The 57,671-nt window shown below is 30.1% G+C and carries 55 protein-coding genes (2 of these 55 running past the window's edge); 34 read left to right on the plus strand and 21 right to left on the minus strand.

The window, feature by feature from the left end; translation table 11 throughout:
- From ACSIGC_RS15310 to mtaB, 5 genes are all read right to left on the minus strand, one after another.
- On the minus strand, positions 1 to 179 hold the 5' portion of the coding sequence (locus ACSIGC_RS15310) for a hypothetical protein (RefSeq protein ID WP_442265650.1). It extends 64 nt beyond the left edge of the window; the window shows 179 of its 243 coding nt (coding positions 1–179); its start codon is at positions 177 to 179; the stop codon falls past the left edge of the window.
- A gap of 492 nt (positions 180 to 671) precedes the next feature.
- Entirely contained in the window at positions 672 to 1,619 is a 948-nt protein-coding gene (locus ACSIGC_RS15315; protein ID WP_442265651.1) for a lytic transglycosylase domain-containing protein, read from the minus strand.
- A gap of 31 nt (positions 1,620 to 1,650) precedes the next feature.
- Positions 1,651 to 2,310, minus strand: a complete 660-nt coding sequence (locus ACSIGC_RS15320; protein WP_442265652.1) for an alpha/beta hydrolase — start codon at positions 2,308 to 2,310, stop codon at positions 1,651 to 1,653.
- Between the two features lie 8 nt (positions 2,311 to 2,318).
- Positions 2,319 to 3,068 (minus strand): DUF6438 domain-containing protein, encoded by a 750-nt coding sequence (locus tag ACSIGC_RS15325; protein ID WP_442265653.1) that lies wholly within the window; start codon positions 3,066 to 3,068, stop codon positions 2,319 to 2,321.
- Positions 3,069 to 3,109: 41 nt separating this feature from the next.
- Positions 3,110 to 4,444: a tRNA (N(6)-L-threonylcarbamoyladenosine(37)-C(2))-methylthiotransferase MtaB gene (gene mtaB / locus ACSIGC_RS15330; RefSeq protein WP_442265654.1), complete on the minus strand. Its 1,335-nt coding sequence runs from the start codon at positions 4,442 to 4,444 to the stop codon at positions 3,110 to 3,112.
- 40 nt (positions 4,445 to 4,484) lie between these two features.
- Between mtaB and ACSIGC_RS15335 the strand changes: the two genes are divergently transcribed.
- The 6 genes from ACSIGC_RS15335 (at position 4,485) to ACSIGC_RS15360 (ending at position 10,923) form a co-directional block, all read left to right on the plus strand.
- Positions 4,485 to 4,712, plus strand: a complete 228-nt coding sequence (locus ACSIGC_RS15335) for a GNAT family N-acetyltransferase (protein WP_442265655.1) — start codon at positions 4,485 to 4,487, stop codon at positions 4,710 to 4,712.
- A gap of 41 nt (positions 4,713 to 4,753) precedes the next feature.
- Positions 4,754 to 4,984, plus strand: a complete 231-nt coding sequence (locus tag ACSIGC_RS15340; protein ID WP_442267771.1) for a GNAT family N-acetyltransferase — start codon at positions 4,754 to 4,756, stop codon at positions 4,982 to 4,984.
- Entirely contained in the window at positions 4,981 to 5,298 is a 318-nt protein-coding gene (locus ACSIGC_RS15345; protein ID WP_442265656.1) for an antibiotic biosynthesis monooxygenase family protein, read from the plus strand. The genes ACSIGC_RS15340 and ACSIGC_RS15345 overlap by 4 nt, the downstream gene beginning before the upstream one ends.
- Entirely contained in the window at positions 5,282 to 6,895 is a 1,614-nt protein-coding gene (locus ACSIGC_RS15350; RefSeq protein ID WP_442265657.1) for an ABC transporter substrate-binding protein, read from the plus strand. The genes ACSIGC_RS15345 and ACSIGC_RS15350 overlap by 17 nt, the downstream gene beginning before the upstream one ends.
- Positions 6,896 to 7,049: 154 nt before the next feature.
- Positions 7,050 to 10,298 (plus strand): M36 family metallopeptidase, encoded by a 3,249-nt coding sequence (locus ACSIGC_RS15355; RefSeq protein ID WP_442265658.1) that lies wholly within the window; start codon positions 7,050 to 7,052, stop codon positions 10,296 to 10,298.
- Between the two features lie 253 nt (positions 10,299 to 10,551).
- A complete protein-coding gene (locus tag ACSIGC_RS15360) occupies positions 10,552 to 10,923 on the plus strand; it encodes a hypothetical protein (RefSeq protein WP_442265659.1) in 372 nt (123 codons plus the stop codon).
- A gap of 88 nt (positions 10,924 to 11,011) precedes the next feature.
- Here ACSIGC_RS15360 and ACSIGC_RS15365 read toward each other — a convergent pair whose 3' ends face one another.
- From ACSIGC_RS15365 to ACSIGC_RS15400, 8 genes are all read right to left on the minus strand, one after another.
- Positions 11,012 to 12,151 (minus strand): geranylgeranyl reductase family protein, encoded by a 1,140-nt coding sequence (locus ACSIGC_RS15365; protein WP_442265660.1) that lies wholly within the window; start codon positions 12,149 to 12,151, stop codon positions 11,012 to 11,014.
- A 35-nt stretch (positions 12,152 to 12,186) separates the two neighbouring features.
- Complete coding sequence (locus tag ACSIGC_RS15370) at positions 12,187 to 13,209, minus strand: endonuclease/exonuclease/phosphatase family protein (RefSeq protein ID WP_442265661.1); 1,023 nt, start codon at positions 13,207 to 13,209, stop codon at positions 12,187 to 12,189.
- Positions 13,210 to 13,215: 6 nt separating this feature from the next.
- Positions 13,216 to 14,076 (minus strand): rhomboid family intramembrane serine protease, encoded by an 861-nt coding sequence (locus ACSIGC_RS15375; protein WP_442265662.1) that lies wholly within the window; start codon positions 14,074 to 14,076, stop codon positions 13,216 to 13,218.
- Complete coding sequence (locus ACSIGC_RS15380; protein ID WP_442265663.1) at positions 14,076 to 14,801, minus strand: rhomboid family intramembrane serine protease; 726 nt, start codon at positions 14,799 to 14,801, stop codon at positions 14,076 to 14,078. The genes ACSIGC_RS15375 and ACSIGC_RS15380 overlap by 1 nt, the downstream gene beginning before the upstream one ends.
- A 2-nt stretch (positions 14,802 to 14,803) precedes the next feature.
- Positions 14,804 to 16,669 carry a DNA mismatch repair endonuclease MutL gene (gene mutL / locus ACSIGC_RS15385; RefSeq protein ID WP_442265664.1) on the minus strand — a complete coding sequence of 622 codons (1,866 nt, stop codon included), beginning with the start codon at positions 16,667 to 16,669 and terminating at the stop codon, positions 14,804 to 14,806.
- 3 nt (positions 16,670 to 16,672) lie between these two features.
- Positions 16,673 to 16,963: a riboflavin synthase subunit beta gene (locus ACSIGC_RS15390; protein WP_442265665.1), complete on the minus strand. Its 291-nt coding sequence runs from the start codon at positions 16,961 to 16,963 to the stop codon at positions 16,673 to 16,675.
- 165 nt (positions 16,964 to 17,128) lie between these two features.
- A complete protein-coding gene (gene ribH, locus ACSIGC_RS15395; RefSeq protein WP_442265666.1) occupies positions 17,129 to 17,635 on the minus strand; it encodes a 6,7-dimethyl-8-ribityllumazine synthase in 507 nt (168 codons plus the stop codon).
- 5 nt (positions 17,636 to 17,640) lie between these two features.
- The gene (locus ACSIGC_RS15400; protein WP_442265667.1) at positions 17,641 to 18,429 is read right to left on the minus strand and encodes a tetratricopeptide repeat protein; all 789 of its coding nucleotides are present in this window, start codon (positions 18,427 to 18,429) and stop codon (positions 17,641 to 17,643) included.
- A gap of 101 nt (positions 18,430 to 18,530) precedes the next feature.
- Between ACSIGC_RS15400 and recF the strand changes: the two genes are divergently transcribed.
- The gene (gene recF, locus ACSIGC_RS15405; RefSeq protein WP_442265668.1) at positions 18,531 to 19,610 is read left to right on the plus strand and encodes a DNA replication/repair protein RecF; all 1,080 of its coding nucleotides are present in this window, start codon (positions 18,531 to 18,533) and stop codon (positions 19,608 to 19,610) included.
- Between the two features lie 2 nt (positions 19,611 to 19,612).
- On the plus strand, positions 19,613 to 19,909 hold the full coding sequence (locus ACSIGC_RS15410; protein ID WP_442265669.1) for a DUF721 domain-containing protein: 297 nt from the start codon (positions 19,613 to 19,615) through the stop codon (positions 19,907 to 19,909).
- Between the two features lie 71 nt (positions 19,910 to 19,980).
- Here the strand turns inward: ACSIGC_RS15410 and ACSIGC_RS15415 are convergent, their stop codons facing one another.
- Both ACSIGC_RS15415 and ACSIGC_RS15420 read right to left on the minus strand, forming a co-directional pair.
- Positions 19,981 to 20,400, minus strand: a complete 420-nt coding sequence (locus ACSIGC_RS15415) for a nucleoside-diphosphate kinase (protein WP_095073662.1) — start codon at positions 20,398 to 20,400, stop codon at positions 19,981 to 19,983.
- 60 nt (positions 20,401 to 20,460) lie between these two features.
- A complete protein-coding gene (locus ACSIGC_RS15420) occupies positions 20,461 to 21,465 on the minus strand; it encodes an alkaline phosphatase D family protein (protein ID WP_442265670.1) in 1,005 nt (334 codons plus the stop codon).
- A gap of 83 nt (positions 21,466 to 21,548) precedes the next feature.
- Between ACSIGC_RS15420 and ACSIGC_RS15425 the strand changes: the two genes are divergently transcribed.
- The 5 genes from ACSIGC_RS15425 (at position 21,549) to ACSIGC_RS15445 (ending at position 25,580) form a co-directional block, all read left to right on the plus strand.
- Positions 21,549 to 22,574: a DHH family phosphoesterase gene (locus ACSIGC_RS15425; RefSeq protein ID WP_442265671.1), complete on the plus strand. Its 1,026-nt coding sequence runs from the start codon at positions 21,549 to 21,551 to the stop codon at positions 22,572 to 22,574.
- Positions 22,549 to 23,112: a gliding motility-associated peptidyl-prolyl isomerase GldI gene (gldI, locus tag ACSIGC_RS15430; protein WP_442265672.1), complete on the plus strand. Its 564-nt coding sequence runs from the start codon at positions 22,549 to 22,551 to the stop codon at positions 23,110 to 23,112. The genes ACSIGC_RS15425 and gldI overlap by 26 nt, the downstream gene beginning before the upstream one ends.
- The gene (locus ACSIGC_RS15435) at positions 23,099 to 23,887 is read left to right on the plus strand and encodes an FKBP-type peptidyl-prolyl cis-trans isomerase (protein ID WP_442265673.1); all 789 of its coding nucleotides are present in this window, start codon (positions 23,099 to 23,101) and stop codon (positions 23,885 to 23,887) included. The genes gldI and ACSIGC_RS15435 overlap by 14 nt, the downstream gene beginning before the upstream one ends.
- A gap of 63 nt (positions 23,888 to 23,950) precedes the next feature.
- A complete protein-coding gene (locus ACSIGC_RS15440) occupies positions 23,951 to 25,006 on the plus strand; it encodes a peptidylprolyl isomerase (RefSeq protein WP_442265674.1) in 1,056 nt (351 codons plus the stop codon).
- A complete protein-coding gene (locus ACSIGC_RS15445) occupies positions 24,996 to 25,580 on the plus strand; it encodes a phosphatase PAP2 family protein (RefSeq protein WP_442265675.1) in 585 nt (194 codons plus the stop codon). Before ACSIGC_RS15440 ends, ACSIGC_RS15445 begins: the two co-directional genes overlap by 11 nt.
- A 23-nt stretch (positions 25,581 to 25,603) precedes the next feature.
- Here ACSIGC_RS15445 and ACSIGC_RS15450 read toward each other — a convergent pair whose 3' ends face one another.
- Positions 25,604 to 27,244 carry an ArnT family glycosyltransferase gene (locus ACSIGC_RS15450; protein WP_442265676.1) on the minus strand — a complete coding sequence of 547 codons (1,641 nt, stop codon included), beginning with the start codon at positions 27,242 to 27,244 and terminating at the stop codon, positions 25,604 to 25,606.
- 135 nt (positions 27,245 to 27,379) lie between these two features.
- Here ACSIGC_RS15450 and ACSIGC_RS15455 point away from each other — a divergent pair, with 135 nt between their 5' ends.
- The 4 genes from ACSIGC_RS15455 (at position 27,380) to ACSIGC_RS15470 (ending at position 30,911) form a co-directional block, all read left to right on the plus strand.
- The gene (locus ACSIGC_RS15455; RefSeq protein WP_442265677.1) at positions 27,380 to 28,429 is read left to right on the plus strand and encodes a DUF6588 family protein; all 1,050 of its coding nucleotides are present in this window, start codon (positions 27,380 to 27,382) and stop codon (positions 28,427 to 28,429) included.
- Positions 28,430 to 28,531: 102 nt separating this feature from the next.
- Positions 28,532 to 29,290: a hypothetical protein gene (locus tag ACSIGC_RS15460; protein WP_442265678.1), complete on the plus strand. Its 759-nt coding sequence runs from the start codon at positions 28,532 to 28,534 to the stop codon at positions 29,288 to 29,290.
- A gap of 127 nt (positions 29,291 to 29,417) precedes the next feature.
- Positions 29,418 to 30,344: a malate dehydrogenase gene (mdh, locus tag ACSIGC_RS15465; protein WP_095073642.1), complete on the plus strand. Its 927-nt coding sequence runs from the start codon at positions 29,418 to 29,420 to the stop codon at positions 30,342 to 30,344.
- 81 nt (positions 30,345 to 30,425) lie between these two features.
- Positions 30,426 to 30,911 (plus strand): GNAT family N-acetyltransferase, encoded by a 486-nt coding sequence (locus tag ACSIGC_RS15470; protein WP_442265679.1) that lies wholly within the window; start codon positions 30,426 to 30,428, stop codon positions 30,909 to 30,911.
- A gap of 130 nt (positions 30,912 to 31,041) precedes the next feature.
- On the opposite strand, the gene ACSIGC_RS15475 is transcribed toward ACSIGC_RS15470, so the two are convergent.
- From ACSIGC_RS15475 to ACSIGC_RS15485, 3 genes are read right to left on the minus strand one after another with little or no spacing between them, the layout of a single operon-like run.
- Positions 31,042 to 31,794 carry a glycosyltransferase family 2 protein gene (locus tag ACSIGC_RS15475; protein ID WP_442267772.1) on the minus strand — a complete coding sequence of 251 codons (753 nt, stop codon included), beginning with the start codon at positions 31,792 to 31,794 and terminating at the stop codon, positions 31,042 to 31,044.
- Positions 31,778 to 32,875, minus strand: a complete 1,098-nt coding sequence (locus ACSIGC_RS15480) for a glycosyltransferase (protein WP_442265680.1) — start codon at positions 32,873 to 32,875, stop codon at positions 31,778 to 31,780. The genes ACSIGC_RS15475 and ACSIGC_RS15480 overlap by 17 nt, the downstream gene beginning before the upstream one ends.
- Before the next feature lie 3 nt (positions 32,876 to 32,878).
- Entirely contained in the window at positions 32,879 to 33,601 is a 723-nt protein-coding gene (locus ACSIGC_RS15485; protein ID WP_442265681.1) for a cell division ATP-binding protein FtsE, read from the minus strand.
- Between the two features lie 134 nt (positions 33,602 to 33,735).
- Between ACSIGC_RS15485 and ACSIGC_RS15490 the strand changes: the two genes are divergently transcribed.
- The 14 genes from ACSIGC_RS15490 (at position 33,736) to ACSIGC_RS15555 (ending at position 49,818) form a co-directional block, all read left to right on the plus strand.
- Positions 33,736 to 36,741, plus strand: coding sequence for a tetratricopeptide repeat protein (locus ACSIGC_RS15490; protein ID WP_442265682.1), 3,006 nt, complete (start codon positions 33,736 to 33,738; stop codon positions 36,739 to 36,741).
- Positions 36,742 to 36,754: 13 nt separating this feature from the next.
- Positions 36,755 to 38,533 (plus strand): hypothetical protein, encoded by a 1,779-nt coding sequence (locus ACSIGC_RS15495; protein ID WP_442265683.1) that lies wholly within the window; start codon positions 36,755 to 36,757, stop codon positions 38,531 to 38,533.
- An 87-nt stretch (positions 38,534 to 38,620) separates the two neighbouring features.
- Entirely contained in the window at positions 38,621 to 39,763 is a 1,143-nt protein-coding gene (locus tag ACSIGC_RS15500) for a hypothetical protein (protein WP_442265684.1), read from the plus strand.
- A 103-nt stretch (positions 39,764 to 39,866) separates the two neighbouring features.
- Positions 39,867 to 41,378: an alanine/glycine:cation symporter family protein gene (locus ACSIGC_RS15505; RefSeq protein ID WP_442265685.1), complete on the plus strand. Its 1,512-nt coding sequence runs from the start codon at positions 39,867 to 39,869 to the stop codon at positions 41,376 to 41,378.
- A gap of 85 nt (positions 41,379 to 41,463) precedes the next feature.
- Positions 41,464 to 42,912 (plus strand): M20/M25/M40 family metallo-hydrolase, encoded by a 1,449-nt coding sequence (locus ACSIGC_RS15510; RefSeq protein ID WP_442265686.1) that lies wholly within the window; start codon positions 41,464 to 41,466, stop codon positions 42,910 to 42,912.
- A gap of 34 nt (positions 42,913 to 42,946) precedes the next feature.
- Positions 42,947 to 43,279: a DoxX family protein gene (locus tag ACSIGC_RS15515; RefSeq protein ID WP_442265687.1), complete on the plus strand. Its 333-nt coding sequence runs from the start codon at positions 42,947 to 42,949 to the stop codon at positions 43,277 to 43,279.
- A 5-nt stretch (positions 43,280 to 43,284) separates the two neighbouring features.
- Entirely contained in the window at positions 43,285 to 44,898 is a 1,614-nt protein-coding gene (locus ACSIGC_RS15520) for an amidohydrolase (RefSeq protein WP_442265688.1), read from the plus strand.
- A gap of 189 nt (positions 44,899 to 45,087) precedes the next feature.
- On the plus strand, positions 45,088 to 45,567 hold the full coding sequence (locus ACSIGC_RS15525; protein ID WP_442265689.1) for a hypothetical protein: 480 nt from the start codon (positions 45,088 to 45,090) through the stop codon (positions 45,565 to 45,567).
- Positions 45,568 to 45,810: 243 nt separating this feature from the next.
- Entirely contained in the window at positions 45,811 to 46,350 is a 540-nt protein-coding gene (locus tag ACSIGC_RS15530) for a sigma-70 family RNA polymerase sigma factor (protein WP_442265690.1), read from the plus strand.
- On the plus strand, positions 46,350 to 46,934 hold the full coding sequence (locus tag ACSIGC_RS15535) for a Crp/Fnr family transcriptional regulator (RefSeq protein WP_442265691.1): 585 nt from the start codon (positions 46,350 to 46,352) through the stop codon (positions 46,932 to 46,934). The genes ACSIGC_RS15530 and ACSIGC_RS15535 overlap by 1 nt, the downstream gene beginning before the upstream one ends.
- A gap of 70 nt (positions 46,935 to 47,004) precedes the next feature.
- On the plus strand, positions 47,005 to 47,679 hold the full coding sequence (locus ACSIGC_RS15540) for a type 1 glutamine amidotransferase domain-containing protein (protein WP_442265692.1): 675 nt from the start codon (positions 47,005 to 47,007) through the stop codon (positions 47,677 to 47,679).
- Between the two features lie 427 nt (positions 47,680 to 48,106).
- A complete protein-coding gene (locus ACSIGC_RS15545; protein WP_442265693.1) occupies positions 48,107 to 48,700 on the plus strand; it encodes a Crp/Fnr family transcriptional regulator in 594 nt (197 codons plus the stop codon).
- A 92-nt stretch (positions 48,701 to 48,792) separates the two neighbouring features.
- On the plus strand, positions 48,793 to 49,374 hold the full coding sequence (locus ACSIGC_RS15550) for a YceI family protein (protein WP_442265694.1): 582 nt from the start codon (positions 48,793 to 48,795) through the stop codon (positions 49,372 to 49,374).
- 51 nt (positions 49,375 to 49,425) lie between these two features.
- Positions 49,426 to 49,818: a DUF1801 domain-containing protein gene (locus ACSIGC_RS15555; RefSeq protein ID WP_442265695.1), complete on the plus strand. Its 393-nt coding sequence runs from the start codon at positions 49,426 to 49,428 to the stop codon at positions 49,816 to 49,818.
- Position 49,819: 1 nt separating this feature from the next.
- On the opposite strand, the gene ACSIGC_RS15560 is transcribed toward ACSIGC_RS15555, so the two are convergent.
- Positions 49,820 to 51,769, minus strand: coding sequence for a YgiQ family radical SAM protein (locus ACSIGC_RS15560; protein WP_442265696.1), 1,950 nt, complete (start codon positions 51,767 to 51,769; stop codon positions 49,820 to 49,822).
- A gap of 72 nt (positions 51,770 to 51,841) precedes the next feature.
- Here ACSIGC_RS15560 and ACSIGC_RS15565 point away from each other — a divergent pair, with 72 nt between their 5' ends.
- On the plus strand, positions 51,842 to 52,708 hold the full coding sequence (locus tag ACSIGC_RS15565) for a DUF3667 domain-containing protein (protein WP_442265697.1): 867 nt from the start codon (positions 51,842 to 51,844) through the stop codon (positions 52,706 to 52,708).
- A gap of 2 nt (positions 52,709 to 52,710) precedes the next feature.
- On the opposite strand, the gene ACSIGC_RS15570 is transcribed toward ACSIGC_RS15565, so the two are convergent.
- On the minus strand, positions 52,711 to 53,433 hold the full coding sequence (locus ACSIGC_RS15570) for a DJ-1/PfpI family protein (RefSeq protein WP_442265698.1): 723 nt from the start codon (positions 53,431 to 53,433) through the stop codon (positions 52,711 to 52,713).
- Positions 53,434 to 53,587: 154 nt separating this feature from the next.
- Between ACSIGC_RS15570 and ACSIGC_RS15575 the strand changes: the two genes are divergently transcribed.
- Complete coding sequence (locus ACSIGC_RS15575; RefSeq protein WP_442265699.1) at positions 53,588 to 56,107, plus strand: zinc-dependent metalloprotease; 2,520 nt, start codon at positions 53,588 to 53,590, stop codon at positions 56,105 to 56,107.
- 76 nt (positions 56,108 to 56,183) lie between these two features.
- Positions 56,184 to 57,671: the 5' portion of a CocE/NonD family hydrolase gene (locus tag ACSIGC_RS15580; protein WP_442265700.1), read on the plus strand. Its footprint extends 444 nt past the window's final position; 1,488 of the gene's 1,932 nt are visible here — the first part of the coding sequence; its start codon is at positions 56,184 to 56,186; its stop codon lies off the right edge, out of view.

Genomic DNA, 57,671 nt, shown 5'->3' on the forward strand with positions numbered 1-57,671 from the left:
GTTGAAGAAGTAGGGAAAGAACAAGCTCTTCCAACAGTTCCTCCACATGAGTTATTACCAGGTTCAAGTGTGTATCTAGAGCTAGGAGCACAAGGTTGTCTTAATCCAAAACCTCCATTGATATTTTGTTGTTCTTTTTTGTTTAATGATTTACCTAAGTTTAAGATTGATTTTTTCATAATATTTGAATTTTTAAAATTTATTTTCCTTGAGCATTTATAGACATTCAAGGTTTATGTCTGTTATCGCGAAAATTTCTTTAATGATCTTAAATTGGTTATGAGATAATAGCAGTTTAATAATGTAATTTCAAAAAGAAATAAATTATTTTAATTTAAAACTATTTTTCTCTTATCAAATTTATGAAGCGTTCGTTGGAAAAAATAAGGATTAGCTTGTTTGACAAATTATATATGTGTACTTTTTATAAAAAGTCGGATTGTTTTTGTACTGTTTTTTTATTAAACAGCTTCTTTTTCTTTTTGGTTTAAAGTAATGAATTTACTGTTCTTACTAGTTTTATTTAAGAAAAAAATAAACAGGAAAGTAAAAAACACATACCTTTTAAAAGCTGAATTAAATCTAAGCTCTTATTGCATGTGTTTTTTTATAAAATGTAGTGTTATAATGTAGAGGATTTGTAAAATCCGAAAGATTATTTTTGAGAAAATCTAATGAATTGGAATTTTTATCGTGTATTCCTTTTTGCTGTTGTTGTTTAATTTGGTTTCTCTTAACCAAGGATTTACTAATTTTAACTCTTTATAAGTAATATTATATTGTTTTGCGAAATCAGCTAAATCAGGAATAGGATAATCCACTAAAATTTCTTTTACTTTAGGGAAAGTGTATAAATCTTCTTGATCAAACACAAAGCCATATTTTTTTGGATTCGACATGATTTCTTTTAAAGCAAGAATTCTAAAAACATATCTTCCGGTTTCAGGATTTAATAAAAGGTCATAATAATTAGTTACTTTTTGTTCTTTTAAACGTTTAGAAATTCTACCGCCTCCAGCGTTATAAGCAGCAGCAGCTAAAGTCCAACTTCCAAATTTATTTTTAGCTTTCTTTAAATATTCAGCAGCAACTTTTGTAGATAGTTCTAGGTTATAACGCTCGTCTACATTACTATTTACTTCAAGACCATATTCTTTTCCTGTTCTAGGCATAAAGTGCCAATAACCAGCAGCTCCTTTATACGAAGGAACTTGAATTAAAGCACTTTCAGCAACACATAAATATTTAAAATCGTCAGGTAAACCATGTTTTTTTAGTAATGGTTCAAGCAGCGGGAAAAATTTGTTAGCTCTTTTCATTAGTAAAAGACCATTAGATTGCCAATATGTATTTACTAATAATTCACGATCTAAACGTTCTTGTACATCAAGTTGATTTAAAGGAACAGATTCACCTGCAAACTCCATTTGTTGAGGTAATTTTACAGCCTTTACTTCGTATAGATGACTAACATTTTTTTCTGTTTTAATAATGGCTGTGTCTTTTAAAGATGTAATTTGTTTGTTATTATTTGTTTTTACATTGTTTAAATTCAATAATAAAAAAACAATACTTAAAAAAGAAAGGACGTAAAAGATGCGTAATAATTTTACCTGCATAAATATGTTTGTATTTTTATTAGAAAGGGATTTAACACTTGCATTTTTCAGCTAAAATTTTTGAAATAGTTTTAGCTTTATTTAAAATCATAATGTGAGTGCCATTATCCACTTCTATAGCGTTTTTAATATGTTTGATAGGAAATACTTCATCTTTATTTCCGTGTATATGAATTATATTGTCTAATTCATAATCCTGTTTCCAATTCAAGACATTATGTATTGCCCATTGCAAATAATCAGCATTACGGATTGATAAATACATTTTATATAATTCAGCTCTTTTCTTTAAATAATCTCCAAAGAAAAGGTGTTCATATTCTTCTATGTTTTCAACTATTTTAGTTGGAAACAATTTGTAAGCCTTAGTTTTTTGAGCAAGCTTTAATCTATTTGGAAGTTCTTTATTACTCTTCATACTAGAGATAATAACTACCTTTTTACAGTTTATTTGTTTGCTCATTTCTTGTACCATAACTCCACCAAAAGAAACACCAACTAAAATAGGATTGTCATGCTGAATTGATTCGCACATTCGTTTGGCATAACTTTCTATAGTTTCTTCAACTGATAAGGGCAAAATCCATTCCAAAAAATGGGTTTCAAAATTTTCTTTTGGTAAATCTAAGTACTCAAATATTTTCGTGTTTGCTGCTAAACCTGGTACGAAATACAAATGAGTTTTTTCCATATAATTTTTTATTCAAAGAATTTCTTTTCAAGTAAAATTCCTTCAATATATTCATGTAAATCCATTAATTCTTCAGGAACGTCATCATTCCATAATCGAATTTTTACTTGTTTACCCTGATGTACTATGTAAGTAGAAGGTAAATCCATTATTTTAGGATTGTCATAAACAGCATTAAAGGATGAAAATTTCTTTTTGTTTAATTTATTATTTATTGTTTCTAATTCTTTGTCTGAAAGTTTAAATTCCTTTTCACCTTCTTGTAAAACATATTGTTTTCCGTTATATAAAACAACACCTTGTTTGTTTATTATAATATCGTAACTCGGGCAATCTCCAAAACAACCAGTTTTACGCATGCTTAATAAAGTGTTTTCTTCTTTCTTTATAAGGTCTTCAACAACATTTTTAGCATTTACTTTTACAGACCTAAATTCACTTGAAGACCCCAGCGCTTTAAGCCAAAAATCATATTTATCATTTGGAATTTCTACAACTGCAATTTTAGAAGCTCCATTATCGAAAACCATTTTTTTCCATTGTACTCCACTATTCTTTAAGAACTCTTTAGTTTTATCTTCACGAGTAGGATCATTTAAAACTAAAACTAATTGTCTTTTATAAAGATCAATATTAGTTGTTTCTTCAGTATTTGTAGGTGTTTCTTTTTCTGAGTTTGCCTCTGTTTTATTAGAATCTCCTTTGGGAGCACCACAGCTTAAAGCAAGTAAAAAAATAGATAGGAAAAAAATTTTCATAATGTTATCGAGGTGTTTTTTTGATTTTATGAGCAAACAATTTAATGAATAACTTTCGTATCAACAAAATCGAAACGTACTAATCCGTCTTCATCAATTTTAATTAATTTTACATTGTGAATAGTATTTACTAATTCAGGATTCCAAGGAGTTTTTACTTTTACATAATTTTCTGTGAAACCATGAATATACCCTTCTTTATTTTCACCTTCGAACAAAACAGATAAGGTATTTCCTATTTGACTTTCGTAAAAAGCTCTACGTTTTTTAACTGAAAGTCCACGTAACATTTTACTACGCTTTGCTCTAACGTTTTTAGGGACAATACCATCCATTTCTGCAGCTTCTGTATTTGCTCTTTCAGAATAAGTGAAAACATGCAAATAAGAAATATCTAACTCAGATAAATAATTATATGTCTCTAAGAAAAGCTCATCAGTTTCTCCAGGAAAACCAACAATAACATCAACACCTACACATGCATGTGGCATTACTTCACGTATTTTAGTAACACGATTAGTGTATACTTTGCGTAAGTAACGACGTTTCATTTTCTTAAGTAATTCGTCACTACCAGATTGTAATGGAATATGAAAGTGAGGAACAAAAGTATCTGATTTAGAAACAAATTCTATTGTTTCATCTTTCAGTAGGTTAGGTTCAATAGATGAAATGCGTAATCTATGAATTCCTTCAACTTTATCTAATGCCTGAACCAATTCTAAAAATGTATGTTCGTGTTTTTTATTTCCGAATTCTCCTTTACCGTAGTCACCAATATTAACTCCTGTAAGTACAATTTCTTTAATACCTCTTTCAGAAATTTCTTTAGCATTTTTTAAAACGTTTTCTAAGGTATCACTTCTAGAAATTCCTCTAGCCAATGGAATTGTACAATATGTACATTTATAATCACATCCATCTTGTACTTTTAAGAAAGCACGAGTTCTATCTCCAATCGAATAAGATCCAACATAAAAATCAGCGTCTTCTATTTCACACGAATGAACTTCGCCGACATCATTTTTTGTTAAATCATTAATGTAACTAGTTACATTAAATTTTTCGGTTGCACCCAAAACTAAGTCAACACCATCTACTGCTGCTAATTCTTCTGGTTTTAACTGGGCATAACAACCTACAGCAATTAAAAAAGCTTCGTCATTTTGTTTAAGTGCAGACTTAACAATTGTTTTAAAACGCTTGTCAGCATTATCTGTTACAGAGCAAGTGTTAATTACGTATATATCAGCTTTTTCTTCAAATTCAACACGTTCAAAACCTTCATTAACAAAGTTTCTAGCGATAGTAGAAGTTTCAGAGAAATTTAGTTTACATCCTAATGTGTAAAAAGCTACTTTTTTTTCCGCATTCATTCTTGTACATTTAACCGACTGCAAAAGTACAATATTGAAAATGATTTTTGAAACTGAAAGACTAGAAGTTAGATATCTAAAATTAGAAGATATAGAAGGATATTATAAATTACAAAGTGATCCTTTAGTTTTAAAATACGCTACAGGAGAAGTTGATACTTATGAAGGTGTTCAGCAGAATTTAAAAGAAGTAATAGCTAAATATACATTGCCGAATAATGATTTCTGGATTTATGCAATTGAAGATAAAAAAAAAAGAATTTTTTAGGAACACTAGCGCTAGTAAAAGATGAACAAAATGAAGATGAAATAGGATATCGATTTATTAGAGAGTATTGGGGGAATGGATATGGATATGAAATTTGTGAAGGATTAATAGCGTATGCTAAGCAAATAAAAATGACAAAGCTGATTGGTAATGTTATAAATGAAAACATAGCCTCAGCAAAAAATTTAGAAAAATTAAATTTTAAACCAGTGCATCAGTTTGTAAGCAAAGACATTGGCTTACCTGAAACTAAATACGAATTAAAATTATGATAGCGAAAATTTTTACAGCACCATATTACGCAGTAATATTTACAACAATATTAACAGATGATATAGAAGGATATCATGAAATGGCAGAAAAGATGGATGATTTAGCTAAAGAACAAGAAGGATATTTAGGAATAGAATCTGCCCGAAGTGAAATTGGTATTACAGTATCATATTGGAAAAGTTTAGAAGCGATATCTAAATGGAAAAATAATGTAGAACATACATATGCAAGGGAAAAGGGACGACAAAAATGGTATCAACAATACCAATTACGAATATGTAAAGTAGAAAGAGAATATGGTTTTGAGAAATAGTTTTATACTATTATTATGTGTGCTTTTAGGATCTTGTAAGAAAGAATCATCTAAATTTAAAGATGATCAAGTATTTCGTTATAACGAACATTCTAATATTTCTTCTTTAGATCCAGCTTTTGCTAAAGATCAACCCAATATATGGGGGGTTCATCAGTTATTTAATGGTTTAGTTCAATTAAATGATGGTTTAAAGGTGAAACCAGATATAGCTAAGAGTTGGACTATAACTGAAGATGGATTAACATATACTTTTGTATTACGAGACGATGTTTTTTTTCATGAAAATGAACTTTTCGGTGAGTTTAAAACAAGAAAAGTAGTAGCAAATGATTTCGAATATTCATTTCGTAGATTATTAGATGAAAAAGTAGCTTCACCAGGTAGATGGGTTTTACAACATGTAAATCATTTCAAAGCAATAAATGATTCTATATTTAAAATAGAATTAAAACAACCTTTTCCACCTTTTTTAGGTTTACTAAGTATGAAGTATTGCTCGGTAATTCCTAAAGAAGCTATAGATTTTTATAAAAATGATTTTCGATCTAATCCAGTAGGAACAGGGCCTTTTCAATTTAAATTATGGGTAGAAAATACCAAGCTAGTTTTAAGAAAAAACAAAAAATATTTTGAAAAAGATAAAGAAGGAAACTCTTTGCCGTATTTGGAAGCTGTAGCTGTTACTTTTTTGCCTGATAAACAAAGTGAGTTTTTACAGTTTATTCAAGGAAATATTGACTTTATGAAAAGTTTAGACGCTTCTTATAAAGATGAGATTTTAGCTACTGATGGAACTTTAAAAGAAAAATATAAGTCTAAAGTAAATATGCAAAAAGGAGCATATTTAAATACAGAGTACTTAGGAGTTTATATGGATGTAGCTGATGAGTATCCCACAAAATCAAGGCTAATTAGAAAAGCTATTAATTACGGTTTTGATAGAGAAAAAATGATGAAATTCTTGCGAAATAATATAGGGGAACCTGCAATACATGGTTTTATTCCTAAGGGATTACCGTCGTTTTCAGAAATGAAAGGTTATACATATCAACCAGAAAAAGCTATAGAACTTATAAATGAGTTTAAAAAATCAACAAGACAAAAAGAAATTGTTATAACAATTACAACAAACAGCAATTATTTAGATTTATGTGAATTCATTCAAAGAGAATTACAAAATATAGGTTTAGATGTTAAAGTAGAAGTAATTTTACCGTCTACTTTACGACAAGGAAAAGCCAATGGTAAACTTCCTATATTCAGAGCAAGTTGGATAGCAGATTATCCTGATGCAGAAAATTATTTGTCTTTATTTTACAGTAAGAATTTCACTCCTAACGGGCCAAATTATACACATTTTAAAAATAAAACTTTTGATTTTTTATATCGATTAGCAATAAAAGAAACCAATAACAGTAAACGTTATAATCTATATAAACAAATGGATAGTATAATTATTAATGAGGCTCCAGTTGTACCATTATATTACGATGAAGTAATTCGTTTTTCTCAGAAAAATGTAAGAGGCTTAGGTATCAATCCTATAGATTTGTTGACTTTAAAAAAGGTTAAAAAAAACAGTTTAATTAAATAAAATATTGTTTTTTAACTTAAGTAGTGTTTTGTTTTTAATAAATTATGTTAAAATAAAACAATTTTTGCCTTTTTGTTGATTTTAAAAATAAATTATTTACAAAGAATTGATTTTGATAACTTTAGAACAGTTAACCTTTCAAAATCAAAACAAAATGAAAAAAATCTACATTGTTGTAGTGCTATTTCTAGCACTACAGGTTAGTTATTCACAAAACTCAACCAAAGATTTAAATGTTATAGACAAACATTTTAAATTACTTCAAAAAAAGAGTGAAGATACTCCAGCAGATTTTAAGGAGTGGAAAGTAACAAGTACTGCATCATCACTTAAAAAAGGACTTGTACATTACTATGTTACTCAGTATTATAAAGGGATTCCAATAGTAAATGCAACATCTAACTTATCTGTATTTAATAATAAGATTAATTTTGAGAAAAATCAGTTCATTACTAATTTAGAAGCTAAAATTCCACAACAAAGAGGAGGGGTAATTACTGAAGAAGCTGCAATAAATACAGTAATTCGTTCTCATAACTTAAAACCAGCATTGCGTTTAGTAAAAGCGTTAAAGCGTTCTTCTGAGGGTGATAATTTTAGTGTATATTCTAATACAGGTAATACTCAAGATAATGAACCTATAACAGTAAAGAAGGTGTATATTTCTCATGAAGGGAAATTATATTTATGTTGGAATGTAACTCTGTATGAAGAAGGAGGGCAAAACTGGTGGAATAGTTTTGTAGATGTTTCCTCAAATACTATAGTGACAGAAGATAACTGGGTGATTTCCTGTGATTTTGGAGATGCAGATCATACACATGTTTTAAAACGTAAAGAACATAAAAATGAAGAAAATCATGTAATGACTCCTTATGCTAATACTTCTATGATGTTTGCTCCAGATTCTTATAATGTGTACGCAATGCCTTTAATGAACCCAGATGATGGAGGTAGGAGTATTGTCACAAATCCAGCAAATTCAACAGCTTCTCCTTATGGATGGCATGACACTAATGGATTAAATGGAGCAGAGTATACAATTACAAGAGGAAATAATGTATGGGCTCAAGAAGATGCTAATGGAAATAATGGCACAGGAGCTTCTCCAAGTGGAGGATCAACTTTAGATTTTGATTTTCCAGTAAACTTAAATCAAGCACCAAGTACTTATAGAGATGCTTCTACAACAAATTTATTTTATTGGAATAACATTATGCATGATGTATGGTATCAGTATGGTTTTGATGAAGCTAGTGGAAATTTTCAAGAAAATAATTATGGAAAAGGAGGTGCAGGAAGTGATTCGGTAAACGCAGATTCTCAAGATGGAAGTGGTACAAATAATGCCAATTTTGGAACTCCACCAGATGGAAGTAATCCAAGAATGCAAATGTTTCTATGGAATAGAACTACACCAGGTAGAGATGGATCTTTTGATAATTTAATTATCGCGCACGAATACGGACACGGGATTTCTACAAGATTAGTTGGAGGAAGAAACTCTAACGTTCTTGGTGGTTCAGAGCAAATGGGTGAAGGTTGGTCTGATTGGTTTGGGTTAATGTTAACAATGAAAGCAGGCGATAAAGGAACAGATAAAAGAGGTGTTGGAACTTATGTATTGGGTCAGGATTTAGATGGAGTAGGAATTAGGCCTACAGTATATTCTACAGATAGATCGTTAAATGATACTGACTACGCTGATATTGGAGGATTGGCAAGACCACATGGAGTAGGCTATGCCTTTGCAACTATTTTATGGGATATGACATGGTTATTAATAGATCAAGAAGGTTTTGATCCTGATTTTTACAATGGTACAGGAGGTAATAATATTGCTATGGCTTTAGTAATTGAAGGATTAAAAAATACAGCTGCAAATCCTGGTTTTGTTTCTGGACGTGATGGAATTTTACAGGCTGATCAAGATTTATATGGAGGCCAGTATAAGTGTTTAATTTGGAAAGCTTTTGCAGAAAGAGGTGTAGGAGAAGGAGCTGACGAAAATAATAATGGAGGATCTAATGGTCAAACAGATCAGACAGTTTCGTTTACAAATCCTTGTGATGGTGGTGGGCCAGACCCAACACCAACAGATTGTACTTCAACAGTAAACACTTTTCCTTATAGCGAAAGTTTTGAAGCAAATGATGGTTGGACCCAAATTACTAATGATGATGGGAATTGGGTAAGAGATGCGTCTGGAACTCCATCTTCTGGAACAGGACCAAGTTCTGGAGCTGACGGCAATTTTTATATGTTTTTAGAAGCTTCAACTAATGGAAGTACAGGACAAATTGGGAATAATGCTACAGCAATATTATTGAGCCCGTGTTATGATTTATCTGCACTTAGCAATGCTACCTTCTCATTTAGTAATCATATGTATGGTACAAGTGTTGGTTCTTTAAAATTAGAAGCTTCAACTGACGGAGCAACATGGACGAGTATTTGGAATCAATCTGGAAACCAAGGAAATCAATGGAATGCAGTTAATGTTGATTTAGCAGCTTATTTAGGGGAAACGGCAGTGCGATTACGTTTTGTAGGAACAACAGGTTCAAGTTGGTCTAGTGATATTGCAATTGATGCAATTTCGTTATCAACTGGAGGAACAGATCCTGATCCAGATCCAGGATGTGCTACGTTGAATTTTAATGATTTTACTATAACTCCTTTCTCAAATCAAGATGCGTCAGGTAATTTCTCTATCGGATCTAGTGGTGCATCGTTAACATTAACAAATAATACATGGAAATATATTCCATTAAATTATACTGTAACTCCAAATACAGTTATAGAATTCGAATTTAGTAGTACATCTCAAGGGGAAATTCATGGAGTTGGTTTTGAGGATGATAACACGTTAACTTCCTCACGTTACTTTAAGGTACATGGAACTCAAAATTATGGAATCACTAATTTTGATAATTACACTAGTGGAACAACTACTTATGTGATTCCTGTTGGAGATTCTTACACAGGAACAATGGATCGTTTAGTATTTATTAATGATAATGATGGTGGTTCAGGAAATAATTCAACATTTACTAATGTTAGGATTTACGAAGGAACTTGTAGTAGTTCATCTGCTGTTGTGATAAACGATTTTGGAACTAGAGTAGATGTTTTAGGTGATGAAGATGAAGGAGGGTTAACTTCGTTAACAATTGCTCCTAATCCGGTTCAAAAAGGATATTTATTAAATTTAATAGGTGGATCAGATAAAGAACTGTCGGACACAATATATACTATTATAAATATGTTAGGACAAGTAATTGAAAAGGCTCCTTTAGGTAAGAGAAGAACAATTAATATCGATCGATTTGAATCAGGAGTGTATATATTAAAGTTAGAAAATGAATATATGAAAGAAACTAAACGATTTATAATCAGGTAATTTTAAGAAAATCTATTTTTTAAAACCTCTTGAGAAATCAAGAGGTTTTTTTATGTGCTTCAGTTAAGAATAAAAATCAAACGGTAAAGTTTAAATAATCTGCTTTTAAGGTATTTGTTTGTTTTTGAGTTGGTTATGTGTGTAAGTTAGAAGTGACTAATCAATGTACAGCGGCCACTGTTTTAAGAAAAGTGATGGCGTCACCTGAAAAGCCAATCAGTAAATAGAGTAGGGAATCAAAAAAAACAAAATTATGGGATTTTACGGTAAAGAACCAGTTACTCCAAGTGAGTGCAAAGTAGTGTATGTATGGACTGGGTTAAGAACTCCAGGTTTTTTCAGTGTTTATGTTCAAGGAGAAGCACAAAATTATTCATATGGATTTGATTTAGTTAGGGATCCGCATTTCGTTGGAGGTTTAAAAATTGATGCAATGGGTTGGACAGGTCCTTTAGGAGAAGGAACTACTCCGTACAAAGTTCATGGAACTTTTCAAGGTGCTTTTCAAGAAGAAATTATTATTTCAGGATCTAATGGGGATTTCCCTGTGAAGGTAGAAGAAGTTCCTCATGATCAAGTTGAAGATTATATAAAATCTAAAGCTTTAGAAGCAGCAAACTACTAAAATATTTGAGTTTTAATAATTTGCTGTTAATAGATTATTACTGTTCTTAGAAAAAAACCACTTGGTTTAAACCAAGTGGTAATGTTTTTTAAAAAACAAGTTCTTTTACTTTTTTAGTAATTGCTTGTTTAATATCGGTCGGATAAGAACGATCGCCATGAAAAATATCAGCCATAGCATCACTAAATCTTTGTCCGTATTTTTTCAATAACACGTTACGAATAGTTTTTTGCTCATAAAACCATTTTGCTAACCATAATCCTGTTTGAATTTCAGGTATCAATCTTTCGTTTAATTTTTCAAGATATAATTCACTAGCTTTTTCAACATTCGAATTACTTTCACTAATAGCATTAGCAACTAAAACTCCACTGTAAATTGCATTAGAAATTCCTTCTGCAGTAATTGGATCGGCAAAACCAGCTGCATCACCAATTAAAAATACACTGTTTTTTACAAAGCCATCTGTTCTCGGAGCAATAGGAATTTGAAAACCATGCTGAGATTCACTCAGTATATTTGTAATTCCCAACGTTTCTAAATATTCTTGATAATATTTTTTTAGGTTGATTCTAGCCTTTTTAGTAGAAGCTACACCAATTGATAAGTGATTTTTCTTAGGAAAGCTCCAAGCATAACCGTAAGGAATAGCGTCAATATCAAAACGTACACTATCTTTTAATCGGTTAAAATCTTCTTCAGAAACTTCTACTTCATATTCTAAGGCAGGAATTAATTTACGAGTTTCTTCATTCCACCCAGCCATTTTTGCTGTCGGACTTAAAGCTCCATCTGCAGCAATAATAAATTGAGCAGAAATTTGTTGCTTATCAGTGGTAACTATTGTTTTTTCTTCTTGAAAATCTAATCCAATTAGTTTGTTGTCTTCAAGTAAAGTAACTCCTAATTTTTTAGCTTCTTCAACAATTAAATTGTCGAAAGAATCACGCATTATCATAGTGATCGTAGGATCTTTACGTACAGTTTGAAAATGAAGTTTTTTACCTAATAAAATATCCACTGTATTAAATTCTCTTTCAACTACGCTAGAAATATCAAAAGGTAAATCCTTTCTACCTCTATACACAAAACCACCGCCACAAGTTTTATAACGCGGTAATTTTTCCTTTTCTATAATTACTGTTGAAATTCCTTTTTTAGCTAAATGAAAAGCAGTTGAAGCTCCCGAAGGACCACTTCCTATTACTGCAACTTCAAAATGTTTCATAAAGAGTAAATAGTTTAGTAGACTGCTAATATAAACTATTCAAAATTTATTCGAGACATGATTGGGAAATGATCTGAATATTTTGGTGTGTAAGTTTTAAAATTATTGATGTTTGTAGATTCATCAGTTAAAATGAAATCAATACGCATAGGAAAAAAATAATTAAACGATTTTCCAAAACCATTTCCAGCTATTTCAAAAGCATCTTTTTTTCCTTTACATAATTGTCTGTAAACCCAAGAAAATGCAGTGTTGTTAAAATCACCACAGATTACCTTTTTACGATTCCATTGTTTTTCGTGAGCAAGAAAAACTTCAACTTGTGAAGCTTGTTTTATGAAACCATTTTTTAAACGTCCAATCAGTTTTTCAGAGCTAGACTCACCAAAATTTTCTTTTTTAGGGTTTAAACGTAAAGATTGTAGATGCAAGTTATAAACTCTAATAGTGTCTTTGTTTTTTAAAATATCAATGTAAATCGCATTATTAGCACTATTTTTAAAATCTAGAGAGCCTTTATTAACAATTTTATATTTGGAGAAAATAGCTAGTCCAAAATTGTTTTTTTTCGACTTTGGAACGTAATATGAATATGGAAATTTTAAATTTCTTTTTTTAGAATGATGATATTCTTGAATGGCTAAAATATCTGGATCTTTTTCTTTAATGAACTCAGTGATTTTTTCGCTGATTCCTTCTTCTTTTATCCAGTTATAAAGATTAAACATTCTCACATTGTAACTCATCACTTTAACATCTGTATTTCTTGCTGTATTTTTTGAAGAAAATTTAATGAAAGGAGGAAGGAATAACCATCCAAGTAATAATATTAATCCAGATAAAATAAAATGTTTCCTTAATTTAAAAATCCAATACATGCAAAATATAGCATTAGCTATAATTAAAAAAGGAACAGCTAAACTTGCCACAGAAAAAACAGGAACTGTTTTAGGTGACACGAAGGCTAAAAAGTAAGATAAAAGTAATGCTGTAGCAACGATAGAATTTATGAAGTACAGTAATTTATCTAAAAACGAATATTTCTTTTTCTTTGGCAACGTATTTTATTTTTTTCCTTGTTCAAATAAAAAATCTTTTTCTTCTTGAGTTAGGGAATCATAGCCAGAGTCTCCAATTTTTTCCAAGATAGTATCGATTTTCTTCTGATTGTTAGATTTTGTTCGATATGGACCTCTAGGATTTAAATTATCTGATTTATGTACTGTTTTAAGCTTGGTTTTTTTCTTTTTAGAAGTTCGCTTAAATGAAGTAAAAATATCGAGTTCTTTATTGCCTGCGTATTTCACATAAAGAAAACCAAATAAAGCACCACCTAAATGAGAAAAGTGACCGCCACCATTTCCACCAGATAAACTAATTAAATCCATAAGAATGAAAAATAATGCCAAATGCCAAACTTTTACATAGACATTAATCAAAGGAATTCGTAATTCGTAATTAGGTATATGAGTTGCTGTACCAATAATAATTGCTGAAACCCCAGCTGAAGCACCAACTATTATATGTTTTGTATTTTGAAAAATAGGAAAAGAGTTCATGGCAAAAATAAATAGCATTCCGCCAAAAACAGTTCCTAATAGATAAAAGCTTAATATTTGCTTTTCACTAAAATATTCTAAAAATAATCTTCCAAAAATATATAACCAGATACAATTAAATAATATGTGTAAAAAACCACCATGTAAAAAACCATAAGTGACTAACGACCAAGGTTTGGTTATGAATTTATCGAGGTCCGAAGGTAAGGCAAACCAATCGCTTAAAAAGTTAATTCTATGTCCGTATAATCCTGAAAAGGAAATTGATAATAACCCTAAGATAAAAACAGCAATGTTTATATAGATTAGCTTCTCTAACATTCCGGCATTAAGGAATCGCTGTTTTAAATTGTTAATAGTTTCCATTAGTAATGTCTAAATTGATTTTTTTTCCAATACCAAGCAATAATAAATCCAATAATAGCACCACCAACATGAGCAAAGTGAGCAACATTTCCAATTGAGTATTTAGTTAGTCCAAAAAATAAATCACTAATTATTATTAAAGGCACAAAATACTTTGCAGCTACAGGCACAGGGAAAAATATCATAGCAAGTTTTGCATTAGGAAAAGCCAAAGCAAATGCTACTAACACTCCATAAACAGCTCCAGAAGCACCAACAGCAGGTGTATGATAAAGTGAATAAAATTCAGACATTTGTTTGCTGCCTAATGTGATAATCTCATTGTTATATCTACCAGATGTTAATATTTCTTGGATGTCGTTACTGGATAATCCTAAGTTTAAAAGCTGTTGAAAAATACCATTAAATTGGTAGTAATTCACTAAAGTATAAATTAAACCAGCACCTATACCAGCTGAAAAATAAAAGAACAGGAACTTGTTTTTTCCCCACATTTGTTCTAAAGGAGTTCCAAAAGCCCACAAACCATACATGTTAAATAAAATATGAGCTACACTTCCATGCATGAACATGTGTGTTGCATATTGCCAAAAACCAAAATGATCATTTTGAGGAAAATGTAAGGCAAGAATATTTGTTAAATCTAAATTCAGCAGTTGAGGTGCAAAAAATAGAATAGCATTTATTATAATTAGGTGTTTAATAGCAGGTGTTAATTGTTGCATAACTAATTACTAAAAATATTATCAATTTCTTGTAAAGTTAAGGTTTTAAATGTTGGTTTCCCAAGGGGAGAAACACTAGGTTCTTTACAAGAAAATAAATTATTTACTAAAGTTTCTTGTTCTTTTACAGATAAAATAGTTCCCGTTTTTATAGCTAAAGATTTAGCAAATGATTTAGCCATAACATCATAATGGCTAAAGCTAGCATCTGGAACTTCTAATTTTAAATCATCTAAAAGTTGCTCTAAAATTAAACTAATTTGACTTTCAGATATAGATGTTGGAATTCCACCAATAACCACACTTTCTTTTGTGAATTCATTAAACACAAATCCAGCACTTTCTAAATCAGATTTTATGCTAAAAATCATTTCAATGTCTGACGAAGAAAATGAAATGTTTATTGGAAATAATAGTTGTTGACTATTAGCATCTTTAATGGTAATATTCGTTAAAAACTCTTCATATAAAACGCGTTGATGAGCTAAGGATTGGTGAATTAAAACAACTCCAGATTTAATAGTGCTTAAAATATATTTCTTTTGAATTTGAAATGTTTTACCTGTTTCTGTTTCTTTTTCACTTTCAAAAAGTTTCTCTTGTTGAGTACTTTCATATGTGTTTACATATAAAGATTCCCAACTTCCTGCGTCTTTTTTGTAGTCAGTTTTAAAAGATGGTGTTTTTTGAACAGGAGACGATGATGGTATCGATTCTCTTTTTTGAGTTACTGGTGAAGGAGAACTAATTTGTTCGTTTTTAAAAGGGTTAAAATCAGGATCAACAATTATTTTAGGTGTTGAAACAGCTGGTTTGTCTTTAAACGTATACGGCGTGTCTAAAGTTGCATCTCTATTAAAGTCTAAAACAGGAGCAACGCTGTATTGTCCTAAACTATGTTTAACTGTTGCTCTTAAAATGGCATACAAAGCTTTTTCATTGTCAAATTTCACCTCAGTTTTAGTTGGGTGAATGTTAATATCTATAGTGTTAGGTGGAACATCAAAATATATGAAATAAGTTGGATGATAGCCATTTTCCAATAAACCGTCAAAAGCGCTATTTACAGCATGGTTTAAATACGAACTTTTTATAAAACGATCGTTAACAAAAAAGAATTGTTCACCTCTTTTTTTCTTTGCGTATGAAGGTTTTGCAACAAAACCTCTTATTTTCATAATGTCTGTTTGTTCATCTAAAGGAACTAATTTTTCATTCATTTTGTTACCAAAAATAGCAACAATACGTTTTCTTAGATTACTTTCTTTAAGATGGTAAACTTCATTTCCATTATGGTGTAATTGGAAAGCAATGTCAGGATGCGCCATTGCAACACGTTGAAATTCATCAATAATATGTCGAGTTTCAACGGTGTCTGATTTTAAAAAGTTTCTTCGTGCAGGAATATTATAAAACAAGTTTTTAACGGCTAAACTTGTTCCTTTGGCTGTAGAAACTACGTCTTGAGATATTACAGAGCTTCCTTCAATTTTAATGGCAGTTCCAACTTCTTCGTTATGTTGTCTTGTTTTTAATTCAACATGAGCAATCGCTGCTATAGAAGCTAAAGCCTCTCCTCTAAAACCTTTGGTGTTTAGATTAAATAAATCTTTTGCATCTTTAATTTTAGAAGTAGCATGTCTCTCAAAACATAAACGAGCATCTGTGGTGCTCATTCCTTTTCCGTTATCGATTACTTGAACTAAAGTTTTACCAGCATCTTTTAAAAGTAAGGTGATGCTAGTTGCACCAGCATCAATTGCATTTTCTAGTAATTCTTTTACAACTGAGGCTGGACGCTGAACAACTTCACCAGCTGCAATCTGATTAGCAACATGATCGGGAAGTAACTGAATAATATCTGACATTAATTATTTGCTAAAAAATATAGATAGATCAAAATCTATCACGTATAAAAATATAAAAGTTAAGATAGAGGCAATAATAATGATAGTTTTGTTTATTCCTCCGTTTTCTGAAGTTTTAAATTCGTTAATAGCTGCCGTAAATTTCTCTTTTAAGTTTTTCTTTTTTCCAACAGTGGTTCTGTATTCATCAAACTTGTGTTTGAATTCATAAGGATTTCCATCTCCCTTATAATAACGAGGTTTGTACTCAAAAACATTATGAGTCTTTCCTTTAAATTTACTCCATCCTAACATAATAATTGATTTTAAAATTTAAGGTATCAATTCAAAAACCACACCAAAAAACATATCAATTCAAAATTACGAATAAAAGATAAGCTATCAAATCGTATACTTATGAAATTAAAATAGCCAAGTGTGTAACTTGGCTATTTTAACATATTTTTTTAAAAGTTTCTTTTAAAAACCGACAGTCTTCTTTTTTATACCGATGTTCTTTAATGCAGCCATTTTTACTGCAGCTACAGCACATTCAATACCTTTGTTTCCTAGTTTTCCACCAGAACGATCAATAGATTGTTGTCTCGTGTTGTCTGTTAATACACAAAATATTACAGGTACGTCATAAGCTGTGTTAAGATCAACAATACCTTGAGTAACACCTTCGCAAACAAAGTCGAAATGTTTGGTTTCTCCCTGAATCACATTTCCAATAGCAATAATGGCGTCAAGTTTTTCAGTTTCGATCATCTTCTTACAGCCATAAACTAGCTCAAAACTACCAGGGACATCCCAAGAAACAATATTTTTTTCTTCTGCTCCACAATCGATTAAAGTATCGATAGCTCCTTTATGTAAATTCTTTGTAATTTCAGGATTCCATTCTGAAACAACAATCCCAAATCGAAAATCTTTCGCATTTGGGATTGTATTTTTATCGTAATATGATAAGTTTGTTGTTGCCATTTATGTTATTTAGCGTATTTGGCACTGTTTAAGTACTTATCAATATCTCTACCTATTTGAGTAGTAGCGTATTTTTCTTTGATTGTAGTAAAATACCCTAAAGCTTGCTCGTGCTTTCCTAATTTCATGGCAGTTTGCCCTGCTTTAAATAAGAACATAGGAGTAGTAAATTCGTTACTTTTCTTATTTGCAGCTTTTTCATAATATTCTAAAGCTTCATCAGCCTGATCAATGTCAGCAAAAGCATCGCCAATAGCACCTAAAGCAGTTGGTCCTAATAATTCATCATCTGAATTAAATTCACTTAAGTAAGATATTGCATTTTTATAATCTTTTTGCCTTAAGTATGTAATTCCTGCATAATAATTCGCTAAGTTTCCAGCTTTAGTTCCACCAAAAGATTTAGCAATATCAATGAATCCGTATTTTCCATCAGCACCTCCTTTTAAACCTAAGTTATATAAACTATCAGCTTTTGCTCCAGCAGCTTTTTCTGCTTGGTCAAAGAAAGATCTTGGGTAAGCTAATTCATTAGATGCATTTACTTCGTTTGGTTCAGAAATAAATTTATTGAAAGCTAAATACACTAAGATTAATGCAGCAATACCTACTAAACCAATAAATAATGGCTTGCTGTTTTTTTCAATCCATTGTTCAGATTTATTGGCAACTTCATCAAGTCCTTCAAAGGTTTTTGCTACATCACTTTGTGATTCATCAAATGTGTCTTCAATAACTTCTTCTACAACCTTTTCTTTCTTAGGTTTATATCCTCGCTTTTTATATGTTGCCATAACTTTTATAAAATTAGTGGCGCAAAAATAGTTTTTTTAATTGAATTTTAAAAGACGATTTTTCGTTATTTTGCATTTCCTGTCTGAAAACGAATAGTGTAGTGTATTTACAGAAATTATCTTTAGTGAATTTTAAAAATATTGAAGCCCAAACATTTAATTTCGAAAAGAAGATTAATTGTTTTGTGGGGAACAATGGTGTGGGAAAGACTAATGTTCTCGATGCAATCTATTATTTATCTTTTGCTAAAAGCTATTTTAATCCAGTTGCTGGTCAGAATATTCGACATAATGAAGATTTTTTTATGGTTGAAGGCGATTATTTGGTGAAAGAACGTTCTGAAAAAATTATTTGTTCTTTAAAAAGAGGTCAGAAAAAAGTATTGAAGCGAAATGGTAAAGTTTATGATCGCTTCTCAGATCATATAGGTCAATTTCCTTTAGTTATTATTTCACCTGCTGATAGAGATTTAATTATAGAGGGAAGTGAAACTCGTCGAAAATTTATTGATGGTGTTATTTCTCAACAAGATAAAAAGTATTTGTCTTCATTAATAGCATACAATAAAGTATTAAATCAAAGAAATGCATTGTTAAAATTCTTTGCAGCTAATCGAACTTTTGATGCATTGAATTTAAAAGTGTATAATGAACAATTAATTCAATATGGAGAAGAAATTCATAAGAAAAGAAAAGAGTTTTTAGAGAAATTTACTCCAATTTTTAACGAGAAATATCAAGTGATATCTAACGATAATGAACAGGTGAATTTATCTTACAAGAGTCAGTTGAATACAATATCTTTTAACGATTTATTGGATTTACAATTAGAGAAAGATAAAATTTTGCAGTATACTTCTGCAGGGGTTCATAAAGATGATTTAACTTTTGAAATCGGTTCGTATCCGATCAAGAAGTTTGGTTCTCAAGGCCAACAAAAATCATATTTAATCGCTTTAAAATTAGCTCAGTTTGAGTTTATTAAAAAGCAATCTGAATTAATACCAATATTGTTATTAGATGATATTTTTGATAAACTTGATGAAAATAGAGTTGCACAAATAGTTAATTTAGTAAATAATGATGAATTCGGTCAAATTTTTATAACAGACACGCATTTTGAAAGAACTGAAAATGTAATCAAACAAAGTAATAAACCGTATCAGATTTTTAATCTTTAGTTATGGCAAAAAGACAAAATAATAGTATTTCGATAAAAGATTTAATGGGAGCCTTTATTAAAGAGAATAAGTTAGAAAAAGGTTTTCAAAAAATAAAAATAGAAGAAGCTTGGGAAAAGCTAATGGGCCCAGGTGTACAATCTTATACTAGTGAAGTTAAACTTCAAAATGGCATTTTAATCGTCAGATTAAATTCTTCTGTGTTACGAGAAGAATTGAGTTACGGTAAAGAGAAAATTATCAATATGCTTAACCATGAAATGGGTGAGGATGTAATTAGAAAATTAATGTTAGTTTAAAAGATTAACTAAAAGTATAAAAAAACTCGCTATGAAAAATAGCGAGTTTTTTGTTTAATATTTTTATGTTCTTAGAACATCTCTCTACCAGCAAAGTGGAAATTGCTTTCGATTTCAGCATTCTCATCAGAATCAGAACCGTGAACAGCGTTTTCTCCAATAGAGGTAGCATAAAGTTTTCTGATTGTTCCTTCAGCAGCTTCAGCAGGGTTAGTAGCACCAATTAAAGTTCTAAAATCCTCAACTGCATTATCTTTTTCTAAAACAGCAGCAATGATAGGACCACGAGTCATAAATTCAACTAATTCTCCGAAAAAAGGACGCTCATTGTGTACTGCATAAAAAGTTTCAGCATCACGCTTAGTCATTTGCGTTTTCTTTAAAGCTACAATTCTAAATCCAGCAGCATTAATTTTTTCTAATATAGCTCCAGTATGTCCGTTTTCAACAGCATCTGGTTTAATCATTGTAAAAGTTCTATTTGTTGCCATTTTATTTTTTTGTCTATTTTAATTTCGCGCAAAAATACGCTTTTTAATGTTACTAGCAAGTTAAGGATAAATTTGTGAGAATTCTTGTAAAATGGCATTTCCATCGCTACGCATTTGAAAACTCACTTTTTTCTTTTTGAAATCAAATTTTAAAACCCCAAAACTTTCTCTAAAGATTACGTTTCCAATACGATTGCTATTTAATTCATTTTTAAATCCTTTATAAGCATGAGTTAATCCGCTGGAAGTAAATTCGATTAAAGGATAAGGTAAGTTTTTAATACTAATTTTAGAGAATTCAGAAATGTGTCTGTCTCCAGATAATAATATTGTGTTTTTAGCTTTTGAAGTTTTAATTAATTCAAATAAGCGTTTTCTTTCATGAGGAAAATTTTCCCATTTTTCAAATCGATGTTCACTAGAAATTACTTGAATACTACTCATGATAATATTGAAATCAGCTTTTGAATTATTTAATTCATTAGTTAACCAATTCCATTGTTTTTTACCAAGAATAGTTCCTTCATTGAATTTACTAGAAATATATTTTTTTTGACTGCTATTCTTATCTTTTGTTAAAGAACTTCTGTGATAACGTGTATCTAAAATGATAATTTTTACAGATCCTTTTTTAGTTTTAAATATTTCAGAATGATAAACACCTTCACGTTTTCTTCTCGAGTCTAATTTACTCACTTGTAAAAAATCTAAAAACAATTGTTGGCTTTCTTTTTTCATTTCATATTCAGTTCCAGCATCATTTTTTCCGTAGTCATGATCGTCCCAAGTACCTAAAATCTTAACTTTTTCTGTTAATTCTTTGTATCCTTTTTGATTCCATTGTGCTTTATAAAAAGCTTTCATTTCTTGGATGTTATCTGTATCCGCATAAATGTTATCTCCTCCCCATATCCAAACATTTGGGTTTAGAGATACTATATCGTCCCAAAATAAGTTCTCTATTGAAGGTTTGTTGCAAGAGCCGAAAGCAATGGTGAAATCATTTTGACTATAAATGGATGAATTAAAACAAATGCTAAGAAGTAGTAGAAATATTTTTTTCATGATTATTTTTAAATGATGAACAAATAAACAAATAAGATTTTATTAAATTTTTAAAAGAATATTAAATTGTATATTCGCTGTCTATGATTCTAAAGAATTTTAAAGAGCTTTCTAAGTACCTTGAAACGTCTAGACGTATTGTAATAATAGGACATAAAAATCCTGATGGAGATGCTGTTGGATCTACCTTAGGACTAAAGCATTATTTTGATAAAAAAGGACATAAAACACAGGTTTTAATGCCGAATGAATTCCCTGATTTTCTGCATTGGATACCAGGAGTTGAAACTATATATCGTTTTGATCGTCAAAACAATCAAAGTGTAAAAGCATTGGCTAAATCGGATATTATTTTTCTTTTAGATTTTAATGCTTTACATAGAGTAGGTGATGATATGAAAAATACGTTAGAGAAATATGAAAATGATTTTGCTTTAATAGATCATCATCAGCAACCAGACAATTTTGAATATATGTATTCAGATACAGCAATGTCTTCTACTTGTCAAATGGTTTATAATTTTATTGAAATGTTCAATGATTTAGATCTTATAGATGAGAGTATAGCTACTGCATTGTATACAGGAATAATGACAGATACAGGATCTTTTCGTTTTCGCTCTACAACTAGTACAACACATAAAATTATAGCTGACTTAATAGATAAAGGGGCTAAAAACGATAGAATTCATAATAATGTTTATGATGCCAATTCTCATAGTAGATTAATGTTGTTAGGAAGAGCATTAAGTAACTTGAAAGTAATTTCAGAGTATAAAACAGCTTACATTACTTTAACTCAAAAAGACAAAGATGAGTTTAATTACGAAAAAGGAGATACAGAAGGTGTAGTGAATTATGCCTTATCTCTTAAAGGAATTGTATTTGCTGTTATTTTTATCGAAGACGTAGAGCAAAGAATTGTAAAAATATCTTTTAGATCAAAAGGTAGTTTTTCTGTAAATAAATTTGCGAGAAATCATTTTAATGGAGGCGGACATGATAATGCGGCAGGAGGTAGATCAGATGTAAATATTGAGGAAACTATTGAGAAATTTACATCATTATTACCAGAATATAAAAATGACTTATCTAATTCTTATGGGTAGTAAGTGGATTATTATACTAATTGTATGTGTTTTTTTAGGAGCTTGTAATACACCAGAAGCTAGGAGACCTAAAAAACATACTACTTCTAATTTTTATAAAGAAGTAATAGAAGAAAACATAAAACTGAATCAATTAGAGAAGAAACAAATAGAAAATAGTTTAGCTAAAGATACTTTAAACAACTATTTAAATTCTCCAAATGGTTTTTGGTATATGTACAATAAAAAGGACACGTTAAACTCTACTACACCTAAAAAAGGAGATGTAGTAACTATTCGATATACTATTACAGATTTTTATAATACTCCATTATACGATGAACAAACAATAGAGTATAAGGTGGATAAAGAAGATTTTATACCAGCATTACAAGATGGAATAAAGTTGATGAAAAAGGGAGAAACTATTACATTTGTCATTCCTTCTTACAGAGCTTATGGAGTTACAGGTGATGGAGGTAAGATAAGAATGAATCAAACGTTAAAAAGCAAACTAACATTAATCGACATTAAAAAAGTAAATAATGAAATTAACTAAAGTTTTGGCTGTTGCAGCCATGGGGATGACTATTGTTTCATGTAACAATAATCAAGTAAAAACAAAAGCTAGTCTAGATACATATATAGACACTGTGAGTTATGCTATTGGATTAAACACAGCAATGAGAATGAGTGTAGATGCAGCTGCAAAAGAATTAAATCCAGACTTATATATTCAGGGGTATTCTGAAGGAAGAGATTCTTCAAACGCTACTTTAATTGATAGAAAAGATGCTGAGAAAATAATTAGTAGCTATTTTCAAAAGTTAAGAATGGATCAAATGAAGAAAAGAGAAGAAGAAATGAAGAAAAAAGCAGAGGCAGATTTCAAAGATTATAAGGAAGAAAATGAAAAGTTTTTAACAGAAAATAAAACTAAGGAAGGAGTTAAAACTACTGCTAGTGGATTGCAATATCAAGTAATTAAAGAAGGTAGTGGAGATGCTCCAAAAGTTTCAGACAAAGTAAAAGTTCACTATCACGGAGCTTTAATCGATGGAACTGTTTTTGATAGTACAATGGAACCTAAAAAAGACCCAGCTGAATTTGGAGTTACACAAGTAATTAAAGGTTGGACTGAAGGTTTACAGTTAATGAAGCCAGGAGCTAAATATAAGTTCTTTATTCCTCAGGAGTTAGCTTACGGATATCAACAAAGAGGACCAGTTTTAAAGCCTTTTTCAACATTAGTTTTTGATGTAGAATTATTAGAAGTTGTTCCTCCAGCACCATTAGGAGACGGACACACTAAAGGAGACGGACACGGTCACTAATAAAAATATTAAAAAGACATTGGTTATTTTTATCAATGTCTTTTCTTTTTTTAATTTTAAAATATGAAATCAATAAAGTTTTTAATAATATCATTAGTAGTAATTATATTTTCATCTTGTAAAACTGTTAAGTATCCAGAGTTGAAAGATGGGTTATATGCAGATATTCAAACCAATAAAGGAGATATTTTAATTAAGTTACATTCGGAAATTGTTCCAATGACTGTAGCTAACTTTGTTTCTTTAGCAGAAGGAAATAACCCTAAAGTAACAGACTCTTTAAAAGGGAAGCCTTTTTATGATGGAATTAAATTTCACAGAGTTATTAAAAATTTTATGATTCAAGGAGGAGATCCTACAGGAACTGGAAGAGGTAGTGGAGGATATCGTTTTGATGATGAATTTCCTTTAAACGAAAAAGGAGAGTTAATTTTTAAGCACGATAGTGCAGGAGTTTTATCAATGGCAAATTCTGGTCCAGCTACAAATTCAGCTCAATTTTTTATTACCCATAAAGAAACTCCTTGGTTAGATGGTAAACATTCTGTTTTTGGAAAAGTAACTTATGGCCAAAATATTGTAGATACCATCGTACAAAATGATTTCATTAACAAAGTAGAAATTATTAGAGTAGGAAAAAAAGCTAAAGACTTTAATGCTCCAGAAGTGTTTTTAACAGAGTTGTCAAATTCAGAAGAGCGTAAGAAAGAAAGAGAGAGAAAGATTAAAATAGCAAAAGAGAATCTTAAAAAAGAGTTAGATTATTATAGTGCTATTACTACTAAATCTGGGCTTAAAATATTGAAAATTAAAGAGACTTCAGGTAATAAGGTAAATCCAGATTTACCAACTACAGTTCACTACATGTTACAAGATGACTTAGGAAATAAAATAGCATCAAGTAGAGACCAGAATCAACCTTTTACTTTTACTATTAATGATCCTAATTATCCATTAATAGCTGGTTGGAAAGAAGGTGCTAAGTTACTTAAAGAAGGAGAGAAAGCCCGTCTTTTCATTCCGAGTTATTTAGGATATGGTGAAGTTGGTCGTTTACCGGTAATTAAACCGAATACAGATCTTATTTTTGAAATAGAAGTTCTTAAAGTTGGAAAATAGTTTGCTCGATGCGCTTATAGAAAAAGACAAAGCGCTTTTAATTTATCTGAATAACCTAGGAAACGAACAATGGGATAATTTATGGTTGTGGATTACACATCAATTTAATTGGATACCGTTATTTGTTGTAATACTTGGTTTATTGATATGGAAATTTGGTGTTAAAAAAACATTATTTACTTTAGTGTTTATAGCAATTTTTGTGGCTTTTTCTGATCAATTTACAAACTTGATTAAGAATTTAACAGGAAGAACAAGACCATGTAATGCTATTGAAATGCAAGAGTATTTAAGGCAGTTTTCATACAAACCTAGAGGGAAAAGTTTTTGGTCTGGTCATGCTTCTTTATCAACAACGTTTACAACTTTTATTATTTTACTCTTGCGTAAGAGAATAAAGTATATCTATTTGTTAATTTTATTTCCTTTAGTATTTGGATATAGTAGATTATACTTAGGAGTTCACTATCCTATAGATGTTTCTACAGGATATGTTTCTGGTATTATTCTAGGGACATTATTCTACAAGTTATACAAGATGTTATTTCAAAAGGTATTTAAAGAAACTTTATAAGTATAAGTTTCTTTAAATATTATTTATTTTTTGTACGAACATTCAACCATATGGCTAAATCTCAAAGGAGGAACTTTAGGGTTTGTTGTTCCTACTATTTGAATGTGTGAAGGAGACCAATTTAATTTTGGTGTTGTAAATACAATTGTATTGTCAATTAATTTTGCTTGAGTAATATTTCTAGATCTCTCGTACTTAAATACTATATATAGTTGTAGGTTTTTAAGTTCAGAAATTAGTTCTGTATTATAAGAAACATTAATAATACTCTTATTTTCTTTGTTAACTACAGGATTGTTCAATTCAAATGTAGCATTTCCCCTTTTTACATATTCAATAATATTATGTTCAATAAATAGTAAACTTTTATTTTTCTTAATAATTGAATCTGTTGCGTTACCAGTTCTGTTAAATGTGATAAGAGAAAATTTTTCTAGGTTAAAATTTTTATTGTAATCATATAAATCATATTGGTTTTTTCTACTGTTCCAAGAATTAATTTGAAGAGGTTTTTTACCAGAGTAAAACCAGTAAATAGACGTGTTTTGATAAGAATTAAGAAATAAAGGAGTATTACCTTTTAATGTATTGTCTAATTTTTGTACCCATTTTTTATTTCCATGCATTTCAAATTGTTTAGGTACTAGTCCGTCATTGGCAATAATAATTCGTAAAGCTATAGTTACAACTATTGTTATAAAAGCTAGAATTTTAAAAGCTTTTATTTTCTTAGGGTTATCAATTAAATAATAAAAAGGGATAATTATCAAGGGGATAGATATAGGAACAACCCATTGTGCTTGTACTCTACTTTTAAAAGAAGATATAAAGAAGAATATGGCAAATCCTAAAACTAAAAAACGTAAAGCTTTTTCAAATTGATCCTTTATTTTTAACCTCTTAAAGAAAGCTAAATAAACAATAGGAAAGGTAAGTCCTATAATTGCTATAAGATTTAAAATATGATTTGTTGTATAATCAATTCTGTAACTTTTAGTATTTCTTTCAAATAAATGATATTTAATTGAAGCAAAATCATTAACATATTGCCAATACAAATGAGGAGAAAATAAGATGATTGTAGCTAAAGTTGTTAACCAGATTTTCCAGTCTTTTAAAACTTTTAGGTTAGAAAGCAGTACAAAGAATATAATTAATACAGCATGATATTTACTGTAAAGCATACCGGCCATTGCTATTGCTAAAATTGCATAACTACTAAAATTCTTTTGAAGAATGTATTTTTGATAGCCAATTAAGAATAGAGAAAAAAAGAAAACCAAAGGAGTATCTGGGACAGTTATAAAGCCATAAACATTAAATAAAGAAGTTGTAATTAATAATAATAAAAACAACCAAGTATATTCTCTTTTTAAAGGATGTTTAATAAGTAGCCAAACAAAGTAAAAAGAAAAAGTTAATGATATCGATGAGAAAAAACGAACGCTTAATTCTCCAGAGCTAAAAAATAGTTTAGAAATAGTTATCCATAAAGCAATCATTGGAGGGTGATCAAAATATCCCCAATCTAAATTTTTACTATATGCCCAATAATATGCCTCATCTGCTAATAATTCAGTAGAATAGCCTTGAAGTATATTAACTAACATAAGTAATATTAAAAAAACAGGAACTGTATATTTAGATTGTAAAATAGTTTTCATCAAAGCAAAGCTAAAAAAAATAAGAATCCTTTTAGGAGAATCACTTATAGTTTTTTAGGTTAAATACCTAAAAGTTGGTAGTAATTTTGAAGATAGTTTTTATATTTTTACAAAAACTAACTAATACCATATACAATGAAAAAGGTTTTACTATCACTTTTTATGTGTTCTGCAATTAGCAGTTTTTCTCAAGAAATCGAAAATTTAGTTAAAGCAGCTGGAGACGCTAATAAAATAGCAAATGCTTATTCAGCGCCAGCTTTAGAAGGTCTAATTTATAGCATGAATAATGGCTGGTTTCATACAGCCAAAGTACACAAGAAATTTGGTTTTGATATTACTATTGGAGCAAGTGGATCATTTGTGCCTTCTGAAAGAGAAACATATCAAATTTCTGCGTTAGGGCTTACTTCAACAATAATAAGTTCTCCGGAAACAGCTCCAACAATTTTTGGAGAAGGAGATGGTGGAACACTAACACTACAAACTACAGTTTCTGGTATAGATGTAGGTAATGGTACTACAGTAGATAATGTAACTGTAGATGTCCCATTAGAATTACCAGAAGGGTTTAAAGAAGATTTACCTGGAAGTTTAGTTCCTGCGCCTGCGGTTCAAGTAACTGTAGGTTTGCCATGGAAATTAGAGACTTCTGTACGTTTTGTTCCCAAAGTAGGTTCTGATGATGTGAAAGGATCGCTTTTTGGAATAGGGTTAAAGAAAGAAATTACAGATATTTTAGGACCCCTAGATAAATTACCATTACATTTGGCTGTAATGGGGACTTATACAAATATGAATGTTGATGGACAAATTGAAGATTCTACTGAAGCTAATTTTATTGTAAGAAATGCTGAAACTCAGTTCAGGTTAAACTCCTACACAATTCAATTGTTAGCATCTTTAAATTTTCCAATAATTAATTTTTATGGAGCAGTAGGATACGGTGGAGGTAATGCTACTGTTGATGTTTTAGGAGATTATAGTGTTATTTATGATGTATCAGGTTCTACTCAAAGGGTAAGAGCTGATTTTAAAGATCCAATTAAACAAGAATTTTCAGCTGGTAGTATGAGAGCAACAATCGGAACACGTTTAAGTTTAGGTTTCTTTAAAATATTTGCAGATTACACGTTACAAGAGTACAATACAGTTAGTGCAGGTATAGCTTTTAGTTTTAGATAATATTAAAGCGATAAATTTTAAATGAAAAGTCTAGGGGATTTCCTAGACTTTTTGTTTTTCAAATATTTAACTAATTTAGCAAGCTTAACGTTAAAATACATTATGAAGACTAAATTTTTATTAATCACATTATCATTAATTACTTTCTTAGGTTATAGCCAAGAAGAGAAAAAAGAAAAAAAAGAAGGTAACGGAAAAGACCTATTTGATAAAGTTTACAATCGCTATTCAGGGAAGAAGAAATCGATAGTTGTTCTGAAAGACGGAACTAGAATAGAAGGGTTTAAGAAAGATGTTGATAGAAAGAAAGGTCAGATTTATTATATAAAATTAAAAGAAGCAAAATCAGGAAAAAAAATAAAATTAGAATCTGATGAGATAAAAGAGATGTATTTATACCCAAGTGGATTTGAAAAATTCACAAAATCATGGAGACATGTGTATGATGTTCGTCAATGGGAAAGATCTGATATGGATAATGATGTAATTAATCAAGGATATATTTATTTCAAAAATCAAAAAGTATCATTAAAAAACAAAAAGAAAGAGAAAGAGTATATGATGCAACTAATAAACCCAACTTTTAGTAAGTATATAGAGGTTTTTGGTGACCCAAATGCAAAAGAAACTACAAAATTAGGAGCTTTCGGATTCAATGTAGCAGGAGGTTTGGCAAAATCATATTATGTAAAAAAAGATGGTAAAATATTTTGGTTGCGTAAGAAAGATTTAGATGATAAATATGAAGAGTTATTCGGAGATTGTAAGGAGTTCATGGAGAAAAATCCTATTAAGAAAATAAAGTGGCGATATTTTAGTCAATATGTATTAGATTATACAAAAATGAAGGCTAAAGAATAATAGTCTAAAATAAAATATAAAAAACAAAAACTCATGGTCATTTCCATGAGTTTTTGTTTTTATATCATTAGTTAAATAGCTATTTTTGCTCATCTTAGATTATTAATTTTCAATAAAAATATATAAAATGAAAGTAACAGTTGTTGGAGCAGGTGCCGTAGGTGCAAGTTGTGCTGAGTACATTGCAATAAAAAATTTCGCTTCAGAAGTTGTGTTAGTAGATATTAAAGAAGGTTTTGCTGAAGGAAAAGCAATGGACTTAATGCAAACTGCTTCTTTAAACGGATTCGATACTAAAATCGTAGGAACTACAGGAGATTACAGCAAAACTGCAGGTTCAGACATCTGTGTTATTACTTCTGGTATCGCTCGTAAGCCAGGAATGTCTCGTGATGAATTATTAGGAATTAACGCTGGTATTGTAAAATCAGTTTCTTCTAGTTTAATAGAGCATTCTCCAAATACAATTATCATCGTAGTATCTAATCCAATGGATACAATGACATATTTAGTTCATAAAACTACTGGATTACCAAAGAATAGAATTATCGGTATGGGAGGAGCTTTAGATTCTGCTCGTTTCAAGTACAGATTAGCTGAAGCTTTAGAAGCGCCAATTTCTGACGTAGACGGAATGGTAATTGGAGGTCACTCTGATAAAGGTATGGTTCCATTAACTCGTTTAGCTACTCGTAACTCTGTTCCAGTTTCTGAATTCTTATCAGAAGAAAGATTAGAGCAAGTAAAGCAAGATACTAAAGTTGGTGGTGCTACATTAACAGGATTATTAGGTACTTCTGCTTGGTATGCTCCAGGAGCAGCTGTATCAGGTTTAGTTCAAGCAATTGCTTGTGATCAAAAGAAGATTTACCCATGTTCTGCTTTATTAGATGGAGAGTACGGTTTATCTGATTTATGTATCGGAGTTCCTGTAGTGTTAGGAAGAAATGGTATCGAAAGTATAGTAGAAATTAACTTAAGTGATGCTGAAAAAGAACACTTAGCTGCTTCTGCTGATGCTGTAAAAACAAATAATGCAAACTTAGAATTATAATAAATTTTAAGTGACAATATTAAAAAGCAATCTCATTTGAGATTGCTTTTTTGTTTTATCTTAGTAATAAAATTTTCGAAAGTGAGTGTAATTTATAGAAAAGTAAAGTCAGAAGATAATCCATTTTTAGCAAAGGTAATTAGGAATACAATTGAAGAGTTCGATGCGCCTAGAACAGGAACAGTATATTCAGATGAATCGACAGATCATTTATTTGAATTATTCAATATCCCAAAAGCAATTTTATGGGTTGCAGAACTAGATGGAAAAGCTGTAGGTTGTTGTGGTATTTATCCTACAGATGGTTTAGAAGAAGGAGTTTGTGAATTGGTAAAGTTTTATATTTCTAATTTAATTAGAGGAAAAGGTATAGGGAAAGAATTAATGCTAAAGAGTATTAATTCTGCTAAAGAATTAGGATACACAAATATATATTTAGAAAGTTTACCACATTTTTCTAAAGCAATAGCTATGTACGAAGAATCTGGATTTAAAATTTTAGATACACAATTAGGGAATTCGGGACATTCAAGTTGTAATGTTTGGATGTTAAAAGAACTGAAGTAAGTAACTATAAATGTGAAAGAAATGTTAAAGTCAAAAAGGTTTTGTAAGAAGGTAGATAAAGCTCCGTCTACATTGCCAGAGACGTATTTAAAGTTTCTTTTTCATAGTTTTTCATAGCAATTTCCCGCTTCTACTTTGAAGCGGGTTTTTTATTTAATGTTCTAAACAGATATTTAGATATTCCTAAAATCCAGAAAAAAATAGTAAATAAAGTATTTGAGTTTTTAATTTTTAAACGAATATCTTCTCTGTATAAATTCCAATCATAGTTTTTTGAAATTCCTTCAGCGCCACATATAGCTATAGTTTCATTGATTTTTATGTGATTAATCTTTTTATTGTACAGATACAAGTTGAAATGATAATCTGATAAAACCTTAAACGAAGTGTCGTATTTTCGTGTTTTAAATAATGTCTTTTTATAGAATACAGATTGATGGTGTAATGTGTTTTTGATCCATAATTTACTAGAAAAACTAGAGTTAAAATTTTGATTTCCATCATAGGTAACATTACCAATAATTAATTTCGTATCATCAAAATTTTTTGAAGAAAATATTGAAAATAATGTAAGATTAGAGAACAGTTTATCATCAGCTCCCATAAAATATAACCATTCTCCATGCGCTAAATCAATTCCTTTATTCATGGCATCATAAATACCATTATCTTTTTCTGATATAAATTTAAACTTTGAAGGTAATGTCTTTAAAAAATCTATTGTCCCATCTGTGGAAGCTCCATCAATTATCCAAACTTCAAATTCTGTATAGCTTTGAATTTGTAGGCTAAATATACATTGCTTTAACTTTTCTAAGTTATTGAATGTAGGAATGATTATGGAAACTTTAGTTTTTATAATGTAACTAATTAAAGTATGAATCTAATTTCAATTGTTCTTTTTCCCAACATAATTCTTCTTTTGCTATTTTTTGATTTTGCTTTATTTCATTAATTAATGTTTCGTTATTAAGAATAGAAGAAACAGCTTTAGCTATAGCTTCAGGTTGATAGGAATCTACAGCAATACCAACATTGTATGTGTTAACAATGTTGATAATTTCAGGTAGATTACCAGAAATTAATGGCAATTCAGCATGAATATAATCAAATAATTTGTTAGGTAAAGAAAATTCGAAGCTCTTGCCAAGAGGTTCTTCTAATACCATACCAAGATCTGCTAGTTTTGTATAGTTTGGTAGTTTTTCGTGAGCAACTCTACCTAAAAAATGAACTCTTGATTCTAGATTTTCTAATTGAACAAAATCTTTTAATTCTTGTTCTACTTTCCCATAGCCAATAATAACTAAATCAATACCAGAAAGTAAATGTAGAGCCTTAATCATGGGTTTAATTCCTCTCCCCGGATTTAATACACCTTGATATAAAATCACTTTATTTTTTGTAGGAAAGCTTACTTTTTCTTCAATAATTTCTCTGTGAAGTTGAGGTAAGTTTCGAATTAGTCCCATATGATTGTTATGTCGATCATTGTAAAACTTAACAATAGATTGACTAACAGTGTAAGATTTTCTAATTCTTGGTAAGAAAAAGTATTCTAATTTCCGCCAAAACCCTTGTACAAATTTACGTCCTTGTAATTCAGGACCTTCAGAAAATAATTCATGACTATCATATACTAATTGTGTATTTCGCTTTAAAGAGCTTGCAAAAAAGCAAGCAGGTAATGTATCTAAATCATTAGATAAGATGTAAGTGTATCTATGAAAAAGTAAATAGAAAAATAATCGAACATTATATTCAGCGTAAAAAAGAAAATTATTGTTAAACCAGTGTTTTTTTCGAACTATTTTATAAGGTCGATCAATTTCAATAGTATAGGGTAAAACTCTACCATATACCAAAACGTCAAAGTTGTTTTTTAAAAGATAAGTACAAACTTTATGAACTCTTTGATCTGTAGAAATATCATTAGTAACAGCAACAAAAATCTTTTTCTTCAATAACTAAGTGTTTTCGTTTTCTTTTTTATTCTGGTTTTTTGGAGGCGGAGTCTGTTGAACAACTTCAAATAGTTTTCCACCTTCACATTTTACCGTTTTTTGCTTAAATTTTACAATTAACTGATAATCATGAGTGGCCATAAAAATAGTTTTTCCACTTTTATGAATCTCATTTAAAAGTTCCATTACTTCTAAAGAAGTTCTAGGGTCTAAATTACCAGTAGGCTCATCTGCTAAAATTAATTCAGGATCATTAAGTAAGGCTCTAGCTATAGCTACACGTTGCTGTTCACCACCAGAAAGTTCGAAAGTTTTTTTATAGTATTTTTCTTTCATACCTACTTTGTCTAGAACTTCGTAAATTTTCTCTTTACGCTCATTTTTATCTTTCCAGCCTGTAGCTTTTAAAACAAATTCAAGATTATCAAAAACATTACGGTCATTTAATAACTTAAAATCTTGAAAAACAATTCCTAGTTTTCTTCTTAAGAAAGGAATGTCTTTTTCTTTCATTTTCTTTAAATCAAAACCAACAATACTACCTAAACCACGTTGTAGTCTAAGATCTCCGTATAATGTTTTTAATAAACTACTTTTTCCACTACCAGTTTTACCAATCAAATAGTAAAAATCACCTTTATTTAAGGTGAAGTTAATTTTCGATAAAACCAGAATGTCTCTTTGGTAGATATCTGCATTTTCTAAATGCAGTATTGGCTCTTGCATAAAAAGAAAGTTTTTACAAATCTATTATTTATTATCAATTTAAACCACTTTTTTTATTTTTGGCGATTATTGATCAAACAAAACAAAAAAAATAGCGTTATCTTACAGGGAACGATACAAAGATAAATTCTAAAATGAAATATAAATATTTATTTATAACACTTTGTTACTTTTTAAGTTTTTTAAATGTTGAAGGGCAAAACACTGAAGTCCAAACTAATATTGATGCAAGGTTTCACAGAGCGATAACTTTGTATAATAATAAAGCGTATTCAGGGGCACAAAGAGTATTCAAAGAAGTATCAGAAAATACGGCGAAACACAATTTACAAACCGATGCAGATTTTTATGATGCCATGTGCGCAATTAAGCTTAATCAGACAGATGCAGATAAAAAAGTGCTCGATTTTGTTAAAAAACATCCTTACAGTAGTAAAAAGGAAAAAGCTTTTTTAAATGTTGGAAATTATTATTTCGCAAATAGAAAAGCTTCACATTCTTTAAAATGGTATTCTAAAGTAAATCCTGCTTTATTAAATGTTGAAGAGAATAAAGAACTGAATTATAAAATGGGTTATGCGCTTTTAGTTTCTAACTATTTTGAAGATGCTAAAAAGAAGTTTGCAAAGTTATTGGGAGATCCTAGATATGGAAATGATTCAAGATATTTCTACGGATATATAGCGTATAGACAAGAAAACTACGGAGAGGCTGAAGATAATTTACAACAATTATCAGATAATGAAACTTATAAGTCTGAAGCGAACTACTATCTGTTAGATATGGCTTTTAAAAGCGGAAAGTTTGATAAAGCAGCTCAAATTGGAGAAAAGATTTTTCCGAAAGCTAAGGAAAAACAAAAATCAGATATCAGTAAAATTATTGGAGAAAGTTATTTCAACTTAGAAAAATATGATAAAGCTGTTCCTTATTTGAATCAATATGAAGGGAAAAAAGGAAAATGGACAAATACTGATTATTATTATTTAGGATATTCTTACTATAAATTAGAAGATTACGAAAGCGCAATCGGGCAGTTTAATAAAATTATAAACGGTCAAAATAGTGTTGCTCAGAGTGCTTATTATCATTTAGGAGAATGTTATTTAAAAGCAGGTAAGAAGAATGAAGCTTTAAATGCATTTAAAAATGCAAGTGAAATGAATTTCAATCCTGTAATTACTGCAGATGCTGATTTTAATTATGCGAAATTAAGTTACGAAGAAGGTAACCCGTACAAAAGTGTTCCAGATGTCTTAAAAGCACATTTAGCAAAATATCCACAATCACAAAATTCAAAAGAAATTTCTGGATTATTAATTACTTCTTATTTAAATCAACAAGATTATCAAGGTGCTATAGACTATTTAAGAGCAAATCAAAATCCAGAAAATGATGCTTTAGCAAACGAAGTTTCATTATACAGAGGAATCCAATTATTTAACGAACAAAAACTAAAAAAATCATTACCACATTTTTTAATTGCTACCGATGCGGTAAATGATACAATTAAAAATAAAGGTCATTATTGGCTAGGTGAAACTAATTATTTGTTAGGAAACTATGAAAATGCTGTTGCATCTTTCTCTAAAATAGAAAATTCAAATTTTGAGGAAGCTAAATACTTAAACTATAATATAGCCTACGCTTTTTTTAAGCAAAAGGACTATGATAATGCTACAACATACTTTGAAGAATTTTTGAAAGAAAATATTGATGAAAACGATTTAAATGATGATGCATCAAATCGTTTGGGAGATTCTTATTATGCTACGAAACGTTACGGAAAAGCAATGCAAGCGTATGATAAGGTAATCCAAGAAGGAGGTGCAGGGTCAGATTATGCTCAATATCAAAAAGCAATGAGTGATGGTTTAATTGGTGATAGTAGCGAGAAAATAAATGATTTAAAAAAGTTGATTAAAGATTATCCAGCTTCAAATTTAAAAGATGATGCACTGTATCAATTAGGAATTACATATACTTCTAAAGGAAACGCAAATCAAGCTAAAAAGGCATATAATCAATTGTTAGAGGAGCATAGCCAAAGTGGTTATGTGCCAACAGTGTTATTACGCCAAGGATTATTAGAGTATAATAATGGAAATAATAGAGATGCACTTATAAAGTTTAAAGAAGTAGTTGCAAAATTCCCAAATTCTAATGAAGCTAAACAAGCAGTTGCTAGTGCAAGAAATGTTTATGTAGATACTGGAAAAGTAAATGAATATGCGGCTTGGGTAAAAACTATCGATTTTGTAAATGTATCTAATAGTGATATAGACAACACAACTTATGAAGCTGCGGAAAATAAATTTTTAGAAAATGATAAAGTAAGAGCAATTAGCGGATTTAAAACATATTTACGAGATTTTCCTAACGGAATTCATGCTTTAAAAGCAAATTTCTATCTAGGTCAATTATACTTTAACGGAACAAAAAAACAAAATGCTGTTCCACATTATGCTTATGTGATTAAAGCAGGAGTTAATGAGTTTTCAGAAGAAGCTTTAGCTAAACTAAGTCAATTATATTTAGAGAAGGAGAATTGGAAAAAAGCAATTCCTTTGTTAGAGCGCTTAGAACAAGAAGGTAATATTGATCAGAATTTAATTTTCGCTCAAAGTAATTTAATGAAAGGATATTATGATAGAAAAGATTATGAAAAGGCAGTAACTTATGCAGAGAAAGTATTAACTAATGGTAAAATAGATCAGGTTGTTGGTGAAGATGCTCAAATTATTTTAGCACGTTCTGCTATTGAAACAAATGATTTTACAACAGCTCAAGATTATTACAGTGCTTTAGATAATACAGCTACAGGAGAACTTAAAGCCGAAACATTATATTACAAAGCATTCTTTTTACATGAAGAAGAAGCTTATGAAAGTTCAAATGAAGAAATTCAGAATTTAATAGCAAATTACTCTAAATATCAATATTGGGGAGTAAAGAGTTACATTATAATGGCAAAGAACTATTATAAACTAAAAGATGCTTACCAAGCTACATATATCTTAGATAATATCGTGAAAAATTTTACTCAGTTTAAAGATCTTAATGAAGAAGCTAAAAACGAACTTAATAAAATTAAGAGTAAAGAAGCGAAAACAAATGAATCAATTAACTCTAAACAATAAAAGTTAAAAGAGAATGAAAAGAGGAATAGTAGTCACTATAGCAATGTTTGTAGTAAGCTTTAGTATAGCTCAAAATAAACCAAAGACAGAGAAATCTAAAGATTCAATTATAAAAACAGAAGTAGTAGAGGTAGTAACTTCTTACGCACCAAAAGTTACAGATGCTTTTAAAATTAAAAAGAAACCTGTAATTAAATTATCAGATAAAGCTAAACGTAAATCTTTAGAATATAAGATTCAACCAGTTTCAGTCGCGTCTAAATTTAAACCTAAGAGTGGTGTTTTAAAAGGAATTGATGTTGGTGAACGTGAGCGTTTATTTGATAATTATTTTTCTTTAGGTTTCGGAAATAATTTAACTCCTTTTGTAGAAGCTTATTTTCAAAATACAAGTGCTTTTGAATATGAATATGGAGGTAAAATAAATTTTATATCATCTAAAGATCCTGTTCAAAATACAATATTAAACAGCAGTTATTATAATGCAAGTGTTGATTTATTTTTAAAACAAGAAATGCGAAATTTCGACTGGAAAGTTGGTTTAAACGCTTATAGAAATAAATATAATTGGTATGGTTTACCTTCAGATATAGTCTTTTTAGATCCAACTATTAGTACTATAGAAGAAGAACAATTATATAAATATTATAATTTAAAAGGATCTATTTATTTTCCATACAGTGCAATAGAAGAAGTAAATACATCGATTGGGTATTTTTCAGACGACCAAGATTCTGATGAGATTCATGCTGATGTAGATGCAAAGTTTGCTATTCCTTTAGGAAGATTCGGATTGAATTATGAGGATTTAGACCTAAGAACGTCTATAAACTTTATCATGGGAGGTTTTGATAGAGCATATTCAGATCCTCTTCAAAAAATAAACTATAGTTTCGCAACGGCTGGAATTCATCCTACTTATGCTTTTTCATTTAAAGATTTTGATATCAAATTAGGAGGAAAAGCATATTATTCTTTCGATTTGGAAAATACAGAAGGAAAGTTTTTTGCATATCCAGATGTAGAAGTAAATTATCCGATTATTCCTAGGTATGCTAATATTTACGCTGGAGCTAAAGGAGATTTAACTGTAAATTCTTATGAGAGTTTTTCTAGAGAAAATCCATATGTTTCTCCAACATTAAACATTCAGCAATCTAGTGAGGCTTTTGATGCTTTTGGTGGATTTCGAGGAATTTTAAGTGGAAACTTAAATTACAATGTTAGAGCTAGTTTTAAGAAAGAAGAAAACAGAGCATTTTTTGTGTTAAATGAATCTGCTTCAAACGGAATTACAATAGGTTTTCCAAGTGGGATTTTATTCAGAGGATATAATTTTGGAAATTCATTCGACGTAATTTATGACGATATTACTACAGTTGGTTTCTTCGGAGAAGTAACTTATGATTTTTCTAGAAAATTAAACTTAGGTTTAAATGCAGAGTTCAATTCTTATAGTACAACAAATCAAGAAGAAGCTTGGAATTTACCACAAATTAAAGCTGATGTCTTTGCAAACTATAAAGTGAAGAAATGGTATGCAGGTGCAAATTTATATTTTGTAGGGAGTAGAAAAGGAGCTCAACGAAATGGCGCAGCATTTACAGCAATAGATTTAAATGCTTATATCGATTTAAATCTTAATGGAGGTTATCATTTTAATGATTTATTTTCAGTTTTCTTACAAGCAAATAACATAACCAATAGTAATTATCAAAGATTTACCAATTTCGATGCCCAAGGATTCCAAATTATTGGAGGATTCATTTGGAAGTTTGATGCACTATTTTAATGAATGATAAACAATTTTAAATGCAAAAACACAACTATAAAACAATAGTTGTGTTTTTGTTTTGATAAAAAAACGTACCTTGAAAATATGTTAATTCATGTTTCAAATTATATTACTGCAATTGTATGTTTAATTACTTTTTTTGTGATTCATCGTGTTTATCGCAAAGAAAAATCTAAAAGTCAAACTTCTACTTCGGTAGACGGTATTAAGTGGTTTGCTTTAGCAATATTTTCTTGGGGAATTGGAGCTTTTTTGAATATTATATTGAATGAAGTCTTTCAATTAGAGCAGTCAAATAGTATCATAATTAGTATTGGAGTTTTCTTCTCACTGCTAAACTCATTATTTATATTATTATCAATTCCTTCAATTCAACATAATGAAAAAAGAAACATTGTAATTCGAATTATAGAACGTTTTACAAATAAAGAAGTATTTGTAATCTTCGGAGGTGTTTTGGTTATGAACGCTTTCGTTTTTCTGATTTCATTTTTTACAAATACACCATCAAAATCAAGTAATAATGTCATTTGGTTAATCGATATTCCAATATCTATCGTGGTCGCATTTGCACTTTTACAAGAGTTAAATAAAGCATTTAAAAATAGAGGAATGCGTTTTATGTTTCTACCAACTCTAGCTTTATTCTTATTGATTATTGTTGCAGTTACACATCGAATTTTTCCTGAAGAAAGCCTGTCAAATTGGATTAATACTACTACTTGGGGGATTTTAGGTGTGGTATCTAGTATATCATTTAAGTTTTTATTCATACTCTTATTTACGATCTTACTATATAGTTGGAAATTACTAGCTGAGAAAGAAGAAAAACAAACAGAATTACAAGAAACAAAACTTTTACAAGAGCAATTAATTATAGAAAATGAAAAGCTACAAATTGCGAATGAAAGTCATTTAAGCACAATAAAAAGTTTGAAATCAGAAATTTTAGCTGAGAAAAAGAAATTTAAAGAACTGCAATTAGCGTCTAAAGTAGAGTTGTCTGATCGTCAAAAAGAAGTATTAGGAAATTTAGGCATTTGTGGAGAAGAAAAATCATATACTGAAATTGCTGAAGCAATGAATATAAGTGTCGATGGATTTCAAACTCATATTTATCAAATCAAAAAAGTACTTAATATTTCTGGAACAGGTGGGAAAGAACAGTTAATTGCTTACGCTAAAGATCACGAATTGCTTGATTTTGCTACGATTCAGCATGATTAACCATATGCTTAATCATTGCTGCTTTTAAAAAGAGCATTGTGTAACCTTTACATGTTTTGTCTTTACAAACATTTTTGTGTGAAACATTTTAATCACACAAAATATGGCATTTCTCATTCAAGAAACACAAAGTTTAGATCAACAAATTAATCAATCTTTTCATGAAGCAACGAGTTGGTTTACCGATGCAATTTTATATCAAATTCCGATAACAAATACCATTTCTATTCCTTGGGTGTTAATCATTCTTGTATTTGGTGCATTGTATTTTTCAATCTATTTCAAAGGAATAAATATCCGTAGCTTTTTAACTTCAGTAAATATCATTAGAGGAAAATATGATCATATTGATATTCCAAATCAAGAAGATGTTAAAGAAACAATACGAGTTGAAGGTCATGGAGAAGTTTCACATTTTCAAGCATTAACAGCCGCACTTTCAGCAACAGTAGGTTTAGGTAATATTGCTGGAGTTGCCATTGCTTTATCCATTGGTGGAGCTGGAGCTACATTTTGGATGATTGTTATTGGATTGTTAGGAATGGCGTCAAAATTTGTCGAATGTACTTTAGGTGTAAAATATAGAGAAATAGCAAAAGACGGAACTGTTTTTGGCGGACCGATGTATTATCTTAAAAAAGGTTTTTCACAATTAGGTTTTTCTAAAGTAGGAAAATTGTTGTCGATTTTATTTGCAGTAATGTGTGTTGGAGGTTCTTTTGGAGGAGGAAATATGTTTCAAGTAAATCAAGCATTTAAATTATTTGAGTATGTTACTGGAGCAGAAGAAAGTTTTATTTATGGAAAAGGTTGGATTTTCGGATGTATCATGGCCATTTTTTCGGGAATAGTAATTATTGGTGGAATCAAAAAAATAGCTAAAGTAACAGACAAAGTTGTACCTGTTATGGTGGTCGTATATGTGTTCGCTGTTATTGTAGTTTTATTAACTAATTTTTCTGAAATTCCAAATGCGATATCACAAATTATCAATGGAGCGTTTGATCCTGAAGGAATCGCAGGTGGTTTTATTGGTGTAATGATTCAAGGTTTTCGTCGTGGTGCATTTTCAAATGAAGCTGGAATCGGATCTTCTTCGATAGCACATGCAGCAGTAAAAACAAATTATGCAGCTAGTGAAGGTTTAGTAGCTTTATTGGAGCCTTTTATCGATACTGTAATTGTTTGTACCATGACAGCCCTAGCATTAATTATAACAGGACAAATAACTGCTGGAAATGAAGTGTCTTTTGAACAAGGAGCAATTTTAACTTCTAAAGCATTGGAAAGTAGTATTTCTTGGTTTCCGTATGTATTAACTATAGCTGTGATTTTGTTTGCATTTTCTTCTATGATTTCTTGGTCGTATTATGGTTATCAAGCCTGGACTTTTCTCTTCGGAAGAAATAAAACTATCGGAAATATTTACAAAGTCATCTTTTGCATATTTACAGTTGTTGGAGCGGCAGCTACTTTAAATGCAGTAACCGATTTTTCTGATGCTATGGTTTTTTCTATGATGGTTCCTAACATGATAGGTTTAGTAGTTTTAGCTCCACAAGTATTAAAAGAATTAAAAAAATATAAGTTGAAGATTAAGGAAAATAAACATTAATCAAAAATGTGTTTATAAGAACGTGAAACTTACAATGAAAAAAAAATAAAACCGTAATTTTAAACTCCATTAATTAAACCAAAACATGAAAAAAACTCTCATTTTTTTATTGGCAGCAACTGTAATTGGTAGCTGTAATACAGATAAAAAAGAAAAAGCTGATGAAACGAAAGCTGTTGCTATTGTAAATAAAGCAGAGCAAAAGAAAGACAGTGCTAATATTAAACATTTTTTTAATGCAGCATTAACTGAAGGAAAGTCATATGAATGGCTACGTGATTTAACTCAAAATATTGGAGGTCGTTTATCGGGTTCTCCTCAAGCTGCTAAAGCTGTTGTTTGGGGTGAACAACTAATGAAAGACGTAGGTTTAGATTCTGTGTGGTTGCAACCTGTTATGGTGCCACATTGGGTTCGAGGAGAAAAAGAAGAAGCGTATTATACTATAAACGGAAAGAAAAAAGATGTTCCTGTTTGTGCTTTAGGTTTCTCAATTGCTACTCCTGCATCTGGAATTAAAGCTGAAGTTATTGAGGTAAAAAGTTTAAAAGAAGCAGAAGAACTAGGCGACAAACTAAAAGGAAAGATAGTATTCTTTAACGGAGCTTTCGATGAAACTTTAATCAATACTTTTCAAGCTTACGGAGGTTGTGTTGGGCAACGTTTTTCTGGAGCTAGAATTTGTGGACAGTTTGGTGCTAAAGGAGTAATTGTTCGTTCAATGACTAATGGAATCAACGATTATCCTCATACCGGAACAATGAGTTACGGAGAAATGCCAAAAGAACAATATATTCCTGCAGCAGCAATTAGTTCTAGAGCAGCAGAAAATTTAAGTGCAGATTTAAAAAAGAATCCAAGTTTACAGTTTTACTTCAAGCAAAGTTGCGAAACATTACCAGATGCGCCATCTCATAACGTTGTTGGTGAAATAAAAGGAAGTGAAAATCCAGAGAAAATTATTGTTGTAGGAGGACATTTAGATTCTTGGGATTTAGGTGAAGGTGCTCACGATGATGGAACAGGAGTTGTACAATCTTTAGAAGTTGCATATTTATTAAAGAAGAATAATATAAAACCTAAAAATACAATTCGAATTGTATTTTTTATGAATGAAGAAAACGGAACTCGTGGAGCTAAAGAATACGCTAGATTAGCAAAATTGAATAAAGAAATTCATGTTGCTGGTTTAGAAAGTGATGCGGGCGGACACACTCCTAGAGGTTTTTCTATTGATGCAAATGCTGAAAATACAGCTTTGGTTCAAAGTTGGAAAATGTTATTGGCTCCTTACGGTTTGCACGATTTAATTAAAGGAGGAAGTGGAGCAGATATTTCTCCGTTAAAAGACGATCATGTTACTTTAGCTGGATATAGACCAGACAGTCAGCGTTATTTTGATTATCACCATACGTCTACAGATACTTTCGATAAAGTAAATAAAAGAGAATTAGAGTTGGGTAGTGCATCTATGACAAGTTTAGTGTACTTAATGGATAAATATTTATATACAGACGAAAAAGTAAAACCATAATATGGAGCAAATGTTTTTGTATTCAAGGTTTCTTATGGCAGTAATGTTAATAGCTATCGGGTTTCATCATTTTTATAAACCTAAATTTTATTATCCAATCATACCAGCTTTTTTTCCAAAGCTTTTTGTTACATATGCTTCAGGTATGGTAGAATTAGTAATAGGAATAGGTTTGTGTATTCCAAATTATCAGAAATATGCAGCTTTAGGAATGGCTTTGCTTATGATTACGTTTTTACCATTACATATTTGGGATATCACAAGAGAAAAACCAGCAATGAAAACAAAAAAAGGAGCTTACATTAGGCTTGTTATTCAATTTGTTTTGATAGCGTGGGCATGGTTCTTATTCAAAAAACTAAACTAACTTAAATGAAAAAAATAATTCTATTATCGGCATTAGGATTCTTAGCATATTCTTGTCAACAAAAACAAAAAGTTGATGTTATTGTTAAAAATGCGAATGCCTATACCGTAAATAAAAATTTCGAAACTGTTGAAAGTTTTGCCATTCAAGATGGAAAATTTGTAGCGGTTGGATCAACATCAGAAATTGAAAATAAATACGAAGCAACTTCAGTTATTGATGCTGAAGGAAAAGCAGTATATCCAGGTTTTATAGATGGACATTGTCATTTCTTTAGATACGGATTGCAATTACAAAAAGTAGATGTTACTGGAACTGAAAGTTATGATGCTGTTTTAGAAAAATTAGTCGTTTTTCAGAAAGAAAAAAACCTTCCTTTTATCACAGGTAGAGGTTGGGATCAAAATGATTGGGAAGTAAAAAAGTTTCCTACTAAGGAGAAACTAGATCAACTTTTCCCAGATACTCCTGTAGCAATCACAAGAGTTGACGGACATGCAATGTTGGTGAATCAAAAAGCTTTAGATGTTTCTGGAATTACAAACGATTCTAAAGTAGAAGGAGGAGAGTTTATCAAAGAAGATGGAAAACTAACAGGAGTCTTAATCGACAATGCAATGGATTTTGTAAAAGTTCCTGTGGCTTCTAAAGCAGAACAAATTCAAGCCTTAAAAGATGCTGAGAAAATTAATTTTTCTTACGGATTAACAACTGTTGTTGATGCAGGTTTAGATCAAGAAACAATCGAACTAATCGATAGTTTACAGCAAGCTGATGATTTAAAAATTAGAATATATGCAATGGTTTCTGCAACACAAAAGAATTTGGATTACTACATTAAAAAAGGAATTATTAAAACAGATCGTTTAAATGTTCGTTCTTTTAAAGTATACGGAGACGGAGCTTTAGGTTCTCGTGGAGCTGCACTTAAAAAACCATATAGCGATCGTCATAATCATTTCGGAGCATTAATTTTCTCACCTGAGCGTTACAAGGAAATTGCCAAACAAATTGCAGATTCAGAATATCAAATGAATACACATGCAATTGGAGATTCAGCAAATTATTTAATGTTGAAAACGTATCAAGAAGTTTTAAAAGGTCAAACTGATAGGCGTTGGAGAATCGAGCATGCACAAATTGTAGATCAACAAGATTTCGATTTGTTTAAAAATGTAATTCCATCTATTCAGCCGACACACGCAACTTCAGATATGTACTGGGCAGCAGATCGAGTAGGAGAAGAAAGAATAAAAGGAGGCTATGCATTTAAACAGCTTTTAAATGTATATGGAAAAGTAGCTTTAGGTACCGATTATCCTGTAGAAAAAGTAAATCCGTTTTTAACTTTTTACGCAGCTGTTGCTAGAAAAGATTTAAATAATTATCCTGAAAACGGATATCAAATGGAAAATGCTTTAACAAGAGAAGAAACTTTAAAGGGAATGACAATTTGGAATGCCTATGCTAATTTCGAAGAAAATGAAAAAGGAAGTATCGAAGTAGGTAAAATGGCAGATTTCATCATCTTAGATCAAGATATTATGACTGTTGAAATTAATAAAGTTCCAAAGACAAAAGTTCTTGAAACTTACTTAGCTGGACAAAAAGTAAAGTAATTTTACAAGTCAATAAAATAAAAGGATACTATTAGCGTTAGCAATTTGGCTGAAAACTATTTAAAAGGTAAAACTTAAATTCTTTTGTCAGAAATAAAAAGAGTTAACAGCTTAGTAGTAATTAAAATAGTTATAAAGGGTTATTTTTATATTCTGTAAGGAATTAAAAAATAACCCGTTTTTTATATTATGAAATCAATAAAACTAATAATTGTATTCTTTTGTGTCATATTTGTAGTAAATGCTCAAGAATCAGAAAAACAAGCATTGCAAAAACTTTCATTTTTAATAGGTGATTGGCAAGGAACTTCAATTTCTTACGGTAAAGATGGAGTTAAAAAAGTATCCGTAACAGAAAATGTTAGTTATTTAATGGATGGTAATTTAATTCAACTTAACGTAAAATCTCCATGGATTGCTTTACATACTATTGTGAGTTATAATCTTAAGGACAAAAATTATTACTATTATCCATTTACAAAAAACGGAAATAAACAAGGTTATAAAGGTGAAGTAGTAGATGGAAATTTTATGGTATATTTTAATGAAAGCAGACGTTTAATATTTACAAAAACAGAAAAAGGAGAATTTCATGAGTTTGGAGAACGTTTAGTAAATGGTGTTTGGGAAAAATACTTCGAAGATATTTTGCAGCTTCAAGAAAAATAATTTTACAAGTTTGCATCTTTTTCACAAGAATAATGTCTATTGTATGAAGTTTAAAAATAGATATTATGATATACAAAGGAGAATGCACATGTAATTGTGATGGATGCAAAACAGGGAATTGTTCTAATTGTACATGTGATAACTGTACTTGTTCTAACTGTAATTGTTAATTAAAATAGTTTAAAACAGGGTTTCAATAATTATATATTGAAACTCTGTTTTTAGTAAATTATCTTTGTATATATGAATACTAATGAGGTTTGGACGAATTACAGTGAAGATTTAAAGCGTTTTATTCTTAGTAAAGTAAAAGAAGAAGCAACATCGGAAGATATTTTGCAAGATGCTTTTATTAGAATTCATAGTAAATTATCTACATTAAAAGAACCGTCAAAATTAAAGTCCTGGGTTTTTACAATTGTTAGAAATACAATGTACGATTACTTTAAATCTAATGGTAAAACAATAACATTCGATAACATAGATATAGAGTTTGAAGAAGAAAGTAATGAGCATACGGAAAGAGATTGCTTGCCAGGAATAATTAAAAATTTACCTAAGAAATATAGAACTCCACTTTTCTTGTATGATATCAAAGGAGTAAAACAGCAAGAGATAGCAAAACAATTGAATTTACCTTTGCCTACAGTTAAATCTCAAATTCAAAGAGGAAGAAAATTAATAGCAAAAGGTTTTATGGATTGTTGTGGTTATACGATAAATGAAAATGGTAAATTAGTGGGCGAAATACAGGACAAAAAAGACTGTAAAGTGTGTAAATAATGTTATCGGAAATCATTGTAAATACTATTTTTAAAACTCTTGATTTAAAACAAACAGAAAAAGATAATATACTTTCTAAGTTGGTGTATATTCAGGTGAAAAAAGGAGAGCTGTTGTTAACGCAAAATCATGATGTTAAAGATCAGTTTTTTGTGTTGAATGGTTGTTTAAGAACTTATCATCTTGATGATTCTGGAAAGGAGCATACATTACAGTTTGCTATTAAAGATTGGTGGATAAGTGATTATATTGCCTTATGGGCAAATAGAAAATCTGTTTTAAATGTTGCTTGTATTCAAGATGCAGAATTAGTAAAAATAAGCCAACAAGATTTAGATCAACTTTTTTCTGAAGTCCCTAAATTAAATGCTTTTTTTCGATTAAAATTACAGAACGCTTTTGTTCGTCAAGAAAAAAGAATTTTAGCAAATCTTACAAAAACGGCAAAAGAAAGATATTTAGACTTTTTAAAAGTATATCCAGATTTCGAAAAACATATAAAAAACTTCCATATCGCATCTTACTTAGGAATTACTACTGAAAGTTTAAGTAGAATACGAAAAGAAATTTCATTAAAAGCATAAATTACCATACATCAATTTTTATCTCTGAGTTAGATTTTAAATTTGTAATATAATTTATATCACTTAACTCATGAAAAAAGTATTATTTGTTTTAACTAGCCACGATAAGCTAGGAAATACAGAAGAAAAAACAGGTTTTTGGGTAGAAGAATTTGCAAACCCTTATTACTATTTAGCGGATAAAGAAGTTGAAATAACATTAGCTTCACCAAAAGGAGGTCAACCTCCAATTGACCCAAAAAGTGAATTGGCAGATTTTCAAACACCATCAACAGAACGTTTTAATAAAGATGAACAACTTCAAAATAAATTAGCTAATACAAAAGTATTGAGCGAAGTAAAATCAGAAGATTTTGATGCTGTTTTTTATCCAGGAGGTCATGGACCACTTTGGGATTTAGCAGAAGATAAAGATTCAGTTCGTTTAATTGAAGATTTCTATAATAGCAATAAGCCTGTAGGAGCAGTTTGTCACGCACCAGCTGTTTTAAAAAACACAACAGCTAATGGAGAATCTTTAGTTAAAGGAAAGAAAGTCACAGGTTTTAGTAATACAGAAGAAGAAGCTGTACAGTTGACAGAAGTAGTTCCTTTTTTAGTAGAAAATATGTTACAAGAAAATGGAGGTGAATATTCTAAAGCAGAAGATTGGCATCCGTATGCAGTAGAAGACGGACATTTAATTACCGGACAAAACCCTGCATCTTCAGAATTAGTTGCAGAATTATTATTGAAGCAATTATAATAAGAGCTAAATAAAAAACCACTCAAGCAATTGAGTGGTTTTTTTCTCCATGAAAAAGAAAAACTACTATTAAAAACTACGAAACAACATATAATATTTTATAGTTTGTTTTAAACAGTGTTTAATAAAAGTCTTATTACTGTTTTTTAATGTCGTAAAGCATAACCTGCTGCTTTACCTAATTGCTTTAAATTCATTAAAATTATATTTATTAAATCTCTCATAATCATTTATAATTAATTGGTTAATCATTCCTTTCATTACAAAAGTACATTCAAGACCTAACTCGTTTTTGCTCAAAAGATTTAGATATTAACTCATTTACAATTTTGAGTTAAAACTGGAATTACTTCACTATAAATGTTACATTTGAGAATAAGTAAAGTTTTTTTAAAAACTATAAACTCTAGTATTTATAAAATAAGATTTGGAACACACATTAAGCCTTATACGTTATATTAATAAAATAGTTGAGTTAAATTCAAATGAAGAACAAATTATAATTGATGCTTTAATACATAGAAAATACTTAAAAGATCAATATATAGTTCAGCAGGGAGACGTTTGTAAATGCATCAATTTTATATTGAAAGGATGTACTAAAACATCTTACCTAGATTCTAATGGTCATGAGCATATTGTAATGTTTTCTATAGAAGATTGGTGGACTTCAGATATGGGAAGTTTTATAACTCAAGCACCAGCAGATTATAATATTCAATGTATTGAAAATACAGAGTTGCTACAGTTAAACTATACTACGGTAGAAGAATTATTTAAAAAAGTTCCAAAGCTAGAACGTTGTTTTAGAAAAATAACAGAACGAGCTTTAGTAGCTTCTCAAAAGAGAATTATCACCAACTTTAGCGAAACTGCTAAAGAACGATATTTAATTTTTAAAGAGAATTATCCGGAAATAGAAAAGAGAGTTCCGCAATACTTACTAGCATCTTATTTAGGAATTACAAAAGAGTTTTTGAGTAGGATAAAAAGTCAACTAGTAAGAGAAACAAAAAGTTAAACTAGTTTAACATGATTTCATAAAATAGATCATTTTTACCTTCGTCTTTCTTGCAGAAATTTGTCGTATAATTTTTATTAAAAACAAATACGATGAAGAATTTATTCAAAAAAGGATTAGGAATTGCTTTAATCGCTCTTTTTACAGTTTCTTTCACAACGATTAAAAAAGAAAGAAAACAAATTAATATCAGTGAAAGTAATGTTGAGTGGAAAGCTTATAAAGTAACAGGTTCTCACAAAGGAATAGTGAATATTAAATCAGGATATTTAAGTTTTGATGATGGGAAATTGTCTGGAGGATCAATAACGATTGACATGACAACTATTAATACTACAGATTTAACAGGAGATTATAAAAACAAGTTAGATGGTCATTTAAAGTCAGGAGATTTCTTTAATGTAGAAAAATACAATATTTCAACTTTAGATTTTACTAAAGTGAAAGCTAAAGGAAAGAATGCATATGAAGTAACAGGGAAATTAACTATTAAGGGAATTACTAAATCGGTAAAGTTTTTAATTTCTATTTATGGAAACAAAGCAACAGCTTCATTAAAAGTAGATAGAACGAAATTTGATATTAAATATGGTTCTTCTAGTTTCTTCGATAACTTAAAAGATAAAGCAATTTATGACGAATTCGATTTAGTTGCTGATTTACAGTTGAAATAAAGAGATATAGTTTTACTTTATATTTTTCAAACACCATTTAAAATATAAATTTTGAATGGTGTTTTTTTATACATTAGATCTGTAGATAATTGTAAAGTTGATATGAAATCTTTAGAAGAGTTTTATTACAATCAAGAAGATGAAGTAAAAGAGTGTTTACTGGCGTTAAAAAGTATTATATTAAAGTACAATGCAGAATTTACGCACAAATGGTATTATCGATTGCCTTGCTTTATGTATAAGAATCAAATATTTTGTTATTTGTGGATTGATAAAAAAAGTCAAACGCCATATATCGCTATTGGAAAAGGAATTCATATCAATCATCCAGATTTGATCAAAGAAAAACGAACCTTTACATCAAAATTAATGGTTGAAATACACCAAGATATTCCAACCACTAAAATTTATGCTATTTTCGATGAAGTAATGAAGTTGTATTAAATTATCTTCTTCTCTTCTTTTTAAATCCTTTGTTCTTTCTTCTCGATTCTTTTACACTTGTTACTGTGTCGTTAAACGTATTTTTTGTTTTTCCGGGCTTATTTTTACGCCAAGAATTATCTTCAGGTAATAATTTTTTTACTAAATCTGTTTTTCCAACTTTAGTTAACGTGTCTTTAATCCACTTTCTATTTTCCTTTTTATACCAAAAGAAAAACTTATGTTGATCTAATTTTTCCTGACGCGTTTTCGCAGTTTTAACTGGTTTTAAAGTATACGGGTGATAACCACTATAGTAAATTACTGTAGCTACAGTCATAGGAGTAGGAGTAAATCCTTGAACTTGTTCCAATTGGAACCCCATATCTTTAGTTTCTGCGGCTAAATTTGCCATATCTTCTGGTTCACAAGCTGGGTGACTAGAAATAAAATATGGAATTAACTGAAGTTTCAGTTTGTTCTTTTTATTCAAACGGTCAAAACGATCTTTAAACTTATGGAAATATGTAAAAGAAGGTTTACGCATTAATTTTAAAACAGGATCTGAAGTGTGTTCTGGAGCAACTTTTAATCGTCCAGAAACATGATTTTTCATTACTTCTTCAGTATAATCATCTAATTCTTGAGGATCAGCATTTTTATTGAATTCAGGAACCAACATATCATGGCGAATTCCACTTCCAATAAATGATTTTTTTACTTTCGGATGCGCATCAACAGCTTTATACAATTCTGTTAATGGTTTATGCGAAGTATCTAAATTACTACAGATAACAGGTGAAATACAAGATGGAGCAACACATTTGTCACAAATCGATTGTATTTTTCCCTTCATTTTATACATGTTAGCAGAAGGTCCACCGATATCAGATAAATATCCTTTAAAGTCGTCCATTTGAGCAACTTTATCAACTTCTTTTAAAACAGATTCCTGACTTCTACTAGCAATAAACTTTCCTTGATGTGCAGAAATTGTACAGAAACTACAACCACCAAAACATCCTCTATGAATATTTATAGAGAATTTAATCATTTCAAAAGCAGGAATTGGTCCACGCTTATTGTATTTTGGATGCGGTAATCTTGTATAAGGTAAATCAAAAGAAGCATCAATTTCGTTTTCCGTCATTGTTGGAAAAGGAGGATTGATGACTAATTTTTTATCTCCAATTTGTTGAAAAATACGTCGAGCAATTAACTTGTTAGATTCTTGCTCAATGATTTTAAAATTAGATGCAAATATTTTTTTATCCTTTAAACAAGCTTGATGAGAAGCAATTTCTACATCTTCCCAGTTTTTGTTTTTAGGAGTTTTCTCATCAGGGTTTACTAAAAAAGCAGTTTGTTTAATCGTTCGTAAACTAGAGAAAGGAACACCTTTTTGTAATAATTCTACAATTTCACGTAAAGGTTGTTCTCCCATTCCATACACTAACATATCTGCTTTAGAAGTTTCTAAAATAGAAGGAAGTAACTTGTCCGACCAATAATCGTAATGCGTTACTCTTCTTAAAGAAGCTTCAATTCCACCAATAAGTACAGGAACATCCGGAAATTTTTCCTTTAATATTTTAGAATATACAGAAGTTGCATAATCTGGTCTAAAACCAATGTCACCATTTGGGGTATACGCATCTTTATCTCTTTTCTTTTTGTTAGCTGTGTAATTACTAACCATAGGGTCCATACATCCACCAGTAATAGCAAAGAAAAGTCTTGGAGTTCCTAATTTTGAGAAATCCTGTAAGTTATCGTTCACATTAGGTTGCGGAACAATAGCTACTCGTAAACCATAGCTTTCTAATATACGTCCAATTACTGCAGGGCCAAATGATGGATGATCTACATACGCATCTCCACTAAACAAAATTACATCTAATTCATCCCAACCTCGAAGTTTTACTTCTTTGTTAGTTGTTGGTAACCAGTCAGAAAGTCTTCTTATCCTCATATTTTGCAAAAATACGGTAATATTGGTTAATTCTTATATATTTGAGCAGGATAAACTCAAGTAATTGTAAAGATGAAGTGTAAAAATTGTAATGGAACAATAGAAAATAGTGCCTTATTTTGTGATCATTGTGGAGCTAAAGTTTTAAAAGATCGTATTACATTTCGTTTTTTACTAAAAGAACTCTTTGCAAGTTTTGGTTGGGATAGTTATTTTATTGTAACGATAAAAAAAATGTTTACAGAGCCTCATGTCGTTTTAAGAGAATACATTAGTGGTATTAGAAAAAGATACTTAAATCCTTTTACTTATTTGGCTATTAGTGCTGCATTATCATTAATTGTTTTTAATCTTTTTGCTCAAGATTTTATCGAAATTCAAAACTCTATTAATTCAGTAGAAATAGAAACTTTAAAAAAGATAGCTAATCAAGATTTATCTGAGTTTAAAGATGTGTCTGCCGAACAACTAAAAAAACTGAAAGTTGAAAAAATGACAGCTAATATGAGGTTAAAAGTACAAGATAAAATAATGACATTGTTTTTAAAGTTTTTTAATCTAGTTACTTTTCTATTAATTCCAATCTATGCATTAGTAAGTAGTTTTACATACAGAAAGCCTTATAATTTTGGAGAACATATTGTAATAAATAGTTATTTAGTTGGTACTTCAATGTATGTTTCTATAGTAATGTTTTTTCTTGCCTTATTAGTACATCCTGGTTTTTATTTTTCGAATATTGTTGTATTTACAATATACTACTTGTACGTGTTAAATAAATTACATGGGCTTAATTTTAAGCAAGGAATAATTCGCTTTTTTAGATTTTTACTAGTGCTAACAATTTTTGCTATAATTTTCTTTTTTATTGTTGTGGTTTTAACTCTAATTATAGGTGTTATTATAGGGTTTAAAAATCCAGATATATTTAAAATGTAATGTTATTCTACAACTAAATGCGGAACTTTAGTAATATCCCAATCAATTACTAATCCGCGAGAAATAGATTTAGCAATGTCTTTTCCGTATAAAAGTTCACATAAATATAAAGCCGCTTCGAAAGATTTTGCACCACCTGCTGAAGTGATATATTTATCATCATGAACAAAAAGTACTTCTTTTCTGATATCTAAATCAGGAAACATTTCACGCATCTTATCAATATCTGAAGGAAATGTAGTAGAAACTTTTTTGTCAAGTAAACCAGCTTTAGCTAAAACAAAAGCACCATCACAATGTGAAGTAACAAATTTAGCATCTTTAGCTACTTCTTGAACGAAGGCTATCATTTCCTTGTTTTCTAGATCAGTATCTAAATGATGTTCAGCACTTGGTACAACAAGGATATCAATCTTAGGTAACTTATCTTTTAGATAATTAAAATCAGGAATAATACGCATTCCTTCAAAAGTGGTAACAGGTTCATCTTTATCTGCTACAGTAAAAACATTCATAGGTTTTATTCCTTCTCTAAAAATGGTATGTTGAAAAATATCGTATGGAGCAGTAAGTTCAGTATTATAAGTTCCATCCATAATAAGAAATGCAACATTGTATCTATTAGGCTTTAACTCTGGGGAAGTTTTTGTGGTTTTTTCTGATTTTTTGGTTTGTTGACAAGCAGTTAAAGTGATAATGAATACAAAAAGTAGAATTTTTCTCATTTCTTTAATATTATGATAAATTTTAATGTTTAAAAATAAGTATTTTATATAAGTTCTGTTTTTATTAAGAATAATTAAAGTTCTTTAACATATTATTAAGAACTTATGGGATGGTCATTTGTTAATTTCGATAAATTTTTTTCAACTAATTTATATGAATATAAGATTAATAACAAGAGCACTTGCTATTCTTATTACTTTGGGTGTTACAGTAAATGTAGATGCGCAAAGGAAAAAAAGAAAAAATAAGAACAAGACGCATCATAGTAAAAAAAATGACAAGGATGCTACAAAGCCTCCGATGAAGAAACCTAAAAAAGGAGGAATACAACCTTACGGAAAAGTAGTTACAAAAAAGCACAAAACAGACGAAGGTTTATTTAAAGTACATTCTAAAGATCAAAGTTATCTTTTCGAAATTCCAGATTCTTTATTAGGTAAAGAAATGTTAATGGTAACTAGAATAGCTAAAACTGCAAGCGGAATTGGCTTTGGTGGAGGTAAACAAAACACTCAAGTTTTAAGATGGGAAAAGAAACAAAAAAATGTTTTATTACGAGTAGTTTCCCATTCTGTCGTAGCAGATAGTATTTTACCTGTTCATGAAGCTGTTGTAAATTCTAATTTCGAACCTATTTTATTTTCATTTCCAATTAAAGCGTTTAGTAAAGATTCTACAGCGACTGTAATCGATGCTACTCCTTTATTTTCAACAGATGTAAAAGCATTAGGTTTTCCACAATCTAGAAGAAGACAATTCAAAATCACTAGGATGGATAAAACAAGATCTTTTATAGACCGTATGAGTAGTTATCCTAAAAATATTGAAGTACGTCATGTAAAAACTTATTTTTCTAGTGAACCACCATCAAATGGAAGTGTAGGTTCAATTTCTTTAGAAATGAGTAATTCTATGATTTTACTTCCAGAAAAACCAATGAAACGTCGTTACTTTGATCAAAGAGTAGGTTGGTTTGCTAGGTCTCAAACAGATTATGGTTTAGATGTACAAAAAAGTAAATCTGTTCGTTACTTAGATCGTTGGAGATTAGAAGTAAAGGATGAAGATATAGAGAAATTCAAAAGAGGTGAGTTAGTAGAGCCAAAGAAGCCAATTGTTTACTATATAGATAGAGCTACACCAGAAAAGTGGAGAAAATATATTAAGCAAGGTATTGAAGATTGGCAAGTTGCTTTTGAAGCAGCAGGATTTAAAAACGCTATTATAGCTAAAGATCCTCCTAGTAAAGAGGAAGACCCAGATTGGAGTCCAGAAGATGTACGTTATTCTGTTGTACGATATTTAGCTTCTCCTATTCCAAACGCAAACGGACCTCACGTAAGTGATCCTAGATCTGGTGAAATTTTAGAATCAGATATCAATTGGTATCACAATGTAATGACTTTATTACATAATTGGTACTTTATTCAAACTGCAGCAATTAATCCAGAAGCAAGATCAAATCAGTTTAAAGATGAAATTATGGGACGTTTAATTCGTTTCGTTTCAGCTCACGAAGTTGGTCATACGATTGGTTTACCTCATAATATGGGGAGTTCTGTTGCTTATCCAGTAGATTCTTTACGCTCTGCTTCATTCACAAAGAAATATGGTACAGCTCCATCTATTATGGATTATGCTCGTTTTAATTACGTTGCTCAGCCAGAAGATAAAGGAGTAGCGTTAATGCCAAATATTGGTATTTATGATAAGTATTCTATTAAGTGGGGATATCGTCCTATTTTAGATAAAACAGCTGAAGGTGAAAAACCAGTTTTAGATCAGTGGATTTTAGAACATGCGGGAGATCCTATGTATCGTTTCGGGAGACAACAGTTTGGAGTTATAGATCCAAGTTCACAAACTGAAGATTTGGGAGATGATGCTGTAAAAGCAAGTAAGTATGGTATAGCTAACTTAAAACGAATTTTACCTAATTTAATTAAATGGACGGCTGAAGATGGTCAGAATTATAGTGAATTAGGAACAATGTATGGTCAGTTATTAGGACAGTATAACAGATATATGGGACATGTTTCTTCTAATATTGGAGGTGTATATGAATATTATAAAACATATGACCAAGAAGGAGCAGTATATACTCATGTAAGTAAAGCACATCAGAAAAAAGCAATGAAATTTTTACAAGATGAATTGTTTAAAACTCCAACTTGGTTAATTGATGAAAATATTTTCAACAAGATTGAAAATTCTGGTAGTGTAGAACGTTTAAGAAGTGCTCAGGTAAGAACTTTAAATAATGTTTTAGACTTTGGTAGATTAGCAAGAATGATTGAAAATGAAACATTAAACAATACGCAAGCTTATAGTGTTATAGACATGTTAGGTGAATTACGAAGAGGTTTATGGAGTGAACTAAATAGTGGAAGAAAAATAGACACTTACAGAAGAAACTTACAAAGAGCACATATTGAGCGTTTACAATTCCTAATGGAAAAAGAACAACGACCAGTACCAGCTAGATTTAGAGCTTTTTTCGGAGGAACAAGAGTGGATGTAAGTCAGTCTGATATTAGAGCTATTGTAAGAGCGGACTTAAAAATTTTAAGAAGAAATGTTAAAGCTGCTATCGGAAGAACATCAGATCGTTTAAGTAGATATCACTTACAAGATGCTGTAGAACGAATCAATAATATTTTAGATCCTAAATAATTAGGAACTCCAAAAAGAGGTCTTTTTTAGACCTCTTTTTTATTTAAATTTATTTCAAAATCAATCAAAACTAAACATGAAAAAAGTATTAAAACTTTTCGTAATCGCTAGTTTTATTCTGAGTTGTACTACAGCTAAAAAGAATGAGGAAGAAAACAAAGCAGTTAAGAAACAAGACACCTTTGTGAAAGACAATTACACAAAGAAAGAAGTTAAGATTGCCATGAGAGATGGTGTTAAACTCCATGCTACCATTTATTCACCAAAAGATACTACTAAAACATATCCTATTTTATTACAAAGAACTCCATATAGCTGTGCACCTTATGGAGAAGATAAGTTTAGAAGAAGAATAGGGCCGAATCCGAATTTAATGAAAGAAGGAAATATTATTGTATATGAAGATGTTCGTGGTCGTTGGATGAGCGAAGGTGTATATGATAATATGCGTGCTTATATACCGAATAAGAAAGAAAAAGAATCTGATGAAACTACAGATACTTACGACACTATCGATTGGTTAGTGAAAAATGTGAAAAATAATAATGGAAAAGTTGGAACTTGGGGAATTTCTTATCCAGGTCATTATGCTACAGTATCTACAATTGATGCGCATCCAGCTTTAAAAGCAGCTTCGCCTCAAGCTTGTATTGGAGATTTCTTTTTTGATGATTTTCACCATAATGGAGCTTTCTTATTGAGTTACTTCAGAGCAATTTCTTTGTTCGGAACATATAAAGATCAACCAACAGATTCTGCTTGGTACTCATTTCCAAAGATGAATACACAAGATCAATATCAGTTTTTCTTAGATAAAGGTCCATTGAAAAACCTGAACGAATATTTTCAGTACGATAAATTAGATACAAAAGTTGCTACTAATGATAAAAATAGAATTGATGATTTCTTTTGGAAAGAAATTGTAGAACATCCAAATTATGATTCTGTTTGGCAAAGCAAAGGTATTATTCAACATTTAAATAAAGTACCATCAACTGTTGCAACAATGATTGTAGGTGGATGGTTTGATGCGGAAGATTTATACGGACCCTTAGAAACATACAAAGGGATAGAAAAGAATCAGCCAAATAATTATAATACGATGGTTTTTGGTCCTTGGGATCATGGAGGTTGGTCGAGAAGTAGAGTGAAAAATAAAGTAGGAAATTATTATTTTGGAGATTCTATTTCTTTAAACTTTCAAAAAGATATTGAAACAAAGTTTTTCAATCATTTCTTAAAAGGAGATGGGTCTAAGAATTCAGGATTGCCAGAAGCTTACGTTTTTGATACTGGAAAAAAAGAATGGAAATCTTACGAAGCTTGGCCTCCTAAGAACATTCAAAAAGAATCTTTTTACTTAGGAGAAAATCAAGAGTTAAAATCGGTAAAAGCAGGAAGTACAAAAATTCAGTTTATCAGTGATGTAAAACGTCCTGTTCCGTATTCAGAAGATATTAAAACAGTATTTACGCCAAGAAAATATATGACAGACGATCAGCGTTTTGCTGCTCGTAGACCAGATGTATTAGTTTTTGAAACAGATGTGTTAACTGAAGATTTA

The organism is Tenacibaculum aquaeponti (assembly GCF_052084715.1).
Taxonomy (GTDB): Bacteria; Bacteroidota; Bacteroidia; order Flavobacteriales; family Flavobacteriaceae; genus Polaribacter.

Excerpts from the sequence above, each read along its gene's own strand:
- ACSIGC_RS15315 (WP_442265651.1), bottom strand. The coding sequence starts at position 1,619 with ATGCAGGTAAAATTATTACGCATCTTTTACGTCCTTTCTTTTTTAAGT.
- ACSIGC_RS15320 (WP_442265652.1), bottom strand. The coding sequence starts at position 2,310 with ATGGAAAAAACTCATTTGTATTTCGTACCAGGTTTAGCAGCAAACACG.
- ACSIGC_RS15325 (WP_442265653.1), bottom strand. The coding sequence starts at position 3,068 with ATGAAAATTTTTTTCCTATCTATTTTTTTACTTGCTTTAAGCTGTGGT.
- mtaB (WP_442265654.1), bottom strand. The coding sequence starts at position 4,444 with ATGAATGCGGAAAAAAAAGTAGCTTTTTACACATTAGGATGTAAACTA.
- ACSIGC_RS15335 (WP_442265655.1), top strand. The coding sequence starts at position 4,485 with ATGATTTTTGAAACTGAAAGACTAGAAGTTAGATATCTAAAATTAGAA.
- ACSIGC_RS15345 (WP_442265656.1), top strand. The coding sequence starts at position 4,981 with ATGATAGCGAAAATTTTTACAGCACCATATTACGCAGTAATATTTACA.
- ACSIGC_RS15350 (WP_442265657.1), top strand. The coding sequence starts at position 5,282 with ATGGTTTTGAGAAATAGTTTTATACTATTATTATGTGTGCTTTTAGGA.
- ACSIGC_RS15355 (WP_442265658.1), top strand. The coding sequence starts at position 7,050 with ATGAAAAAAATCTACATTGTTGTAGTGCTATTTCTAGCACTACAGGTT.
- ACSIGC_RS15360 (WP_442265659.1), top strand. The coding sequence starts at position 10,552 with ATGGGATTTTACGGTAAAGAACCAGTTACTCCAAGTGAGTGCAAAGTA.
- ACSIGC_RS15365 (WP_442265660.1), bottom strand. The coding sequence starts at position 12,151 with ATGAAACATTTTGAAGTTGCAGTAATAGGAAGTGGTCCTTCGGGAGCT.
- ACSIGC_RS15375 (WP_442265662.1), bottom strand. The coding sequence starts at position 14,076 with ATGGAAACTATTAACAATTTAAAACAGCGATTCCTTAATGCCGGAATG.
- ACSIGC_RS15380 (WP_442265663.1), bottom strand. The coding sequence starts at position 14,801 with ATGCAACAATTAACACCTGCTATTAAACACCTAATTATAATAAATGCT.
- mutL (WP_442265664.1), bottom strand. The coding sequence starts at position 16,669 with ATGTCAGATATTATTCAGTTACTTCCCGATCATGTTGCTAATCAGATT.
- ACSIGC_RS15390 (WP_442265665.1), bottom strand. The coding sequence starts at position 16,963 with ATGTTAGGATGGAGTAAATTTAAAGGAAAGACTCATAATGTTTTTGAG.
- ribH (WP_442265666.1), bottom strand. The coding sequence starts at position 17,635 with ATGGCAACAACAAACTTATCATATTACGATAAAAATACAATCCCAAAT.
- ACSIGC_RS15400 (WP_442265667.1), bottom strand. The coding sequence starts at position 18,429 with ATGGCAACATATAAAAAGCGAGGATATAAACCTAAGAAAGAAAAGGTT.
- ACSIGC_RS15410 (WP_442265669.1), top strand. The coding sequence starts at position 19,613 with ATGGCAAAAAGACAAAATAATAGTATTTCGATAAAAGATTTAATGGGA.
- ACSIGC_RS15415 (WP_095073662.1), bottom strand. The coding sequence starts at position 20,400 with ATGGCAACAAATAGAACTTTTACAATGATTAAACCAGATGCTGTTGAA.
- ACSIGC_RS15420 (WP_442265670.1), bottom strand. The coding sequence starts at position 21,465 with ATGAAAAAAATATTTCTACTACTTCTTAGCATTTGTTTTAATTCATCC.
- ACSIGC_RS15425 (WP_442265671.1), top strand. The coding sequence starts at position 21,549 with ATGATTCTAAAGAATTTTAAAGAGCTTTCTAAGTACCTTGAAACGTCT.
- gldI (WP_442265672.1), top strand. The coding sequence starts at position 22,549 with ATGACTTATCTAATTCTTATGGGTAGTAAGTGGATTATTATACTAATT.
- ACSIGC_RS15435 (WP_442265673.1), top strand. The coding sequence starts at position 23,099 with ATGAAATTAACTAAAGTTTTGGCTGTTGCAGCCATGGGGATGACTATT.
- ACSIGC_RS15440 (WP_442265674.1), top strand. The coding sequence starts at position 23,951 with ATGAAATCAATAAAGTTTTTAATAATATCATTAGTAGTAATTATATTT.
- ACSIGC_RS15450 (WP_442265676.1), bottom strand. The coding sequence starts at position 27,244 with ATGAAAACTATTTTACAATCTAAATATACAGTTCCTGTTTTTTTAATA.
- ACSIGC_RS15455 (WP_442265677.1), top strand. The coding sequence starts at position 27,380 with ATGAAAAAGGTTTTACTATCACTTTTTATGTGTTCTGCAATTAGCAGT.
- ACSIGC_RS15460 (WP_442265678.1), top strand. The coding sequence starts at position 28,532 with ATGAAGACTAAATTTTTATTAATCACATTATCATTAATTACTTTCTTA.
- mdh (WP_095073642.1), top strand. The coding sequence starts at position 29,418 with ATGAAAGTAACAGTTGTTGGAGCAGGTGCCGTAGGTGCAAGTTGTGCT.
- ACSIGC_RS15485 (WP_442265681.1), bottom strand. The coding sequence starts at position 33,601 with ATGCAAGAGCCAATACTGCATTTAGAAAATGCAGATATCTACCAAAGA.
- ACSIGC_RS15490 (WP_442265682.1), top strand. The coding sequence starts at position 33,736 with ATGAAATATAAATATTTATTTATAACACTTTGTTACTTTTTAAGTTTT.
- ACSIGC_RS15495 (WP_442265683.1), top strand. The coding sequence starts at position 36,755 with ATGAAAAGAGGAATAGTAGTCACTATAGCAATGTTTGTAGTAAGCTTT.
- ACSIGC_RS15500 (WP_442265684.1), top strand. The coding sequence starts at position 38,621 with ATGTTAATTCATGTTTCAAATTATATTACTGCAATTGTATGTTTAATT.
- ACSIGC_RS15505 (WP_442265685.1), top strand. The coding sequence starts at position 39,867 with ATGGCATTTCTCATTCAAGAAACACAAAGTTTAGATCAACAAATTAAT.
- ACSIGC_RS15510 (WP_442265686.1), top strand. The coding sequence starts at position 41,464 with ATGAAAAAAACTCTCATTTTTTTATTGGCAGCAACTGTAATTGGTAGC.
- ACSIGC_RS15515 (WP_442265687.1), top strand. The coding sequence starts at position 42,947 with ATGGCAGTAATGTTAATAGCTATCGGGTTTCATCATTTTTATAAACCT.
- ACSIGC_RS15520 (WP_442265688.1), top strand. The coding sequence starts at position 43,285 with ATGAAAAAAATAATTCTATTATCGGCATTAGGATTCTTAGCATATTCT.
- ACSIGC_RS15525 (WP_442265689.1), top strand. The coding sequence starts at position 45,088 with ATGAAATCAATAAAACTAATAATTGTATTCTTTTGTGTCATATTTGTA.
- ACSIGC_RS15530 (WP_442265690.1), top strand. The coding sequence starts at position 45,811 with ATGAATACTAATGAGGTTTGGACGAATTACAGTGAAGATTTAAAGCGT.
- ACSIGC_RS15535 (WP_442265691.1), top strand. The coding sequence starts at position 46,350 with ATGTTATCGGAAATCATTGTAAATACTATTTTTAAAACTCTTGATTTA.
- ACSIGC_RS15540 (WP_442265692.1), top strand. The coding sequence starts at position 47,005 with ATGAAAAAAGTATTATTTGTTTTAACTAGCCACGATAAGCTAGGAAAT.
- ACSIGC_RS15550 (WP_442265694.1), top strand. The coding sequence starts at position 48,793 with ATGAAGAATTTATTCAAAAAAGGATTAGGAATTGCTTTAATCGCTCTT.
- ACSIGC_RS15560 (WP_442265696.1), bottom strand. The coding sequence starts at position 51,769 with ATGAGGATAAGAAGACTTTCTGACTGGTTACCAACAACTAACAAAGAA.
- ACSIGC_RS15565 (WP_442265697.1), top strand. The coding sequence starts at position 51,842 with ATGAAGTGTAAAAATTGTAATGGAACAATAGAAAATAGTGCCTTATTT.
- ACSIGC_RS15570 (WP_442265698.1), bottom strand. The coding sequence starts at position 53,433 with ATGAGAAAAATTCTACTTTTTGTATTCATTATCACTTTAACTGCTTGT.
- ACSIGC_RS15575 (WP_442265699.1), top strand. The coding sequence starts at position 53,588 with ATGAATATAAGATTAATAACAAGAGCACTTGCTATTCTTATTACTTTG.